50 protein-coding genes, 1 tRNA gene and 4 pseudogenes are annotated in these 56,768 nt (G+C 71.4%); 19 read left to right on the top strand and 36 right to left on the bottom strand.

Going from position 1 to position 56,768, the window contains the following annotated elements; genetic code table 11:
• Positions 1-146: 146 nt before the first annotated feature.
• The 8 genes from ACFC79_RS21070 to ACFC79_RS21035 all read right to left on the bottom strand — a co-directional run bounded on the left by ACFC79_RS21070 (position 147) and on the right by ACFC79_RS21035 (position 6,878).
• Positions 147-344 carry a hypothetical protein gene (locus tag ACFC79_RS21070; protein WP_376242237.1) on the bottom strand — a complete coding sequence of 66 codons (198 nt, stop codon included), beginning with the start codon at positions 342-344 and terminating at the stop codon, positions 147-149.
• 101 nt (positions 345-445) lie between these two features.
• A complete protein-coding gene (locus tag ACFC79_RS21065; protein WP_376242236.1) occupies positions 446-715 on the bottom strand; it encodes a hypothetical protein in 270 nt (89 codons plus the stop codon).
• A 19-nt stretch (positions 716-734) separates the two neighbouring features.
• On the bottom strand, positions 735-1,691 hold the full coding sequence (locus tag ACFC79_RS21060) for a helix-turn-helix transcriptional regulator (protein WP_376242234.1): 957 nt from the start codon (positions 1,689-1,691) through the stop codon (positions 735-737).
• 13 nt (positions 1,692-1,704) lie between these two features.
• A complete protein-coding gene (locus ACFC79_RS21055) occupies positions 1,705-2,658 on the bottom strand; it encodes a helix-turn-helix transcriptional regulator (RefSeq protein WP_376242233.1) in 954 nt (317 codons plus the stop codon).
• A 127-nt stretch (positions 2,659-2,785) separates the two neighbouring features.
• Positions 2,786-3,160: an FKBP-type peptidyl-prolyl cis-trans isomerase gene (locus ACFC79_RS21050; RefSeq protein WP_376242231.1), complete on the bottom strand. Its 375-nt coding sequence runs from the start codon at positions 3,158-3,160 to the stop codon at positions 2,786-2,788.
• Positions 3,161-3,203: 43 nt separating this feature from the next.
• Positions 3,204-4,121: an FKBP-type peptidyl-prolyl cis-trans isomerase gene (locus tag ACFC79_RS21045; RefSeq protein WP_376242229.1), complete on the bottom strand. Its 918-nt coding sequence runs from the start codon at positions 4,119-4,121 to the stop codon at positions 3,204-3,206.
• Positions 4,122-4,247: 126 nt separating this feature from the next.
• Complete coding sequence (gene pafA, locus ACFC79_RS21040; RefSeq protein WP_376242227.1) at positions 4,248-5,609, bottom strand: Pup--protein ligase; 1,362 nt, start codon at positions 5,607-5,609, stop codon at positions 4,248-4,250.
• Positions 5,610-5,618: 9 nt separating this feature from the next.
• Positions 5,619-6,878 carry an MFS transporter gene (locus tag ACFC79_RS21035; RefSeq protein WP_376242225.1) on the bottom strand — a complete coding sequence of 420 codons (1,260 nt, stop codon included), beginning with the start codon at positions 6,876-6,878 and terminating at the stop codon, positions 5,619-5,621.
• 134 nt (positions 6,879-7,012) lie between these two features.
• Here ACFC79_RS21035 and ACFC79_RS21030 point away from each other — a divergent pair, with 134 nt between their 5' ends.
• Entirely contained in the window at positions 7,013-8,053 is a 1,041-nt protein-coding gene (locus ACFC79_RS21030) for a LacI family DNA-binding transcriptional regulator (protein WP_376242223.1), read from the top strand.
• A 46-nt stretch (positions 8,054-8,099) separates the two neighbouring features.
• Here ACFC79_RS21030 and prcA read toward each other — a convergent pair whose 3' ends face one another.
• The 5 genes from prcA to arc all read right to left on the bottom strand — a co-directional run bounded on the left by prcA (position 8,100) and on the right by arc (position 14,070).
• Positions 8,100-8,972, bottom strand: a complete 873-nt coding sequence (gene prcA / locus ACFC79_RS21025) for a proteasome subunit alpha (RefSeq protein ID WP_376242221.1) — start codon at positions 8,970-8,972, stop codon at positions 8,100-8,102.
• A gap of 58 nt (positions 8,973-9,030) precedes the next feature.
• The gene (gene prcB, locus ACFC79_RS21020; protein WP_376242220.1) at positions 9,031-9,876 is read right to left on the bottom strand and encodes a proteasome subunit beta; all 846 of its coding nucleotides are present in this window, start codon (positions 9,874-9,876) and stop codon (positions 9,031-9,033) included.
• 274 nt (positions 9,877-10,150) lie between these two features.
• Positions 10,151-10,369: a ubiquitin-like protein Pup gene (locus tag ACFC79_RS21015; protein WP_073787958.1), complete on the bottom strand. Its 219-nt coding sequence runs from the start codon at positions 10,367-10,369 to the stop codon at positions 10,151-10,153.
• Positions 10,370-10,488: 119 nt separating this feature from the next.
• Complete coding sequence (dop, locus tag ACFC79_RS21010) at positions 10,489-12,000, bottom strand: depupylase/deamidase Dop (protein ID WP_376242217.1); 1,512 nt, start codon at positions 11,998-12,000, stop codon at positions 10,489-10,491.
• 303 nt (positions 12,001-12,303) lie between these two features.
• On the bottom strand, positions 12,304-14,070 hold the full coding sequence (arc, locus tag ACFC79_RS21005; protein ID WP_376242215.1) for a proteasome ATPase: 1,767 nt from the start codon (positions 14,068-14,070) through the stop codon (positions 12,304-12,306).
• A 241-nt stretch (positions 14,071-14,311) separates the two neighbouring features.
• On the opposite strand from arc, the gene ACFC79_RS21000 reads away from it, so the two are divergent.
• On the top strand, positions 14,312-14,623 hold the full coding sequence (locus ACFC79_RS21000) for a ferredoxin (protein ID WP_376242213.1): 312 nt from the start codon (positions 14,312-14,314) through the stop codon (positions 14,621-14,623).
• A 127-nt stretch (positions 14,624-14,750) separates the two neighbouring features.
• Here ACFC79_RS21000 and ACFC79_RS20995 read toward each other — a convergent pair whose 3' ends face one another.
• From ACFC79_RS20995 to ACFC79_RS20985, 3 genes are all read right to left on the bottom strand, one after another.
• Entirely contained in the window at positions 14,751-15,332 is a 582-nt protein-coding gene (locus ACFC79_RS20995) for a hypothetical protein (RefSeq protein ID WP_376242211.1), read from the bottom strand.
• Positions 15,333-15,574: 242 nt separating this feature from the next.
• Positions 15,575-16,483, bottom strand: coding sequence for a tRNA (adenine-N1)-methyltransferase (locus tag ACFC79_RS20990; RefSeq protein ID WP_335938559.1), 909 nt, complete (start codon positions 16,481-16,483; stop codon positions 15,575-15,577).
• A 79-nt stretch (positions 16,484-16,562) separates the two neighbouring features.
• Positions 16,563-17,813 carry a site-2 protease family protein gene (locus ACFC79_RS20985; protein WP_376242266.1) on the bottom strand — a complete coding sequence of 417 codons (1,251 nt, stop codon included), beginning with the start codon at positions 17,811-17,813 and terminating at the stop codon, positions 16,563-16,565.
• A 171-nt stretch (positions 17,814-17,984) separates the two neighbouring features.
• Between ACFC79_RS20985 and ACFC79_RS20980 the strand changes: the two genes are divergently transcribed.
• Both ACFC79_RS20980 and ACFC79_RS20975 read left to right on the top strand, forming a co-directional pair.
• Positions 17,985-18,830 (top strand): RecB family exonuclease, encoded by an 846-nt coding sequence (locus ACFC79_RS20980; protein ID WP_376242264.1) that lies wholly within the window; start codon positions 17,985-17,987, stop codon positions 18,828-18,830.
• Positions 18,831-18,840: 10 nt separating this feature from the next.
• Positions 18,841-19,512 (top strand): response regulator, encoded by a 672-nt coding sequence (locus tag ACFC79_RS20975; protein ID WP_376242209.1) that lies wholly within the window; start codon positions 18,841-18,843, stop codon positions 19,510-19,512.
• Between the two features lie 113 nt (positions 19,513-19,625).
• Here the strand turns inward: ACFC79_RS20975 and ACFC79_RS20970 are convergent, their stop codons facing one another.
• From ACFC79_RS20970 to metH, 3 genes are all read right to left on the bottom strand, one after another.
• Entirely contained in the window at positions 19,626-21,224 is a 1,599-nt protein-coding gene (locus tag ACFC79_RS20970; RefSeq protein ID WP_376242207.1) for an ABC transporter substrate-binding protein, read from the bottom strand.
• 284 nt (positions 21,225-21,508) lie between these two features.
• Positions 21,509-22,210 carry an HAD family hydrolase gene (locus ACFC79_RS20965; RefSeq protein WP_376242205.1) on the bottom strand — a complete coding sequence of 234 codons (702 nt, stop codon included), beginning with the start codon at positions 22,208-22,210 and terminating at the stop codon, positions 21,509-21,511.
• 164 nt (positions 22,211-22,374) lie between these two features.
• Entirely contained in the window at positions 22,375-25,887 is a 3,513-nt protein-coding gene (gene metH / locus ACFC79_RS20960) for a methionine synthase (RefSeq protein ID WP_376242203.1), read from the bottom strand.
• Positions 25,888-26,126: 239 nt separating this feature from the next.
• Between metH and ACFC79_RS20955 the strand changes: the two genes are divergently transcribed.
• From ACFC79_RS20955 to ACFC79_RS20935, 5 genes are all read left to right on the top strand, one after another.
• A complete protein-coding gene (locus ACFC79_RS20955; RefSeq protein ID WP_376242201.1) occupies positions 26,127-26,891 on the top strand; it encodes an IclR family transcriptional regulator in 765 nt (254 codons plus the stop codon).
• A 432-nt stretch (positions 26,892-27,323) separates the two neighbouring features.
• Positions 27,324-28,115, top strand: a complete 792-nt coding sequence (locus ACFC79_RS20950) for an MIP/aquaporin family protein (RefSeq protein WP_376242199.1) — start codon at positions 27,324-27,326, stop codon at positions 28,113-28,115.
• Between the two features lie 71 nt (positions 28,116-28,186).
• A complete protein-coding gene (gene glpK / locus ACFC79_RS20945) occupies positions 28,187-29,722 on the top strand; it encodes a glycerol kinase GlpK (RefSeq protein WP_376242197.1) in 1,536 nt (511 codons plus the stop codon).
• 6 nt (positions 29,723-29,728) lie between these two features.
• A complete protein-coding gene (locus ACFC79_RS20940; protein WP_376242196.1) occupies positions 29,729-31,339 on the top strand; it encodes an FAD-dependent oxidoreductase in 1,611 nt (536 codons plus the stop codon).
• Between the two features lie 270 nt (positions 31,340-31,609).
• On the top strand, positions 31,610-32,281 hold the full coding sequence (locus ACFC79_RS20935) for a FadR/GntR family transcriptional regulator (protein WP_376242194.1): 672 nt from the start codon (positions 31,610-31,612) through the stop codon (positions 32,279-32,281).
• Between the two features lie 31 nt (positions 32,282-32,312).
• Here the strand turns inward: ACFC79_RS20935 and ACFC79_RS20930 are convergent.
• A pseudogene (locus tag ACFC79_RS20930) lies at positions 32,313-32,589 on the bottom strand (hypothetical protein); the annotation flags it as partial.
• 271 nt (positions 32,590-32,860) lie between these two features.
• Between ACFC79_RS20930 and ACFC79_RS20925 the strand changes: the two are divergent.
• Complete coding sequence (locus ACFC79_RS20925) at positions 32,861-33,973, top strand: PAC2 family protein (protein WP_376242192.1); 1,113 nt, start codon at positions 32,861-32,863, stop codon at positions 33,971-33,973.
• Positions 33,974-34,069: 96 nt separating this feature from the next.
• Here the strand turns inward: ACFC79_RS20925 and ACFC79_RS20920 are convergent.
• From ACFC79_RS20920 to ACFC79_RS20900, 5 genes and pseudogenes are all read right to left on the bottom strand, one after another.
• A pseudogene (locus ACFC79_RS20920) lies at positions 34,070-34,441 on the bottom strand (DUF4968 domain-containing protein); the annotation flags it as partial.
• A 203-nt stretch (positions 34,442-34,644) separates the two neighbouring features.
• Positions 34,645-35,874 carry a cysteine--1-D-myo-inosityl 2-amino-2-deoxy-alpha-D-glucopyranoside ligase gene (gene mshC / locus ACFC79_RS20915; RefSeq protein ID WP_376242190.1) on the bottom strand — a complete coding sequence of 410 codons (1,230 nt, stop codon included), beginning with the start codon at positions 35,872-35,874 and terminating at the stop codon, positions 34,645-34,647.
• Positions 35,875-36,205: 331 nt separating this feature from the next.
• Positions 36,206-37,060: an SCO1664 family protein gene (locus ACFC79_RS20910; RefSeq protein ID WP_376242188.1), complete on the bottom strand. Its 855-nt coding sequence runs from the start codon at positions 37,058-37,060 to the stop codon at positions 36,206-36,208.
• A complete protein-coding gene (locus ACFC79_RS20905) occupies positions 37,024-37,614 on the bottom strand; it encodes a DUF3090 domain-containing protein (RefSeq protein WP_376242186.1) in 591 nt (196 codons plus the stop codon). The genes ACFC79_RS20910 and ACFC79_RS20905 overlap by 37 nt, the downstream gene beginning before the upstream one ends.
• A gap of 118 nt (positions 37,615-37,732) precedes the next feature.
• A complete protein-coding gene (locus tag ACFC79_RS20900; protein ID WP_376242184.1) occupies positions 37,733-38,455 on the bottom strand; it encodes a histidine phosphatase family protein in 723 nt (240 codons plus the stop codon).
• A gap of 123 nt (positions 38,456-38,578) precedes the next feature.
• Here ACFC79_RS20900 and corA point away from each other — a divergent pair, with 123 nt between their 5' ends.
• Positions 38,579-39,574 (top strand): magnesium/cobalt transporter CorA, encoded by a 996-nt coding sequence (corA, locus tag ACFC79_RS20895; protein ID WP_376242183.1) that lies wholly within the window; start codon positions 38,579-38,581, stop codon positions 39,572-39,574.
• Between the two features lie 37 nt (positions 39,575-39,611).
• Here corA and ACFC79_RS20890 read toward each other — a convergent pair whose 3' ends face one another.
• Positions 39,612-40,400, bottom strand: a complete 789-nt coding sequence (locus ACFC79_RS20890; RefSeq protein ID WP_376242181.1) for a ferritin-like domain-containing protein — start codon at positions 40,398-40,400, stop codon at positions 39,612-39,614.
• A gap of 287 nt (positions 40,401-40,687) precedes the next feature.
• Positions 40,688-41,737, bottom strand: coding sequence for an LLM class F420-dependent oxidoreductase (locus tag ACFC79_RS20885; protein WP_376242179.1), 1,050 nt, complete (start codon positions 41,735-41,737; stop codon positions 40,688-40,690).
• A gap of 140 nt (positions 41,738-41,877) precedes the next feature.
• On the opposite strand from ACFC79_RS20885, the gene ACFC79_RS20880 reads away from it, so the two are divergent.
• Positions 41,878-42,861, top strand: a complete 984-nt coding sequence (locus tag ACFC79_RS20880; protein WP_376242177.1) for an aldo/keto reductase — start codon at positions 41,878-41,880, stop codon at positions 42,859-42,861.
• Entirely contained in the window at positions 42,858-45,113 is a 2,256-nt protein-coding gene (locus ACFC79_RS20875) for a helix-hairpin-helix domain-containing protein (RefSeq protein WP_376242175.1), read from the top strand. Before ACFC79_RS20880 ends, ACFC79_RS20875 begins: the two co-directional genes overlap by 4 nt.
• 105 nt (positions 45,114-45,218) lie before the next feature.
• On the opposite strand, the gene ACFC79_RS20870 is transcribed toward ACFC79_RS20875, so the two are convergent.
• Entirely contained in the window at positions 45,219-45,878 is a 660-nt protein-coding gene (locus tag ACFC79_RS20870; RefSeq protein WP_376242173.1) for a hypothetical protein, read from the bottom strand.
• Positions 45,879-45,925: 47 nt separating this feature from the next.
• On the opposite strand from ACFC79_RS20870, the gene ACFC79_RS20865 reads away from it, so the two are divergent.
• Positions 45,926-46,114 carry a DUF5703 family protein gene (locus ACFC79_RS20865; RefSeq protein ID WP_358863119.1) on the top strand — a complete coding sequence of 63 codons (189 nt, stop codon included), beginning with the start codon at positions 45,926-45,928 and terminating at the stop codon, positions 46,112-46,114.
• Positions 46,115-46,181: 67 nt separating this feature from the next.
• On the opposite strand, the gene ACFC79_RS20860 is transcribed toward ACFC79_RS20865, so the two are convergent.
• From ACFC79_RS20860 to ACFC79_RS20850, 3 genes are all read right to left on the bottom strand, one after another.
• Complete coding sequence (locus tag ACFC79_RS20860; RefSeq protein WP_376242171.1) at positions 46,182-46,925, bottom strand: chaplin; 744 nt, start codon at positions 46,923-46,925, stop codon at positions 46,182-46,184.
• A 137-nt stretch (positions 46,926-47,062) separates the two neighbouring features.
• Positions 47,063-47,296 carry a chaplin gene (locus tag ACFC79_RS20855; protein ID WP_376242169.1) on the bottom strand — a complete coding sequence of 78 codons (234 nt, stop codon included), beginning with the start codon at positions 47,294-47,296 and terminating at the stop codon, positions 47,063-47,065.
• 186 nt (positions 47,297-47,482) lie between these two features.
• A complete protein-coding gene (locus ACFC79_RS20850) occupies positions 47,483-48,808 on the bottom strand; it encodes a M20/M25/M40 family metallo-hydrolase (RefSeq protein WP_376242167.1) in 1,326 nt (441 codons plus the stop codon).
• A 181-nt stretch (positions 48,809-48,989) separates the two neighbouring features.
• Here ACFC79_RS20850 and ACFC79_RS20845 point away from each other — a divergent pair.
• From ACFC79_RS20845 to ACFC79_RS20835, 3 genes are all read left to right on the top strand, one after another.
• Positions 48,990-49,077 (top strand) — tRNA-Leu (locus ACFC79_RS20845).
• 357 nt (positions 49,078-49,434) lie between these two features.
• Positions 49,435-50,283: a putative RNA methyltransferase gene (locus tag ACFC79_RS20840; RefSeq protein WP_376242165.1), complete on the top strand. Its 849-nt coding sequence runs from the start codon at positions 49,435-49,437 to the stop codon at positions 50,281-50,283.
• A gap of 144 nt (positions 50,284-50,427) precedes the next feature.
• Positions 50,428-51,363, top strand: coding sequence for a pseudouridine synthase (locus ACFC79_RS20835; RefSeq protein WP_376242163.1), 936 nt, complete (start codon positions 50,428-50,430; stop codon positions 51,361-51,363).
• Between the two features lie 54 nt (positions 51,364-51,417).
• Here the strand turns inward: ACFC79_RS20835 and ACFC79_RS20830 are convergent, their stop codons facing one another.
• Positions 51,418-52,047 (bottom strand): MBL fold metallo-hydrolase, encoded by a 630-nt coding sequence (locus ACFC79_RS20830; RefSeq protein ID WP_376242161.1) that lies wholly within the window; start codon positions 52,045-52,047, stop codon positions 51,418-51,420.
• On the bottom strand, positions 52,047-53,132 hold the full coding sequence (locus ACFC79_RS20825) for an S-(hydroxymethyl)mycothiol dehydrogenase (RefSeq protein WP_376242159.1): 1,086 nt from the start codon (positions 53,130-53,132) through the stop codon (positions 52,047-52,049). The genes ACFC79_RS20830 and ACFC79_RS20825 overlap by 1 nt, the downstream gene beginning before the upstream one ends.
• A gap of 270 nt (positions 53,133-53,402) precedes the next feature.
• Here ACFC79_RS20825 and ACFC79_RS20820 point away from each other — a divergent pair.
• Positions 53,403-54,072: pseudogene (locus ACFC79_RS20820) on the top strand (multicopper oxidase domain-containing protein); the annotation flags it as partial.
• Between the two features lie 128 nt (positions 54,073-54,200).
• Here ACFC79_RS20820 and ACFC79_RS20815 read toward each other — a convergent pair.
• From ACFC79_RS20815 to ACFC79_RS20805, 3 genes are all read right to left on the bottom strand, one after another.
• Complete coding sequence (locus ACFC79_RS20815) at positions 54,201-54,740, bottom strand: putative immunity protein (protein ID WP_376242157.1); 540 nt, start codon at positions 54,738-54,740, stop codon at positions 54,201-54,203.
• A gap of 85 nt (positions 54,741-54,825) precedes the next feature.
• The gene (locus ACFC79_RS20810) at positions 54,826-55,350 is read right to left on the bottom strand and encodes a hypothetical protein (RefSeq protein WP_376242155.1); all 525 of its coding nucleotides are present in this window, start codon (positions 55,348-55,350) and stop codon (positions 54,826-54,828) included.
• A complete protein-coding gene (locus ACFC79_RS20805) occupies positions 55,347-56,102 on the bottom strand; it encodes a hypothetical protein (RefSeq protein WP_376242153.1) in 756 nt (251 codons plus the stop codon). The genes ACFC79_RS20810 and ACFC79_RS20805 overlap by 4 nt, the downstream gene beginning before the upstream one ends.
• 280 nt (positions 56,103-56,382) lie before the next feature.
• Between ACFC79_RS20805 and ACFC79_RS20800 the strand changes: the two are divergent.
• Positions 56,383-56,663 (top strand): annotated as a pseudogene (locus ACFC79_RS20800) (multicopper oxidase domain-containing protein); the annotation flags it as partial.
• Positions 56,664-56,768 lie beyond the last annotated feature (105 nt).

Here is a 56,768-nt window from a genome sequence, read left to right as displayed (position 1 = left end):
CCTGCCGAACCGGAGAAACTGGAGGCCGCGCTCTCACCGATCGGTCATCCCTGGTCACGCCGCACGTGATCGCGCGGAACGGCACGGACGGGCCCGGCCCGCCGAGCAGTCCGGGAATGCCGCCGCCGACGGGCACGAAACACCTCTCACCGCAGGGTCTCACCCGCGGCGGCGAGATCCGCGGCGGCCCGTTCGAGATCCTCCGCGGCCCGGTTGACGCGCTGAGAGGTCAGCGCCACCTGGCGCCCCAGGCGCCGGACCTCGACGAAGACGTTGACGGCCAGCACGCCGAGGACGGCGATGCCGAGAAATCCCAGGGCGATGGCGAGCATGGGCCAGAACATGCGCAGAGCCTCGATGTGTCTAGGTGTCCGGAAATCTGCCGACGGGTACGCGGGCGGGACGGGGCGGCGCGCCCGGCGGACCGACCGGTCGCGCCCCCGCGTCACACACCGCTGTGGAGCCGCAACGTCCGCACCCCGCCGCCGGTGAGGAGTTCGACTATCCGCTCCCCCGCCGGTTTGCGGACGGCCGCACCGCACTCGGGGCAGGTGAAGGAGTAGAACGTCGTCCGGCGACTGGCGCCCACGGCGAGCCGGATGGCTCCCGCCGCCAGTTCGAAGCGCGCGCGGCAGTCGGGGCAGGCCGCCTTGAAACGCACGGACTCCGGCACCACCACGGTCGACACATCCGACATCGCAGACATATCCCTCATATCTCCTTCGGATATCCGCTCAGGCCGGGTCGTCGTAGGCGGCGAGCGCGGCATGTGCCGCTTGCTGTGCACTCCGTGCCAGCTCCGGCGGGGCCACGATGCGTCCTTCACCGCCGAGCCTCAGCGCGAGTCTGCGCAGCGAGGCGGGATCGGGGGTGCGCAGGGTGATCCGCAGCCCGCCGTCCGGCAGTTCCCGGGCGGTGTCGTGCGGGTAGTACTCGGCGACCCATCGCCCGCCGGGGCCGACCTCGACCACGACCTCCGGGTCCTCGGCGGCCGGTTGGACGAGCCCCTCGGACAGGTCCCTCAGTTCGAGCTCCGGCGGCGCGGCGGGCTCGTCCAGCAGCCGGATCTCGGCGACCCGGTCGAGTCGGAAGGTGCGCCGGTCCTCGGAGGACCGGCACCACGCCTCCATGTACGTGTGCCCCACGGCGAACAGCCGGATCGGGTCCACCTCGCGCTCGGTGAGTTCGTCGCGCGCGGGCGAGTAGTAGCGCAGCCAGAGCCGGCGCCGCTCCGAGATCGCCCGGTCGACCTCCGCGAAGACCCCGCCCTCGGACTCGAAGGTGACCGACAGCCTGGAACTGGCCGCCCCCACCTCACCGGCGGCGGTCTCCAGCTTCGCGGTGGCCCGCAGCAGCGCCTGGCGGTCGCTCTCGCGCAGTCCCGGCAGCGTGGCGACGGCGCGGGCGGCGACCAGGAGCGCCGTCGCCTCGTCGGCCGCGAGCCGCAGCGGCTCGGCGACGTCGTCCGGGTTGTGCCACCAGATCCGGTCGCCGTCGGTGTCGATGTCCAGCAGGTCCCCGCCGCGGAAGCTCGTCCCGCACATGGGCAGCACGTCGAGGTCGGAGATCAGCTCGTCCTCGGTGATCCCGAAGGCGCGGGCGACGTCCTGCACGTGGGCACCGGGACGCTCGCGCAGGTACGTGACCAGGGAGAGCATCCGGCGGGTCTGGTCGATGGCGTTCGTGGCCATGAAACGGGCCCCCTCAGTCCTTGGCCACGGCACGCAGCCGGTCCACCACATCGGCCCGCAGATCGGCGGGCTCCTGCACGACGACGTCCGGCCCGAACTCGACGAGCCAGGCGTCCAGTCCGTGTCCGTACGGGATTTCCAACTCGTCCCACCCGTCCCCGAGTTCCCGGACCGAGACGGCCCGCGAGCGCAGCGGGTAACCGGCGCCGGTGCGCAACCGGATCCGCGCGGTGCGGGTCGCCGTCTCCCCCGCCCAGCTCTCCACGGTCTCGCGGACGGTGACGACGTCGGGCACCTCCGCGGTGAACGTGCCGGTGCGGGAGCGCACCCTTCCGGTGATCCGGGAGAGGCGGAAGACCCGCTCGGCGCCGCGCTCCCGGTCCCACCCGGCCAGGTACCAGTGACCGCGCCAGCACTCCAGGGTCCAGGGCTCGACGTGGCGCGTCTCGGGCCGGGCGGAATTGGCCTTGCGGTAGTCGAAGGTCACCGGACGGCGGTCGCGGCAGGCCAGCATCAGCGGCTCGAACGCGGCCTCGTGGACGGGGATCCGCGGTTCGAGTGCGCTGTGCACCTCGTACGCGTCCTCGGCCTCCGGCATGCCGGCGGCCCGCAGCTTCTGGAGCGCGCCGCTGGCGGCACCGGCCAGCCGCGCCTGCTGCCAGACCTTGGCGGCGAGACCGAGCGCGGCGGCCTCCTCGGCGTCGAGCGTGATCGGGGGCAGCCGGTTGCTGTCGCGGCGGGCGAGATAGCCGATGTCGCCGTCCAGGTTCTCCACCGTCTCGATGATCAGACCGAGTTCGCGCAGATCGTCCTTGTCGCGCTCGAACATCCGGTTGAAGGCGTCGTCCGAACCGGCTTCCAGATACGCCTCGATGGAGCCCCGCAACTCACGCTTGCTCAGCGGGCGCCGGGTTCCCAGCAGGCACAGGGCCAGGTTCATCAGCCGCTCGGCCTTGGCGATCGCCATCGGCGCCCTTTCTGTTGTGCTCCACGACGGTCGACGGTACCGCTCCGCGCTGCCGGGACAAAAGCGAGGGCCCACGCCTTGCGGCGCGGGCCCTCGGTGCTGTGCCCCGGCGGCACGGGAACGCGGATCAGACGGCGACGAGGTCGCAGACGAAGATCAGCGTCTCGCCCGGGGCGATGCGGCCGCCACCGGCGCCGCGGTCACCGTAGGCGAGGTGCGCGGGGATGGTCAGCTGGCGACGGCCGCCGACCTTCATGCCCTGCACGCCCTTGTCCCAGCCGGCGATGACCTGGCCGGCGCCGAGCTGGAACTGCAGCGGGGTGCCGCGGTTCCAGGAGGCGTCGAACTCCTCGCCGGTCGAGAAGGCCACACCCACGTAGTGGACGGAGACCTGGTCGCCCGCCTTGGCCACGGCGCCGTCGCCCTCCCAGAGGTCCTTGATCTCCAGATCGGCCGGCGGCTCGCCACCCGGGAAGTCGATCTCGGGCTTTTCGATGTTCACGGACTTGCTCCTCGTGATGGTGAACTGGGCAACCGGGACAGTCTTACATCTTCGCCAGCAGGTCCACCGCGAAGACCAGCGTGGACTTCGCGGGGATCGTCTGCTGGGCCTGGTCGCCGAATCCCTGGTCCGGCGGGATGACCAGGAGCACCCGGCTGCCGACCTTCTTCCCGACGAGACCGTTCTTCAGGCCCTTCAGGGTCACCTGGCCGAGCGGGAAGGTCTGGGTCTTGCCCGCGGTGTAGGTGCTGTCGAACGTCTTGCCGTCCTTCCACAGCAGGGCCACGTAGTTCACGATGACGCTGTCGGTGTCCTTGACGACCTCGCCCTTGGATTCCAGGACGTAGTTGGACACCAGCTTCGCCGGCGGGGTGCTCTTGGACGGGATGGTGACGCTCGGGGCCTTGCCGTCGGTGTTGGTGCCGACCTTCGGCAGATCGATGTTGTCCTGGGCGACCGGCGTCCCCTGGGCGGACTTCGGAATCTGCGCCGTCTTCAGCACGTCGACGACGAAGACCAGCGTGGCGTTGGGTTTGATGTCGCCCTGCCCCCGGTCCCCGTAACCGAGGTCCGGCGGAATGACCAGCTGGACCCGGCTGCCGACCTTCTTGCCGACGAGTCCCTTGTCCCAGCCCTGGATGACCATGCCGGCGCCGAGGGTGATATTGAAGGGCTCGCGGTCGAAGCTGTTGTCGAAGGGCTTGTCCGAGTCCCAGGACTGCCCGAGGTAGTTGACCTGGACTGCGTCGCCGTTCTTGAGCGCGGCGCCGTCGCCCTGGCTGAGGACCTTGGTCTTGAGCTCCTTGGGCGGGTTCCCGGAGCCCTTGGACAGGGTGGGCTTCTCTCCGAACTTGGATCCCGCGGTGACGGCGGGGAACTCCGATCCGGAGGCTTTGTCGTTGCCACAGGCCCCGGTCAGCAGCAACAGGGGGACGACGAGAAGGCCGGCAAGTCGGCGCACTGGTTCCTCAGATCTCAGACGGCACAGTTGGTTGGGTCCCCGACACTCTAGGACGTGCGCGGGGCCCCGTACGAGGAACGTACGGGGCCCGCGTCGCGTCACTCCCCAGGAGTGGACGGTGTGGCCTCACATGCCCGCGATCAGCTTCTCGACCCGGTCGTCCACCGATCGGAACGGGTCCTTGCACAGCACCGTGCGCTGCGCCTGGTCGTTGAGCTTCAGGTGGACCCAGTCGACGGTGAAGTCCCGGCGCTGCTCCTGGGCCCGGCGGATGAAGTCGCCGCGCAGCCGCGCCCGGGTGGTCTGCGGGGGCACCGACTTGCCCTCGAAGATCTTCAGGTCGTTGCAGACCCGGGCGGCCTGCCCCTTGCGCTCCAGCAGGTAGTAGAGACCGCGACGACGGTGGATGTCGTGGTAGGCGAGGTCTATCTGGGCGACCCGCGGATGCGACATGCTCATGTTGTGCTTGGCCCGGTACCGGTCGATGAGCTTGTACTTCATCACCCAGTCGATCTCGGTCTCGATCCGGTCGAGGTCCTCGTTCTCGATCGCGTCGAGCGTGCGGCCCCACAGCTCCAGGACCCGCGCGACCGTTCCGGTGCGGATGCCGCGGCGGTCGACGAAGTCGGCGGCCTTCTCGTAGTACTCGCGCTGCACCTCGAGGGCCGATGCCTCGCGGCCACTGGCCAGCCGCACCTTGCGCTGCCCGGTGGTGTCGTGGCTGACCTCACGGATCGCCCGGATCGGGTTCTCCAGCGTCAGGTCCCGCATGACGGTGCCCGCCTCGATCATGCGGAGCACCAGGTCGGTCGCGCCGACCTTGAGCAGCATCGTCGTCTCGGACATGTTGGAGTCGCCGACGATGACGTGGAGTCGGCGGTACCGCTCCGCGTCGGCGTGCGGTTCGTCACGCGTGTTGATGATCGGACGGGACCGGGTGGTGGCGGAACTGACGCCCTCCCAGATGTGCTCGGCGCGCTGGCTGACGCAGTAGACGGCTCCGCGCGGGGTCTGCAGCACCTTGCCCGCGCCGCAGATCAGCTGCCTCGTGACGAGGAACGGAATGAGGATGTCCGCGAGCCGGGAGAATTCTCCGTGCCGGGCCACGAGATAGTTCTCGTGGCATCCGTAGGAGTTTCCCGCCGAATCGGTGTTGTTCTTGAAGAGGTAGACGTCGCCCGCGATTCCCTCCTCGTGCAGGCGGCGTTCGGCATCGACGAGCAGACCTTCGAGAATGCGCTCGCCGGCCTTGTCGTGGGTGACCAGTTCGGTCAGGTTGTCGCATTCGGGGGTTGCATATTCCGGATGCGATCCCACGTCGAGGTAGAGGCGGGCGCCGTTCCGCAGGAAGACATTGCTGCTGCGGCCCCATGACACGACACGGCGGAAGAGGTAGCGCGCCACTTCGTCAGGTGACAGTCGGCGCTGTCCCCTGAACGTGCACGTGACGCCGTACTCGTTCTCCAGCCCGAAAATGCGGCGGTCCATGACTGAACATTACGCCTGATGGCCCGAGCTGAAACCGGGTTCGACAGTACCGTTTCGATCATTTTCCGAACCCCGTGCGGCAACGGCCGTACGTCCGGGAACTGCCAGGACCTTTTTCGTGGCCAGCAGAACGACCAGTGCCGCCACCCCACTGGCCCCCGTCACGGCGAAACTCCACCTCGTACCGCCCAGTTCGACGGCGGGGCCGGCCGCGGCCGTGCCCACCGCCGCGCCAACCCCGAACGTCGTCACCAGCCAGGAGAACGCCTCGGTCACCGTGCCCGCGGGCGCGTGCCGGTCGACCACGATGAAAGAGCACGCGATCGCGGGCGCGAGGAACACCCCGGCCAAGGCGGCCAGGGCGGTCATGGGGACGAGGCCCGGCGTCAGCATCAGCGGCAGGTAGCCCAGGGCCAGGAACGCCACGATGAACCGCAGGCGGCGCTCCGGCGCCCCGGCCCACTGCCGGGCCCCGTACACCGCGCCGCCGATCAGCGCGCCCAGGCCGAGGGCCGCCATCAGCCAGCCGTACACCGATTCCCGGCCGTGGTCGTCGGCGTACGCCACCCCGGCGACCGTGATCGACCCCAGGGCGAGGCCGACGAAGAAGAACGAGCCGAGCAGCGCCAGCAGCCCCGGCGAGCGCAGCGCACCCAGCCAGTGCGCCTCACGGGGCTCGGAGCGCCAGGCCCGGGAGGGTTCGGACAGGACGACGGAGAGCGCCCCCAGCACCCCCACCGCGTTGATGACCAGCAGGGCCGCGGCGGGCGACCAGACGGAGACGAGCAGCGTCACCAGCAGCGGCCCCACGGTGAACATGACCTCCTGGGCGACGGCATCCATCGCGTAGGCCCGGTGCACCCGCTCCTGGCCGTCCAGCACGGACGGCCACAGGGCGCGCAGGCCGCCCTCCAGGGGAGGCGTGAACAGACCCGCCACGATCACCGCCGCGCAGGCCACCGGCAGCGACCCGGGGCCCGCCAGCGCCAGCAGGGCCATGCCGAGCGCCGACACCACGGCGGCCGGCAGCTGGACGCGCGGCTGGCCGTACAGGTCCACCGCCCGGCCCAGCAGCGGCTGCCCGACCGCGGTGGCCAGCCCGTACACGGCCGCGAGCGCGCCGGCCAGCGTGTAGCTGCCGCCCTCGGCGCGGATGAACAGCACGATCGCGATGTGCGCGGTGCCGCTCGGCAGGCGGCCCACCAGGGTTCCCGTCAGCAGCCTGGCGGCGTGCCGCGCCCGGAGGATGTCCAGATATCCGGCGGCCATGTACCCGTCCCCTCGCCCTGCGGCGCCTTCCGGCGCACGAAGGTTTTACGTATAACGTCGAGCGTCATACGTACCATGTGCGCAGTCCGCAGGTCCACCGCACGGCACCTGCCCCGACCGGCCCGGAGGCCCGAGTGACCAGCGCAGCGCAGCCCGACCCGTCGCGGCCCACCAGCCGGGACGTCGGGCGGGCCGCGGGCGTCTCGCAGGCCACCGTCTCGCTGGTGCTCGGGGACAAGTGGCGCGGCAGGGTCTCCGAGGCGACCGCCGACCGCGTGCGGCACGCCGCCGACGCTCTCGGCTACCGCCCCAATCTCGCCGCCCGCCATCTCCGCCTCGGCCGCACCAGGACGGCGCTGCTGGTCGTACCGGCGCTCACCAGCGAGTACTTCGCGCGGGTCTACACCGGCGCCGCCGCCGTCGCCGCCGAGCACGGCTTCGGGGTGGTTCTCTACCCGTCCCCCGAGGGCACCGGTCCGGCCAGGGACCCCTTCGCCTCGGCGCGCGCCTCCCTCGACGGGGTGATCGCCTCCTCCATGGCCGCGGGCGCGCTCGACGCCCTGCGCGGGGCGGGGCTGCCGCTGGTCATGCTCGACAGCGACCCGGCGGACACCGGGGTCGCGGCCCGGGTCAACCTGGACATCGCCGACGGCATGCGGCAGGTCGCGGAGCATCTGCTCGGGCTCGGCCACCGCCGATTCCTCCACCTGGCGTCGGCGGTCGACTCCTGGACGTTCGACGTCCGCGCCCGGGCGCTGCACGACGCCCTGGGGGCCGTGCCGGGTGCCTCGGTGCGGACCGTCCGGGCCGCGCTGGACGTGCAGGCCGGGCGGGAAGCGGCGCACCGGGCGCTCACCGGCCCCGGCCCCCGGGCCTCGGCGGTCGTGTGCGACGACGACATCCTCGCCGCGGGTGTCTGCAAGGCAGCTCGCAGGCTCGGCCTCCGGGTCCCGGACGACCTGTCCGTGACCGGCTTCGACGACCTGGCCCTGGCCACGGCCGTCGAACCGGAGCTCACCACCGTACGGCTGCCGGCGGAACAGGTCGGGGAACGCGGCATGGCCGCCCTGCTGGCCGTGCTGGACGGCCGCCCGGCCGAGCCCGGCAGCCTCCCCGTACGCCTGGTGCCACGTGGGTCCTCGGCACCGCCGCCCGCCGACGGCACGCGGACATGACGGTGCCCCGGCCCGCCGGGAACGGCGGACCGGGGCACCTGCCGGACTACTCCACGTCCCCGCCGGAATCGGCGGAATCCCCGGAATCCCCCGGACCCGCAGCACCTGCGGAATCTGACGGCTTGTCGGCGGACTTGGTGACGTCCGTCGGGCCCGTGGCGGCCCCGGTCCCCTCGTCCGACTCCGTGTCGGAGGGGGCGTCGGTCGGCGCGGAGCCGCCGTCCGCCTCCAGCAGGCGCGCCAACTGCCGGCCCACGATCCGCTTGAACTTCCGCTGCTGCGGCCGCGTGCGGTCCAGGACCGCCACCTCCAGCCGCTCGGCGGGAATCTCCCGCTCGCTGCCGTTGGGGTCGCGGGACAGCGCCTGCACGGCCAGCTTCAGCGCCTCGGCGAGCGTCATCCCGTCGCGGTGCCGCTGGTCGAGGAAGGTGCTGATCTGCTCGGCGTTCCCGCCGACCGCGACCGAGCCGTGCTCGTCGACGATCGAGCCGTCGTGCGGCAGCCGGTAGATCTGGTCGCCCTCGGGCTCGGTGCCGACCTCGGCCACCACCAGCTCCACCTCGTACGGCTTCTCGGCCGCGCTGGAGAAGATGGTGCCCAGCGTCTGCGCGTAGACGTTGGCGAGCCCACGGGCCGTCACGTCGTCGCGATCGTAGGTGTATCCGCGCAGATCGGCGTAACGCACCCCGCCGATACGGAGGTTCTCGTACTCGTTGTACTTGCCGGCGGCGGCGAAACCGATCCGGTCGTAGATCTCGCTGAACTTGTGCAGCGCGCGGGACGGGTTCTCGCCGACGAACACAATGCCGTCGGCGTACTGCAGCACTACCAGGCTGCGTCCACGGGCGATGCCCTTGCGGGCGTACTCCGCCCGGTCGGCCATGGCCTGCTGGGGTGAGACATAGAACGGCGTCGACACCGGTTATCCGTCCCTTTCTGTCAGTGACGAGAGCATGGGGGAAGCATCGGAACGACGGTCAGAGCAGCGCGGCGCGCGGGCCGTCGGGCTGCTCCAACCGGTGTTCGAGGACCGAGCGGGCAATCTCGGAGGATTCCGCGTCGGACAGCTTCCGGAAGCCCTCGTCGGTGATGACGGTGACGATCGGGTAGATGCGCCGGGCCACGTCGGGACCGCCGGTCGCCGAATCGTCGTCCGCGGCGTCGTACAGCGCCTGGACGACCAGGGTCAGTGCCTGCGACTCCGTCAGGTCGTCGCGGTACAGCTTCTTCATCGATCCACGGGCGAAGATCGAGCCGGAGCCGGTGGCCGCGTACCCGACGTCCTCGGAGCGGCCGCCCGTGACGTCGTACGAGAAGATCCGGCCCTTCCCGCGATCGATGTCGTAGCCCGCGAAGAGCGGCACGACGGCCAGGCCCTGCATGGCCATCGCAAGATTGCTGCGGATCATCGTGGAGAGCCGGTTGGCCTTGCCCTCCAGGGAGAGCTGGGTGCCCTCGACCTTCTCGAAGTGCTCCAGCTCCAGCTGGAAGAGCTTGACCATCTCCACCGCCAGACCGGCCGTCCCGGCGATGCCCACCGCCGAGTACTCGTCGGCCGGGAAGACCTTCTCGATGTCGCGCTGGGCGATCATGTTGCCCATCGTCGCCCGCCGGTCGCCGGCCAGGACCACACCGCCGGGGAACGTCGCCGCGACGATGGTCGTGCCGTGCGGCGCCTCGATGGCCCCCTGCACGGGCGGCAGGCTCCGGTTGCCCGGGAGCATGCCGGGCGCGTGGTCGGACAGGAACTCCATGAACGAAGAGGATCCCGGCGTCAGGAAGGCAGCTGGTAGACGCCCGGTGCTGCGAGTGTTGGCTTCCACGCGTTTCCCTCCAGGTATGCGACGGCCTGCGGAAGGCGTCAGGACCTCTCCCGACGTGCCGGTGGCCGAATTGCAGTCGATGCGTTGTGCCACGGACCCTACCCGTCCCGCAGCGGCGATCCACATGAACCGTGAGGGGCGGCCGCACGGCCTGCGATGCCGCTCGCGGCCGCGCGGTACGGGCCGGCCGGCCCGTACCGCGCGCATCCTGATCCACTCCCCCGAGTCCACGTCCGTGAACTGCCGTCCGGATCCTTCCGGACGTCCTTCCGGACTACTGTCCGCCCTTTTGCACGAAGGAGCGCACGAAGTCCTCCGCGTTCTCCTCCAGGACGTCGTCGATCTCGTCCAGAACCGAGTCGACGTCGTCGCTCAGCTTCTCCTGGCGCTCCTTGAGGTCGTCGGACGCCTGTGCGTCCTGCGCCTGCTCCTCGACCTCCTCGGTGGAGCGCGTCGCCCTCTGCTGTCCGCCGCCGGTGTCCTTGGTCGCCATCTAGCTCACCCCGCTCGGTTCGAAGCACTTGATCAGACCCTACCCACGGGGTCCGACATCGGCCCGGTACTTGTCCAGACGCCCGGGGTCATCCCGATGATTCCCCGATCGTCGTTCTTTCAGCCGCCCGACAGCGCCTGGACCAGTTCCTCGGCGGTGCGGCAGCGGTCCAGGAGCTCCTTGACGTGCTCACGAGTGCCGCGGAGCGGTTCCAGGGTGGGCACCCGCTGCAACGAGTCGTGACCCGGCAGATCGAAGATGACCGAGTCCCAGGAGGCCGCGGCCACGTCGTCGGCGAACTGTTCCAGGCAGCGCCCACGGAAATACGCCCTGGTGTCCCCCGGAGGCCCCGTGCGGGCCCTGTCGACCGCGCCCTCGTCCAGCAGCCGCTTCATCTTCCCGCGGGCCGCCAGACGGTTGTACAGCCCCTTGTCGGACCGCACGTCGGCGTACTGCAGATCCACCAGGTGCAGCCGGGCGGCGTCCCAGTCCAGGCCGTCGCGGCGGCGGTACCCCTCCATGAGCTCCCGCTTGGCCACCCAGTCGAGCTCCCCGGACAGGCTCATCGGATCGTTCTCCAGCCGGTTGAGCGTGTCCTCCCAGCGGCTCAGCACGTCCTTGGTCTGCTCGTCGGCGTCCGCGCCGTACCGCTCCTCGACGTACTTGCGCCCCAGCTCGAAATACTCCATCTGCAGCTGCACGGCGGTGAGGGTGCGGCCGCTGCGCAGCGTGACCAGCTGCTTCAGCGTCGGGTCGTGGGAGACGTGGTGCAGGGTGCGCACCGGCTGGTCGACCGCGAGATCGACGTTGATGAAGCCGTCCTCGATCATGGACAGGACCAGGGCGGTGGTGCCGAGCTTCAGGTAGGTCGAGATCTCCGACAGGTTGGCGTCGCCGATGATCACATGGAGCCGGCGGTACTTCTCCGCGTCGGAGTGCGGTTCGTCGCGGGTGTTGATGATGGGGCGCTTGAGGGTGGTCTCCAGGCCGACCTCGACCTCGAAGTAGTCCGCGCGCTGGCTGATCTGGAAGCCGTGCTCGTGTCCGTCCTGGCCGATTCCCACACGTCCCGCTCCGGTGACCACCTGGCGGGAGACGAAGAACGGGGTCAGGTGGCGCACGATGTCCGAGAACGGGGTCTCCCGCTTCATCAGGTAGTTCTCGTGCGTGCCGTACGAGGCGCCCTTGTTGTCGGTGTTGTTCTTGTAGAGGTGGATCGGCTGGGCGCCCGGCAGCTGCGCGGCGCGCTCGGCGGCCTCGGCCATGATGCGCTCGCCCGCCTTGTCCCAGAGGACGGCGTCCCTCGGATTGGTGACCTCCGGGGAGCTGTACTCGGGGTGCGCGTGGTCGACGTAGAGGCGGGCCCCGTTGGTGAGGATGACATTGGCGAGACCGATGTCCTCGTCCGTGAGCTGGCTGGAGTCCGCGGTCTCGCGGGCGAGGTCGAAACCTCGCGCGTCCCGCAAGGGGTTCTCCTCCTCGAAGTCCCAGCGGGCGCGGCGCGCCCGGTGCATCGCCGCCGCGTACGCGTTGACGATCTGGGACGAGGTGAGCATGGCATTGGCGTTGGGGTGGCCGGGAACGGAAATCCCGTACTCCGTCTCGATGCCCATTACTCGCCGTACGGTCATGCGGCCCTCCTTGCCCGGCGGCGCTCCCTTGAGGGGCGGCGCTCAAGTACCGCTGCTTGTCCGGTGCCTGTGCGGTGCCCGTTCCCGCACTGCGCGACCGGGCGGTACGCACGAGCCTAGAGCGACTCCGTGCTGGTGGGGAGATCAATTACGTCATTGCTGCGGTGTCGTCGGTGCGGTCCGGAACAGACGCCCCGGCCGCGGGTGCCCGGCGGGGCACCCGCGGCCGGGGCGTTTTTGCGAACGTGTTCCGAAAACGGTGCCGTCCGCCCGGGCGGGCGGGCGACATTCCCGGAAAACGCCCTAGAGGTACTGTCCGGTATTCGCGACCGTGTCGATGGACCGGCCGGTGTCCGCGCCCTGCTTTCCGGTGACGAGAGTGCGGATGAATACGATCCGCTCGCCCTTCTTTCCGGAGATGCGGGCCCAGTCGTCCGGGTTCGTGGTGTTCGGCAGGTCCTCGTTCTCCTTGAACTCGTCCACGCATGCCTGGAGGAGGTGGGAGACGCGCAGGCCCTTCTGACCCTGGTCGAGGAATGCCTTGATGGCCATCTTCTTGGCCCGGTCGACGATGTTCTGGATCATCGCGCCGGAATTGAAGTCCTTGAAGTAGAGGACTTCCTTGTCGCCGTTGGCGTAGGTGACCTCGAGGAAGCGGTTCTCCTCGGACTCCGTGTACATCCGCTCGACGACGGACTGGATCATGGCGTGCGCGGCGGCCTCCCTGGAACCGGAGTGCTCCGCGACGTCGTCCGCGTGCAGCGGCAGCGAAGGAGTGAGGTACTTCGCGAAGATGTCCTTCGCGGCCTCCGCGTCGGGCCGCTCGATCTTGATCTTCACGTCGAGCCGGCCGGGCCGCAGGATCGCGGGGTCGATCATGTCCTCGCGGTTGGAGGCGCCGATGACGATGACGTTCTCCAGGCCCTCGACGCCGTCGATCTCGGCGAGCAACTGGGGGACGATGGTGTTCTCCACGTCCGAGCTGACGCCCGATCCCCGGGTGCGGAAGAGGGACTCCATCTCGTCGAAGAAGACGATGACGGGAGTGCCCTCGCCCGCCTTCTCGCGGGCACGTTGGAAGACCAGACGGATGTGCCGCTCCGTCTCGCCGACGTACTTGTTGAGGAGCTCGGGCCCCTTGATGTTGAGGAAGTAGCTCTTGCCCGCGGGCTGGCCGGTGACCTCGGCGACCTTCTTGGCAAGGGAGTTGGCCACGGCCTTGGCGATGAGCGTCTTGCCGCAACCGGGCGGGCCGTAGAGCAGGATGCCCTTCGGGGGCCGCAGTTCGTGTTCCTTGAAGAGGTCGGGGTGGAGGTAGGGCAGCTCGACCGCGTCCCGGATGAGCTCGATCTGGTCGCCCAGGCCGCCGATCCGGTCGTAGTCGATGTCCGGCACCTCTTCGAGGACCAGCTCCTCGACCTCGCTCTTGGGGACCACTTCGTAGACGTAGCCGGACCTGGGTTCGAGGAGCAGGGCGTCGCCGGGGCGGATGGTGATGTCCAGCAGGGGCTCGGCGAGCCGTACCACCCGTTCCTCGTCGGTGTGCCCGATGACCAGGGCCCGCTCGCCGTCCTCCAGGATTTCCTTGAGGGTGACGATGTCCCCGGCCCGCTCGAATTCCATGGCGTCGACCACGTTGAGCGCTTCGTTGAGCATGACTTCCTGGCCGCGCCGGAGGCCGTCGAGCTCGATGCTGGGGCTGACATTCACCCGGAGCTTTCGGCCTCCGGTGAAAATGTCGCAGGTGCCGTCCTCGTTGCCCTGCAGAAACACACCGAATCCGGCCGGCGGCTGCGCGAGCCGGTCGACTTCTTCCTTGAGGGCCACAATCTGGTCGCGGGCCTCACGGAGCGTGTTGGCGAGCCGCTCGTTCTGCGCGGTCACGCCCGCCAGGTTGGTCTGCAACTCGACGATCCGCTCTTCGAGAATCCTCGTATGACGCGGAGAGTCGGCGAGCTTGCGTCGCAGGACGGCGATTTCCTGCTCAAGATAGGCGACCTGGCCGGCTGGGTCTTCGGACCCCCGCCCGGGCCGGATGCCGCGGTTGATGTCGTCGTCGTGGGCTGCCACGGTCCTCACCTCCTCCAAGGGGAGCTGGACGCTTCCTGACCCTACCTGGGTGGGTGATGATTGAAACCCTTAGATCACAAAGACTGCGAGGCGTGTCCGATCTTCACCCTTGCGTTCCCCCTCGTGTCAGGGGAATACCCACCCTTCAACATCGGAAAGCGGCCGGTTGTATCGTCGAACCGTTCAACACCCGTCGGGGCTGGCCCCTTTTGGTTCGGATACGCAGGAAACGGCAGGAGAAATGACCGTGCAGCAGGACGCGCCCACCGGAGGCGACGCGCAGGACCTGGAGGTCTGGATCGACCAGGACCTCTGCACGGGCGACGGCATCTGCGTGCAGTACGCGCCCGAGGTGTTCGAGCTGGACATCGACGGCCTGGCGTACGTGAAGAGCAGCGAGGACGAACTGCTCCAGGACCGGGGTGCCACGACGCCCGTGCCGCTGCCGCTGCTCCAGGACGTGGTCGACTCGGCCAAGGAGTGCCCCGGCGAGTGCATTCATGTGCGTCGCGTCTCGGACAGCGTCGAGGTGTACGGCCCCGAGGCCGCCTGACCGGTCGGGCCGCCCCGCCCGGTCACGCACGGTGAGCGGGCGGGTTCCGGCGACCATGTTCCGCGCCGGGCGTCCGGTGGCCCCGCAGGCAGTGCGCGGTTCGCCGGGCGCGGACGTCCGTCATCCCTCAGGCGGACTGCGTCGTGGCCTTCCCGGTGGTACGGACGAAGGCACCGCCCCGCCAGCGCCAGGTCACGTCCTCCTGCTGGTCGGGGCAGCAGCGGGGCACGTCGTCGGACGAGTAGCCGAACAGCGTGGCCGAGACCGCTCCGTCACGCACCGTGAAGTCGCCGATGCTCATCTGCTGGGCGGGGTCCACCAGGGTCGCCACGACCCGGGGCGCGGCCCCGCTTCCGCGGGTGAGGACGTAGACCCCGCTGGGCGGGGTGCCGGACCCCGCGGCGCAGCGGACCACGGCGACCGTCTCGGGGCGGCCGTCGCCGTCCAGGTCCCCGGTCGCCCGCTTGACGACGGTGTACTCCTGGCCCCCGCAGTCCAGGGGGAAGGCCGCTCCCTCGGGATCGGGCGCGGGGGCGGGCGCCGTGCCGTGCTGCGCGGCGACTCGGTCATGGGTCTGGGCGGAGGCCGTGGGGTCGGGCTGGAGCAGCCCCGCGGCGGCGACGACGGCCGCCATGGCCGCCGCGGTGGCGAGCCAGTGCAGCGGACTGGTGTCGGTGTGCGCGAGGTCCGGGAGCTCGGAGGGCTGCACGCGGGATGTCTCCTGTGGTTCCTGTGGATCGAGGATGCCTGGGCCGCCGTCGCCGGTGGGGGCGTCGTCGGTGGCGTGGGAGTGGCCAGCATCGTGCCACACCGGACCGGTCGGGGGAACGGCGGGGTCGACACGGATGCCCGTCCGTCCGGGCAACGAAAGGGCGCCGCCGCCGAGTTCCCGGGTCGGTCCGGGAACTCGACGGCGGCGCCGGTTTGTTGTCGCGCGCCTCTCGGCAGTGGTCAGTCGCGCGAGGAGGAGCCGCTCCGGCTGCCGGGACCGTCGTAGTCCTCGCCGTAGGCGCCCTTGGCGGGGCGGCGGCGGCGCAGCGGGGGCTCCACTCCGTCGGCGAGGCGGCGGGCGGTGACGAGGAAGCCGGTGTGCCCGATCATGCGATGGTCCGGGCGGACGGCCAGGCCCTCGACGTGCCAGTTGCGGATCATCGACTCCCAGGGCTGCGGTTCGGCGAAGCAGCCGATCTCGCGGATGGATTCGACGGTCCGGGCGAGCTGGGTGGTGGTCGCGACGTACGCGCAGAGGATTCCGCCGGGCACCAGCGCCTTGGAGACGGCCTCCAGGCACTCCCAGGGGGCGAGCATGTCCAGGACGACCCGGTCGACGTCGGTGTCCGAGAGGTTGTCCTGGAGGTCGCCGACGGTCAGCTGCCAGGCGGGGTGCGGTTCGCCGAAGTAGCGTTCCACGTTCTGCCGGGCGATCTCGGCGAAGTCCTCGCGGCGCTCGTAGGAGTGCAGCATGCCCTGGTCGCCGATGGCGCGGAGCAGGAAGGTGGAGAGCGATCCGGAGCCGACGCCGGCCTCCACGACGCGGGCGCCGGGGAAGATGTCGGCGAAGGCCAGGATCTGCCCCGCGTCCTTGGGGTAGACCACGGCGGCGCCGCGGGGCATGGACAGGACGTAGTCGGGGAGCAGGGGGCGCAGCGCGAGGTAGGCGACGTTTCCCGTGGTTCGGACAACACTGCCCTCGGGGGCACCGATCAGCTCGTCGTGCGGGAAGGAACCCTTGTGGGTGTGGAAGTTCTTTCCGGCTTCGAGCGTGAAGGTGTAGTGGCGTCCCTTGGGATCGGTGAGCTGGACCTGGTCCCCGACCTTGAAGGGCCCGCGTCGGCGGGCGGCACCGGTCGGTTCAGACATGTGACCAGCGTACCGGTGATCCTGGCCGCCCCGGCCCGGCCGCCCGTCCGGGCGGATGCCCGGCGGCCGGTCCGCGCGGTCAGGCGGCCGGCCTGGCCAGGGCGGCGACGAAGGCCCGCTCGACGTCCGCCGTGGACAGCACCCCGTAGATCTCGCCGGTCTCCTCCAGGACGAGGTACTCGGTGGCGGGGCTCTCCCGGAGCCGGTCCAGCAGTGCTTCGCCGGTCAGTTCGGCGGACACCTTCATGCCCTCGGTGAGGTCCTGGGCGAGGCCGCTCACGGCGACCCAGGGGCGGCGGTGCTCGGGGACGGAGACGATGGCCGTCTCGCGGACGACACCCGTCGGCTCGCCGTGGCCGTCGACGACGACGAGGGCCCGGGCGCCCGCCGCGTTGGCCCGGCGCAGGGCCTCGGACAGCGGGGTGTCCGACTCCACCGGGACGGCACGACGGGTGAGGGTGCGGGCGCTGAGTTCGGGGAGGTGTTCGCGCAGCCGCGCCATGCGCAGGCTGTTGCCGGCGCCGGTCCAGATGATGGCGGCGAGGATGGCGGCGAGCAGTGCGTCGGTGACGGTCTCCATGCCGCTGAGGTCGCGCGGGTCGTTCCCGAAGGAGCCGCTGTGGGTGAGCAGCGGGAGGCCGATGAGGGTGACGACGGCGAGGGCCCGGCCGACCCAGGCGGCGGCGACGGTGCCGCTCATCGGCCGGCCGGTGATCTTCCAGACGACGGCGCGGAGCATGCGGCCGCCGTCCAGCGGCAGTCCGGGCAGCAGGTTGAAGGCGGCCACCAGGAGGTTGGAAATCATCAGTCCGGCGAGGAGGACGCCGGGCACGGTACCGGGCTCGACGAACTTCATCCCGGCGTAGAAGACACCGGCGAGCACCAGGGAGAGCAGCGGGCCGACGAAGGCGAGCAGGAATTCGCGGCCGGGCGTCTCGGACTCCTTCTCGATCTCGGAGACGCCGCCGAAGAACTGGAGCTGGATGCGGCGCACCGGGAGCCGGTAGCGCAGCGCCACGATCGTGTGCGCGAGTTCGTGGACGAGCACGGAGGCGTAGAAGGCGATCGCGAAGAAGAGGGAGACCAGGTAGCGGGCCGCGCCGAGTTCGGGCAGCACCCGTTCGAGCTGGCCGCCGAAGACCCAGGTGATGAGGGCGGCGACCACGAACCAACTGGGCGCGACGTACACGGGCACACCGAAGGGACGGCCCATGAGAAGGCCGCCGCCGGGTTCTTCGGGGCGCCGCGGTCCGTCCTTGCCGGGGCCGGTGCCGGGGGGCGGTTCCCCCGCGCCGGGCTGCGGGCGCCCACTGTCGCCGCTGTCGTCCACGAGGTCCCTTCGGTCGGTGCCCTGCCGCACGGTCGTTCCGTGTGCGGGGGTGTGTGGTCGATGGTAAGCCGCCGGATGTCGGTGGCGGGCCGTAGGGTCTTCGGCATGACCTCCCTGCCGCGGCCCGCTCAGCCGCCCTCGTCCCTCTCTCCGTCGCGGGCCGGCGATTTCATGCAGTGTCCTCTGCTGTACCGCTTCCGGGTCATCGACAAACTGCCGGAGAAGCCCAGTGAGGCGGCTACCCGGGGCACGCTGGTGCATGCGGTGCTGGAGCGGCTCTTCGACGCCCCGGCGGCGGATCGCACGGCGGGCCGGGCCACGGCACTGATCCCCGCCCAGTGGGACCGGCTGCTGGAGTCGCGGCCGGAGCTGTCGGAGCTGTTCGCGGAGGATGCCGGGGGCGAGCGGCTGGCGCGCTGGCTCTCGGAGGCGGAGCGGCTGGTGGAGCGGTGGTTCTCGCTGGAGGATCCGACGCGCCTGGAGCCCGCCGAGCGTGAGTTGTTCGTCGAGACGGAGCTGGAGTCGGGGCTGCGGCTGCGCGGGGTGATCGACCGGATCGACGTGGCGCCGACGGGCGAGGTCCGGATCGTCGACTACAAGACGGGGAAGGCCCCGCGCCCGGAGTACGCGGAGGGCGCCCTCTTCCAGATGAAGTTCTACGCGCTGGTGATCCTGCGCCTGAAGGGCGTGGTGCCGCGTCGGCTCCAGCTGGTGTATCTCGGCAGCGGTGACGTCCTCACCTACGACCCGGTGCCGGGGGACCTGGAGCGGGTCGAGCGGAAGCTGCTGGCGTTGTGGGAGGCGATCCGGCTCGCGACGGAGACGGGCGAGTGGCGGCCCCGGCCGACGAAGCTCTGCGGCTGGTGCGATCACCAGTCGTTCTGTCCCGAGTTCGGGGGGACTCCCCCGGTCTATCCGTTGTCGGTACGCCCGGCGGAGTCCGAGCAGGGTGTCCAGGGCAGAATGGATCCGGCCCGCGGCGAGGCCGCCGGGCCCGTGACCGTCGAAGGACCTTAGAGGAGACCTTGTGGCAATCCGCGTCCTGCTGGTCGATGACCAGCCGCTGCTGCGCACCGGCTTCCGGATGATCCTGGAGGCGGAGGGCGATCTCGCGGTGGTGGGCGAGGCCGGTGACGGCCTCCAGGCTCTCGACCAGGTGCGGGCGCTGCAGCCCGATGTGGTGCTGATGGACATCCGCATGCCGCGGATGGACGGCGTGGAGGCGACGCGCCAGATCACCGGTCCGGGCCGGGACGGCCCGGCGAAGGTACTGGTGCTGACCACCTTCGACCTCGACGAGTACGTGGTGGAGGCGCTGCGTGCGGGTGCCAGTGGCTTCCTGCTGAAGGACGCCCCGGCCCATGAGCTGGTGCAGGCGATCCGGGTGGTCGCGGCGGGCGAGGCGATGCTGGCCCCGAGCGTCACCCGCAGGCTGCTCGACAAGTACGCGGACCACCTGCCGTCCGGCGAGGAGCCGGTGCCCGACGCGTTGAACACGCTGACCGACCGCGAGGTCGAGGTGCTGAAGCTGGTGGCGCGCGGCCTGTCGAACGCGGAGATCGCCGCGGACCTGTTCGTCAGCGAGACGACGGTGAAGACGCACGTGGGTCATGTGCTGACCAAGCTCGGTCTGCGCGACCGGGTGCAGGCGGCCGTGTACGCGTACGAGAGCGGGCTGGTGCGTCCCGGCGCCCAGTGAGGCGCGGCCGGGCCGGCCGCGGGGCGGTCCCGGTCGGCTCGCGGGGCGGGCTCGCCCCGGCCCGCCGCCCGCCGGGCGTCCGGCGCCGGGCCGGGGGCCGGACACCGTGCGGCTCAGTCTGCGCCCTTGCCCAGCTCCCACAGTTGGAGGTCGGCGGAGGAGTTGACCGCCCATTCGACGCCGGTGAGGCGCTCGCGGGAGGCGACGTACTGCTTGCCCTGCCAGATGGGCAGGACGGGGACGTCGGCGGCGACGATGTCCTGGAGCCGCTTGAAGGTCGGCGCCGCGGCGCTGCGGTCGGGTTCGCGGCGGGACTGCGGAATCAGCGTCTTCTGCGCCAGGTCCGACGTGTAGGGGGAATTGAGGAAGTTGTTCCGGTCCAGGAACGGGGCGATGAAGTTGTCCGGGTCCGGGAAGTCGGGGAACCAGCCGAATCCGTAGACGGGGTAGTCCCCGCGCACCTGCGCGGGGCGGTACGCCGACCAGGCCGTGCCCTCGGTCTTCACGTCGAACAGTCCGGTGTCGTTGAACTGCTTCGCGAGGACGTCGAACTCGGCTGCGGTGGCGGTGCCGAAGTGGTCGGTCGCGTAGTGCAGGGTCAGCTTCACAGGGGTGTGGACGCCCGCCTCGTGCAGGATCGCGGCGGCCTTGGCGGTGCTGGGTTCGCCGTAGGTGTCGTAGAACGAGCTGGTGTGGGTGGCGACGCCGGACGGTATCAGCGAGTACAGCGGGTCGGTCGTGGTGCCGTACACCTTGCTCGCGATCTCTCCGCGGTCGACGACCTGGGCCATGGCGCGGCGGACCGCCTTGTTCCCCACGACCGGGTCGTCGGTGTCGAAGCCGAGGTAGCGGATGGCGAGACCGGGCAGCTCGGTCAGTCTGATGCCGTTCTTCGGATGTTGGAGCAGGTGTCGTGACTGCTCGGGCGACATGGTGCGGGTCATCATGTCGATCTTCTTGTCGTCGAGGGCCTTCCCCATCGCCTTCGAGTCGGGGAAGAGGTCGAGTTCGACCGTGTCGTTCCGGATGGTCAGGCCCCCCTTGTAGCGGGGGTTCCTGGTGAAGACGACCTTGACGACCTGCTGGTGCTCGACCTCGGCCTTCATGGTGTACGGGCCGGAACCGTCCACCTGGAACCCGGTGCGGGCGGCTGCGGCCGGGTACGCGTCCGACGGCACGATCCCGGCGACCGGGGTGGCGAGTTTGTACGGGAACGTCGCGTCCGGCGTACGGAGGTGGAAGACGATCTCGCGCTCGTCCCGTGTCTCGACCGTGTCGATGTTGGCCAGCAGGGCGACGGGGCCGTTGCGGGCGTCGATGCGGATGACGCGGTCGATGGAGTACTTCACGTCGTCGGCGGTGAGGGGGCGCCCGTCCGCGAAGGTCAGTCCGCTGCGCAGCTTGCAGCGGTAGCTCTCGTTCTGCGTGTCCGAGAAGGCGCAGCTCTCCGCGGCCTCGGGCACCGGCGCGCCGCCTCCGCGCGGCACCCGCGTCAGCGTCTGCAGGGTCTGGCGGAGCACGTTCCACACACCCGCCTCGTAGCCGATCGCCGGGTCGAGCGGCGCGGGGTTGCTCGCGGAGGCGACGAACCGGTCCGTGACGCCGACGACGACGTCGGCCCCGCCGCCCCCGTCGCCCGACGCGCCGCAGCCGGCGAGTACGGGCACGAGCAGCCCCGCGACGGCCGGCAGCACCAGGTTCCTGCGGTTCATCTCGATCGGTCTCCCTCGTCCGGACGTGGGGAGAGCGACACTAGTGGGCGCCGCACACGATGTCGGATCGCGGGCGCCGGTCACGTCGTCGGACCGTTGCGGAACAGGACGGCGTGCCGCCTTCGCCACCTCGGAATCTTTGCCCCGGAAGGGGATTCAATGGGACATTTCCCTGCCCGGTGACGGGTCTCGTGGAGCTGCGTGAAACGCCTCGGGGGCACCGATGTCGTGACAATGCTCATATCCGCGGCCCCTGCCCTCCCGTGGCGCTCCCGGGTCGCGGATCACCGCGTTCCGTCGATCAGTCCCCGGAGGAAGGCGAGATCGACGTCCTCCAGCGAACGCACGACCGCGCGGCCGCTCGCGGGGGCGATCGGCGCGACGGACGGGACGGCGACCACCCGGCAGCCCGCGGCCTCCGCGGCTGCCACGCCTGTCGCGGTGTCCTCGATGACCGCGCAGTACTCGGGCGCCGCCCCGAAGCCGGAGGCCGCGGTCAGGTAGGGCTCCGGATGCGGCTTGGTGCGGGTGACCTCGTCACCGGCGACGGTGAGGGCGAAGTGGTGGTGGCCCACCGAGTCCAGCACCCGGTCGATGATCCGCCGGTGCGAGGCGGATACCAGGGCGGTGGGGATGTCGTGGCGGGCCAGCTCGGTGAGCAGCCGCTCGGCGCCCGGCATCAGCGGCACTCCGCGGTCGATACGCCTCTCGAAGCCGTCGTTGAGCAGCACGGTCAGCTCGGGCAGGGTGATGTCCGCGCCGGTGACGTCCATCAGGTAGCCGGCGCTGCGGGTCATCGGGCCGCCCACGACCACCTCGCGCCACGCCTCGTCGAGCTGGTGCCCGAGTTCCGCGAAGACCTCCACCTCGGCGTCCCACCAGAAGCCCTCGGTGTCGACGAGGGTGCCGTCCATGTCGAGCAGGACGGCCCGCAGCGCGGCACCGTCGGCCGTGCGGGTCATGGACGCGGGGACCGTACTGGTCATCCGGCACACCTTCCGTGAGGGACGAGAAGGCCGGCCGCCACTTCCCGTGGGAAGGGCGACCGGCCTGCACTGGACCGACCAGTGTACGTCGTGGCGCGCCACCGCGCGTCGAACAGCGTGCCACCGCGCGTTGAACGGAGGGCTACCGCGCGTTGAACGGAGGGCTACCGCGCGTTGAAGTACTTCGCCTCGGGGTGATGGATCACGATCGCGTCGGTGGACTGCTCCGGATGCAGCTGGAACTCCTCCGAGAGGTGCACCCCGATCCGCTCGGGCCGCAGCAGATCGGCGATCTTCGCGCGGTCCTCCAGATCGGGGCAGGCCCCGTAGCCCAGCGAGAAGCGCGCGCCGCGGTACTTCAGCGCGAACATGTCCTCGACGTCGGCCGGGTCCTCGCCGCCGAAGCCGAGCTCGGAGCGGACCCGGGCGTGCCAGTACTCGGCGAGCGCCTCGGCGAGCTGCACGGACAGGCCGTGCAGCTCCAGGTAGTCGCGGTAGGAGTTGGCCTCGAAGAGCTTGGCGGTCTCGCCGCCGATCTTCGAGCCGACGGTGACGACCTGGAGGCCGATCACATCCGTCTCACCGGACTCCTCGGGCCGGAAGAAGTCCGCGAGGCAGAGGCGGCGGCCCCGGCGCTGGCGCGGGAAGGTGAAACGAGTGCGCTCGGAGCCGTCCTCGTGGAGCAGGATCAGGTCGTCGCCCTTGGAGACGCACGGGAAGTAGCCGTAGACCACGGCGGCCTCCAGCAGGTTCTCGGTGTGCAGCTTGTCGAGCCAGCCGCGCAGGTGCGGGCGGCCCTCGGTCTCCACCAGCTCCTCGTAGGTGGGACCGTCACCGGCGCGGGTCTGCTTGAGGCCCCACTGGCCCTTGAACAGGGCGCCCTCGTCCAGCCAGGACGCGTACTCCTTGAGCTGGATGCCCTTGACGACCCGGGTGCCCCAGAACGGGGGCTCGGGGACGGGGTTGTCGACGGCGACGTCGGAGCGCACGCCCTCCTCCGGCTCGTCGACCTCCGGCACGGCGGTGTCGCGCCTGGGCACCCGGCGCTGCTTGAGCTCGGGGAGGGCCGCACCGGGAACGCCGCGCTTGACCGCGATCAGCGCGTCCATCAGGCGCAGCCCCTCGAACGCGTCGCGGGCGTAGCGGACCTCGCCCTCGTACAGCTCGTGCAGGTCCTGCTCGACGTAGGCCCGGGTGAGCGCGGCACCGCCGAGGATCACCGGGTAGACCGCGGCCAGCTTGCGCTGGTTCAGCTCCTCCAGGTTCTCCTTCATGATCACGGTGGACTTCACCAGGAGGCCGGACATGCCGATGACGTCGGCCTTGTGCTCCTCGGCCGCCTCCAGGATCGCGGAGACGGGCTGCTTGATGCCGAGGTTGACGACGTTGAAGCCGTTGTTCGACAGGATGATGTCGACGAGGTTCTTGCCGATGTCATGGACGTCGCCGCGCACGGTGGCCAGGACGATGGTGCCCTTGCCCTCGGCGTCGGACTTCTCCATGTGCGGCTCCAGGTGGGCCACCGCGGACTTCATGACCTCGGCGGACTGGAGCACGAACGGCAGCTGCATCTGGCCGGAGCCGAAGAGCTCTCCGACCACCTTCATGCCGTCGAGCAGGGTGTCGTTGACGATGTCGAGCGCGGGACGGGTGAGCAGAGCCTCGTCGAGGTCGGTCTCCAGGCCGTTCTTCTCACCGTCGATGATGCGGCGCTTGAGGCGCTCGTCGAGCGGCAGCGCGGCGAGTTCCTCGGCCTTGCCGGCCTTCATCGACTTGGTGCTGACGCCCTCGAAGAGCTGCATCAGCTTCTGGAGCGGGTCGTAGCCCTCGGCGCGGCGGTCGTGGATCAGGTCGAGGGCGACCTTCACCTGCTCCTCGTCGAGGCGTGCGATCGGGAGAATCTTGGAGGCGTGCACGATCGCGGAGTCGAGACCGGCCTTGACGCACTCGTCGAGGAAGACCGAGTTGAGGACCGTGCGGGCGGCCGGGTTGAGCCCGAAGGAGATGTTGGACAGGCCGAGCGTGGTCTGCACGTCGGGGTGGCGCTTCTTCAGTTCGCGGATGGCGCCGATGGTGGCGATGCCGTCGCCGCGGGACTCCTCCTGGCCGGTGCAGATGGTGAAGGTGAGGCAGTCGATGAGGATGTCCGACTCGCGGATGCCCCAGTTGCCGGTCAGGTCCGCGATCAGCCGCTCGGCGACGGCGACCTTGTGCTCGACGGTGCGGGCCTGGCCCTCCTCGTCGATCGTCAGGGCGATCAGCGCGGCGCCGTGCTCGGCGGCCAGCCCGGCGACCTTGGCGAAGCGCGACTCGGGTCCGTCGCCGTCCTCGTAGTTGACGGAGTTGAGGACGGCCCGGCCCCCGAGCTTCTCCAGGCCGGCGCGGAGGACCGGCACCTCGGTGGAGTCCAGCACGACCGGCAGGGTGGAGGCGGTGGCGAAGCGTCCGGCCAGTTCCTCCATGTCGGCGACGCCGTCGCGGCCGACGTAGTCCACGCACAGGTCGAGCATGTGCGCGCCCTCGCGGATCTGGTCGCGTGCCATCTCCACGCAGTCGTCCCAGCGGGCCTCCAGCATCGCCTCGCGGAACTTCTTGGAGCCGTTGGCGTTGGTGCGCTCGCCGATCGCGAGGTACGAGGTGTCCTGGCGGAACGGGACGGTCTGGTAGAGGGAGGCGGCACCGGGCTCGGGCCGGGGGTCGCGCGGGGCGATGTCCGCGCCGCGGACGCGCTCCACGAGCTCCCGCAGGTGCGCCGGGGTCGTACCGCAGCAGCCGCCCACCAGGGAGAGGCCGTACTCCTGGACGAACGTCTCCTGGGCGTCGGCGAGCCCCTCGGGGCCGAGCGGGAAGTGCGCACCGTCCTTGGTGAGCACCGGCAGACCGGCATTGGGCATGCAGAGCAGCGGGATGCGGGAGTGGCGCGTGAGGTAGCGCAGATGCTCGCTCATCTCGGCGGGGCCGGTCGAGCAGTTGAGGCCGATCATGTCGACGCCGAGCGGCTCCAGCGCGGTGAGCGCGGCCCCGATCTCGGAGCCGAGCAGCATGGTCCCAGTGGTCTCGAACGCCAGCGAGCACAGCACCAGCAGGTCGCTGCCCAGCGCCTCCAGGGCCCGCCGGGCGCCCAGCACGGCGGCCTTGGTCTGGAGGAGGTCCTGCGTCGTCTCGATGATCAGCGCGTCCGCGCCGCCGGCGATCAGACCCTCGGCGTTGCGCTGAAAGCCGTCGCGCAGCACGGTGTACGGGGCGTGGCCCAGGGTCGGCAGCTTGGTGCCGGGGCCCATGGAGCCGAGCACCCAGCGCTGCTGTCCGGTGGACGCGGTGAACTCGTCGGCGACCTCGCGGGCGATGCGGGCGCCGGACTCGGAGAGCTCGTGGATGCGCTCGGGGATGTCGTACTCGCCCAGGGCCGAGGCGTTGGCCCCGAAGGTGTTCGTCTCCACGCAGTCCACGCCGACGGCGAAGTACTCCCGGTGCACGGAGCGCACGATGTCGGGCCGGGTGACGTTGAGGATCTCGTTGCAGCCCTCGAGGTTCTGGAAGTCCTCAAGGGTCGGGTCCTGCGCCTGGAGCATGGTGCCCATGGCACCGTCGGCCACCACCACCCGGGTGGCGAGTGCTCGACGCAGGGCTTCTGCGCGGTTCCGGCTGTCGGCGGAAGGGGTCGGCAACGAGGCCATGGATGTGCTCCCTGGAATGCGACGGCTGTCGGCTTTGCGCCCTCGGTGGAGGCCGCACCACGCCAGCGTAGCCGGGCGGCGGCCGGGTCCGTCACTCCGTCCCACGAACCGGACGGCATGCTGTGCGGGGCGATGTCCGGATCTCAGCGGTGCCGCGGTTTTCCTCCGTGATCGAGCGAGGGTCGACATCGGCCGATAGTGTTCAGCATTGTCGAACCGAGGTGGAGGAGTACGGCGCGATGGCCAAGAACATCCAGTCGCTGGAGCGGGCGGCGGCGATGCTGCGCCTGCTGGCAGGTGGTGAGCGTCGGCTGGGCCTGTCCGACATCGCCTCTTCGCTGGGCCTGGCCAAGGGGACCGCGCACGGCATCCTGCGCACGCTCCAGCACGAGGGCTTCGTCGAGCAGGACACCGCGTCCGGCCGCTACCAGCTGGGCGCCGAGCTGCTGCGGCTGGGCAACAGCTACCTGGACGTCCACGAACTGCGGGCCCGCGCCCTCGTCTGGACCGACGACCTCGCCCGTTCCAGCGGCGAGAGCGCCCACCTCGGCGTGCTCCACCAGCAGGGCGTGCTGATCGTCCACCACGTCTTCCGGCCCGACGACAGCCGCCAGGTCCTGGAGGTCGGGGCCATGCAGCCGCTGCACTCCACGGCGCTGGGCAAGGTGCTGGCCGCGTACGACCCGGTGGCGCACACCGAGGCCCTGGAGGCCGAGCGGCAGTCCTTCACCCCGCACACGGTGACCGGCGCGGAGGAGTTCGAGTCGCTGCTGGACCTGGTCCGGGCCCGCGGCTGGGCGGCGGACGTGGAGGAGACCTGGGAGGGCGTGGCCGCGGTGGCGGCCCCGGTCCACGACCGGCGCCGGATGCCGGTGGGCGCGGTGGCCGTGACCGGGGCGGTGGAGCGGGTCTGCGCGAACGGGGAACTGCGGCCCGAGCTGATCGCGGCGGTGCGGGACTGCGCGCGGGCGGTCTCCCGCGATCTGGGCGCCCGGCGCTTCTGACCCGGCGGCGACCGCCGCCGCACCCCGCCGCACGCCTTGCCGCGCCCGCACAACCCTCTCGCGCCCGCAGACCCCGCCGCGCCCGCACGACTCTCGTGCCCGCATGTCTCGCCCCACGCCCGCACACCCTGTCGCGCCCGCACAACCCCTTGACGCCCGCGCCCCGCCCCCCGTCCCGCCGCGCGCACACCTCGCCGCCGTTCGGCCCCCGGGCGACGGTAACGATCGAGTTTTGCGCCACACAACTCTTGACGCCTGAACGACCCTGAGGGAAGCATTGCCGTTCATCGGTCGGCATTGTCGAACAACTAACGAAAACAGGCGTTAGGGTGTGACAGCGCCACGGGCCGGACAACGCCCTCATGTGAGGGCGCGGACCACCGGAGGGACCCGGGGTTCGGCTTCCCTGGACCAAGGACAAAGGAGTCGCGGGTGTCCAGCTCCGACATCTTCATCGGCGAGACCATCGGTACCGCCGTGCTCATCCTGCTCGGCGGTGGTGTCTGTGCCGCCGTCACGCTCAAGCGCTCCAAGGCGCAGAACGCCGGCTGGCTCGCCGTCACCTTCGGGTGGGGTTTCGCGGTGCTGACCGGCGCGTACCTGGCCGGCGGCGTGTCCGGCGCACATCTCAACCCGGCGGTCACGATCGGTCTCGCGATCGAGGGCGGCACCGCGTGGGGCGACGTACCGCTGTATCTCGGCGCCCAGCTGCTCGGCGCGATGATCGGCGCCGTGCTGGTCTGGCTGACGTACTACGGCCAGTTCCGGGCGCACCTCACGGATCCGGAGATCACGGGCACCCAGTCGGGTGAGGAGGCCATGGCCGACCGGGCCTCGGCCCCGGAGGCGGGCCCGGTGCTGGGCATCTTCTCGACCGGTCCCGAGATCCGGAACGCGGTGCAGAACCTCGTCACCGAGGTCATCGCCACCGTGGTACTGGTGCTGGCGATCCTCACCCAGGGCCTCAACAACGACGGAAACGGCCTCGGTACTCTCGGCGCCCTGATCACCGCGCTGGTCGTCGTCGGCATCGGTCTCTCGCTCGGCGGCCCGACGGGTTACGCGATCAATCCGGTTCGCGACCTCGGCCCGCGTATCGTGCACGCGCTGCTGCCGCTGCCGAACAAGGGCGGTTCCGACTGGGGCTACGCATGGATCCCGGTCGTCGGACCGCTCATCGGCGGCGCGATCGCGGGCGGGCTCTACAACGTCGCCTTCGCGTGACCGTGACGGACGAGCACCGCGACACACCGAGCCGCACATCTCAGGACCACACAGACCTCCGGGAGCACACCGTGACCGACGCACACACCACCGGCCCGTTCATCGCGGCCATCGACCAGGGCACCACCTCCAGCCGCTGCATCGTCTTCGACAAGGACGGCCGGATCGTCTCCGTCGACCAGAAGGAGCACGAACAGATCTTCCCGAAGCCCGGCTGGGTCGAGCACGACGCGACCGAGATCTGGGAGAACGTCCAGGAGGTCGTGGCGGGCGCCGTCGTCAAGGCGGGCATCACCGCCGCCGACGTGAAGGCGATCGGCATCACCAACCAGCGCGAGACGACGCTGCTCTGGGACCGGCACACCGGTGAGCCCGTCCACAACGCGCTGGTCTGGCAGGACACCCGCACCGACGCGCTGTGCAAGGAACTCGGCCGCAACGTGGGCCAGGACCGCTTCCGCCGCGAGACCGGTCTGCCGCTCGCCTCCTACTTCGCCGGCCCCAAGGTCCGCTGGCTGCTGGACAACGTCGAGGGGCTGCGCGAGCGCGCCGAGCGGGGCGACCTGCTGTTCGGCACGATGGACTCCTGGATCATCTGGAACCTGACCGGCGGCACGGACGGCGGCGTCCACGTCACCGACGTCACCAACGCCTCGCGCACCCTCCTGATGAACCTGCACACCCTGGCGTGGGACGAGAAGATCCTCGCCTCCATGGAGATCCCGGCGGGCGTACTGCCCGAGATCCGCTCCTCCGCCGAGGTGTACGGCACCGCGAAGGGCGGTGTCCTGGACGGCGTCCCGGTCGCCTCCGCGCTCGGCGACCAGCAGGCCGCCCTGTTCGGCCAGACCTGCTTCTCCGAGGGGGAGGCCAAGTCCACGTACGGCACCGGCACCTTCATGCTGATGAACACCGGTGAACGCCCCGTCAACTCGTACAACGGGCTGCTGACGACCGTGGGATACCGGATCGGCGACCAGAAGCCGGTCTACGCCCTGGAGGGCTCCATCGCCGTCACCGGCTCGCTGGTGCAGTGGATGCGCGACCAGATGGGGCTGATCAAGTCCGCGGCCGAGATCGAGACCCTGGCGTCCTCGGTGGAGGACAACGGCGGCACCTACTTCGTGCCCGCGTTCTCGGGCCTGTTCGCCCCGTACTGGCGCTCCGACGCCCGCGGCGTCATCGCCGGTCTGACCAGGTACGTCACCAAGGCGCACATCGCCCGTGCGGTCCTGGAGGCGACCGCCTGGCAGACCCGTGAGATCACCGACGCCATGACCAAGGACTCCGGCGTCGAGCTGGCCGCCCTGAAGGTCGACGGCGGCATGACGTCCAACAACCTGCTGATGCAGACGCTCGCCGACTTCCTGGACGCGCCCGTGGTGCGGCCCATGGTCGCCGAGACCACCTGCCTCGGCGCCGCCTACGCCGCCGGCCTCGCCGTCGGCTTCTGGCCGGACACCGACGCGCTGCGCGCCAACTGGCGCCGGGCCGCCGAGTGGACACCCCGCATGGCCGCGGACACCCGCGACCGGGAGTACAAGAACTGGCTCAAGGCCGTGGAACGGACCATGGGCTGGATCGACGACAGCACAGTCGAGGAGTAAGAAGCGATGACCACCCCGCAGACCGTCCCGGCACTCGGGACACACCCGGCCTCCGGATCCCTTCCGAGCCGCGCCGAGACCCGGGAGCAGCTGGCCGGGGCGGCGTACGACCTCCTGGTGATCGGTGGCGGCATCCTGGGCATCTCCACGGCCTGGCACGCCGCGCAGTCCGGGCTGCGGGTGGCCCTGGTGGACGCCGGCGACTTCGCCGGCGCCACTTCCTCCGCCTCCTCCAAGCTGCTCCACGGCGGTCTGCGCTACCTGCAGACCGGCGCGGTGAAGCTGGTCGCGGAGAACCACTTCGAGCGCCGTGCAGTGTCCCGTCAGGTGGCCCCGCACCTGGCCAATCCACTCACGTTCTACCTGCCGGTGTACAAGGGCGGCCCGCACGGCGCGGCCAAGCTCGGTGCGGGCGTGTTCGCGTACTCGGCGCTCTCCGCGTTCGGCGACGGGGTCGGGCACGTGATCAGCCCGGCCAGGGCGCGGCGCGACGTGCCGGAGCTGCGCACGGACAACCTGCGGGCCGTCGCGGTCTACGGCGACGACCAGATGAACGACGCCCGGATGGCGCTGATGACGGTCCGCGCGGCCGTCGAGGCGGGTGCGGTGGTACTGAACCACGCCGAGGTCACCGGACTCCGGTTCACCCGGGGCCGGGTGACGGGCGCCGAGCTCCGGGACCGCGTGGACGGTGCGGAGTTCGGCGTGAACGCCCGCCTGGTGCTGAACGCCACCGGCCCGTGGGTCGACCACCTGCGGAAGATGGAGGACCCGGCCGCGGCCCCCTCCATACGCCTGTCCAAGGGCGCCCACCTGGTACTGAAGCGCACCCGCCCGTGGAAGGCGGCGCTCGCCACGCCCATCGACAAGTACCGCATCACCTTCGCCCTGCCGTGGGAGGACATGCTGCTGCTCGGCACGACGGACGAGGAGTACGAGGGCGATCCGGCGGACGTCGCGGTGAACGAGAAGGACACCGCGCAGATCCTTGACGAGGCGGCGTTCTCGATCAGGGACCAGCAGCTGTCGCGCGACCTGATCACGTACTCCTTCGCGGGTCTGCGGGTGCTGCCCGGCGGACCCGGCGACACGTCCAAGGCCAAGCGCGAGACGGTCGTGACGGAGGGCCGCGGCGGCATGCTGTCGGTCGCGGGCGGCAAGTGGACGACCTTCCGCCACATCGGCCGCACGGTGATGAACAAGCTGGCCGCGCTCCCCGGACACCCCCTGGCGGACGACATGGAGCCGATCGCGCGCCTGCCCAGGAAGCTTCCGCTGCCGGGCATCGCCAACCCGAACGCGGTGGCGCACCGGCTGCTCGTCGACGGCACCGCGCCCGGCCCGCGAATGGCGGCCGACACGGCGCGACACCTCGCCACGCACTACGGCTCGCTCTCCTTCGACATCGCCCGGCTGGCGAACGAGAACCCGGCGCTGGCCGAACGCGTCCATCCCGACGCGCCGGAGATCTGGGCCCAGGTCGTCTACGCCCGCGACCACGAGTGGGCCGAGACCGCGGACGACGTGCTGCGCCGCCGCACCACGCTGACGATCCGGGGCCTGGCCACGGACGAGGTCCGGGCCGGCGTCGAGGCCGTGCTCCGCGACCGGGGCTGACGCTGCGCGGGGGCACGAGCGGCGGTCGGGGCGGTCCGGGGAATCGGGCCGCCCCGACCGCCGCTCGGCACGCGCCCGGTCCTGCCGGCCCCGCCCGGAGGGCCGGGCCGGGTACGACGCCGCGTTCACGACGCCGCGTTCCGGATCGCCGCGGAGGCACCGAGTCCGCCCCGTCACCATGCGTGATGCGTTGCCCCTGAACCCCTCCCGATCCGCGTAATGTGGGGATACATCGGATGTCTGATCCCGTTCGTATCCAGGAGGACCGTCATGGCTGTCACCGACGAGGCGATCGAGAAGATCAAGGGAATGATCGTCTCGGGTGCGCTGCGCCCCGGCGACCGACTCCCCAAGGAGAGCGAACTCGCGGCGGAGCTGGGACTCTCCCGCAATTCCCTGCGCGAGGCGGTGCGCGCCCTGTCCCTGATCCGGATCCTCGACGTGCGGCAGGGCGACGGCACATACGTGACCAGCCTCGATCCGCAGTTGTTGCTGGAGGCGCTGAGCTTCGTGGTGGACTTCCACCGCGACGACACGGTGCTGGAGTTCCTCGCGGTGCGCCGGATCCTGGAGCCGGCGGCGACGGCGATGGCGGCCGCCCACATCAGCGAGGAACAACTGGACGTGCTGAGCTCCCAGTTGGACGCCCTGGGAACGCAGCCCTCGGTGGAGGAACTGGTCGCCTGCGACCTGGAGTTCCACCGCGGCATCGTGCGGTCGTCCGGGAACTCGGTGCTCTGCTCGCTGCTCGACGGGCTGTCGGGGCCGACGACCCGGGCCCGGGTCTGGCGCGGCCTGACGCAGGAGGACGCGGTCGGCCGGACACTCCGGGAGCACCGGGCGATCGTGTCGGCGCTGCGCGACCGGGACGCGGAGGCCGCACGGGCCTGGGCGACGGTGCACGTGGCGAGCGTGGAGCAGTGGCTGCGGTCGACGCTCTGACACGCGCCCCGGGCCGACCGGGCGGCCCCCGTCGGCCCGCCCGGCCCGGGTCGGCGGCTCGCTGCACGGCCGGTGCCTCGCCGGGGGTGAGGTCGTCGCCGAGGTGGCGGAAGTCCACCGGGGAGACCGGCTCCTGAGGGCTCGTCGCGGCGAGGAACCCCCACACCGGCTTGCCCGCCGGCTTCGCGGCGAGGTCCGGTGCGCAGCACGACGCAGGCGGCCGAGTGGTCGGGGTCGGGGTTCATGGCATCCGAGCCGTCTCCGAGTTCCGAGGTCGGAAAACGGATGTCGTGGACGTCGAAATCCATGACGGTCCGACTTATGTGCGCTCCCAGCGACATAACATCGGACCTCTGTTCTGGCCATCCGATGTATAGCGCCCACCGCATCCCCCATTCCAGGGTCGGGGCGGAATTTTCGCGACACAGCTCGGATGTATCCGGAGGTCTGTGTCCCGATTCGACCGGTGATGCACCGTCGCGGGGCGGGTTCGGCCGGCTGTGTGCGAGGGCTGCGTCGGAAGTGACCGGAAGCCGTAAGGTTGTTGCGTACGCAAGGGAACTTCGGAAGGAGGCCTGGGTGATCGAGCTCGAGGGGGTTCCCGAGCTGATCGACCCGGTCATGGTGGCCGCGTTCGAGGGGTGGAACGACGCAGGTGACGCCGCTTCCACGGCGGTCGCGCACCTGGACCGGGAATGGAAGGGCGAGGTCTTCGCGGCGCTGGACGCCGAGGACTACTACGACTTCCAGGTCAACCGGCCGACGATCTGGCTGGACGGCGGGGTACGCAAGATCACCTGGCCGACCACCCGGCTCTCCGTGGTCCGCGTCGGCGGCGAGAAGCCCCGCGATCTCGTCCTGGTCCGCGGTATCGAGCCGTCGATGCGCTGGCGCTCGTTCTGCAACGAGCTCCTGGGCTTCGCGCACGAGCTGGGTGTGGAGATGGTGGTGATCCTGGGTGCGCTGCTCGGCGACACGCCGCACACCCGCCCGGTGCCGGTCAGCGGTGTCACCTCCGACCCGGACCTGGCCAGGACCATGGACCTGGAGGAGACCCGGTACGAGGGTCCGACGGGCATCGTCGGCATCCTCCAGGAGGCATGCACCCACGCGGGCGTGCCCGCGGTCAGCCTGTGGGCGGCGGTGCCGCACTACGTGTCGCAGCCGCCCAACCCCAAGGCGACGCTCGCGCTGCTCAACCGCCTGGAGGACCTCATCGGTCTGCGCATCCCCCTCGGCGAACTGCCCGAGGACGCCCGCGCCTGGCAGCTCGGCGTCGATCAGCTGGCCGCCGAGGACAGCGAAGTGGCGGAGTACGTGCAGACGCTGGAGGAGGCCCGGGACACCGCGGAGCTCCCCGAGGCCAGCGGCGAGGCCATCGCCCGGGAGTTCGAGCGCTACCTGCGCCGCCGGGACGTCGGTCCCGGCCAGGGCCCCGGCGGCCACGCGACGGAGAGCGGCGACATCTCGTACCTGCGCGAGACCCCCGGCGGCCGGACCCGCCCGCCGAGGCCACCGCGGCCGGAGACGGAGGGCGAGCCGGGGCCCGGCACACCGTCCGCGAACGGTCCCGGCGGTCGGGGCGACGACGCGGACGGCTCCGGCACGTCCCGCGACGGCTCCGGCGACTCCCCGGGCGGATCCGGCGGCAGCGCCGCGCAGGACCCGCCGGGAGACTCCCCGGAGGACTGACACGGCCGGCGGGCAGCCGGGCGGGGTGGAACGTGCCCCGCCCGGCGCCCCGGTGCCGTCCGCTCAGGTCAGGAGCACGTGAACCGCGCCGCGCTCCAGCCGGGTTCCGTCCGCCCGGTACAGCGCGAAGCGCAGCGGCGCCTTGTAGGCGCGCAGGGTGAGGCTGTCGGTGGACAGTTCGTAACGGTCGCCCCGATCCTTCCACCGGGTGCGGGGCGCGGCGCCCTGCGGCAGGACGATGTCGTCGCCGGTCGGGTCCGTGAACGTGCCGTCCGGGGCGAGCTCGACGCGGAAGGTCTCGGCGGAGACGAAGCCGACGCGGACCTCGGCAGTGCCGGCCCGCAGGTGGTGGACGGGTCCGTCGGCGGAGAACCCGGTGACGTCGCCGACCGTGGCGGTGTCGGATCCGGCGGTGTCGGATCCGGCGGCGTCGGCCCGGTCGGCGCCGGGCCCCGTGAAGACGGCCATCAACCCCAGCAGGGCTGCAACTGCCCCCGTTCTGATGCGCGTTGATGATTGCGTAGAGCACTTTTGGCGCAGGATCGAGCACTTGACCACGGACAAAACGGAACCGGCCCCGAACTTCGTGGAGAAGTCCGGGGCCGGTTCGGCGGATGCGGCGGGTGGATCGTCCGTTCCCGCGTACACGGCGGAGCGCGCAGGTGACGGTCCTACAGGGCGACGCCCAGCAGGGCGTCGACGGTGCGCGAGACGAGTCCGGGCGCGCCCTCGTCCGTACCGCCCTCGGCGTGCTGCCGCTCGGCCCAGCGGTCCACGGCGACCAGCGCCGCCGGTGCGTCCAGGTCGTCGGCGAGGGCCTCGCGGACCTCCTCGACAAGGGCCTCGGCGGACGGTCCGTCGGGCCGGGAGACGGCGGAACGCCAGCGCCCGAGCCGGTCGACCGCGTCGGCGAGCACCTGGTCGGTCCACTCCCAGTCGGACCGGTAGTGGTGCGCCAGCAGGGCCAGGCGGATCGCCGCCGGGTCCACGCCATCGCGGCGCAGCCGCGAGACGAAGACCAGATTGCCCCGGGACTTGGACATCTTCTCGCCGTCCAGACCGACCATGCCGGCGTGCACGTATGCCTGGGCGAAGGGGTACTCGCCGGTCAGCACCTGGGCGTGCGAGGCACCCATCTCGTGGTGCGGGAAGGCCAGGTCGGACCCGCCGCCCTGAACGTCGAAGCCCATGCCCAGGTGGTCCAGGGCGATGGCGACGCACTCGATGTGCCAGCCGGGCCGGCCGGGGCCGAGCGAGGCGCCGTCCCAGCTCGGCTCGCCCTCGCGGGCGGCCATCCAGAGCATCGGGTCGAGCGGGTTCTTCTTGCCGGGGCGCTCCGGGTCGCCGCCGCGCTCGGCGGACAGCAGCCGCATCGCCTCGGCGTCGAGGTTCGAGACCCCGCCGAAGTGCGGATCGGTCTCGACGGAGAAGTACACGTCGCCGTCGAGTTCGTAGGCGGCGCCCGCGTCCCGGAGCCGTTCGACGAGCGGGACGATGCCCGGTATCGCCTCCACGGCGCCGATGTAGTGCTTCGGCGGGAGCATGCGCAGGGCTGTCATGTCCTCCCGGAACAGGGCCGTCTCGCGCTCGGCGAGTTCGGTCCAGTCCTGGCCGTCGCGCACGGCCCGCTCCAGCAGCGGGTCGTCCACGTCCGTCACGTTCTGGACGTAGTGAACCTGCCGCTTGGTGTCGAGCCACACGCGCTGAACGAGGTCGAACGCGTTGTAGGTCGCCGCATGACCCATGTGGGTCGCGTCGTACGGCGTGATGCCGCAGACGTAGATGCGGGCGACGGGACCGGGGTCGAGAGTGATCCGTCCGCCGGTCGCGGTGTCGTGGATCCGAAGGTCGCGGCCCTTGCCGGGAAGGGCGGGGACCTCAGAAGCGGGCCAGGCATGCATGCCACGAGCGTAACCGGATGCACGTTCCGGATACGAACCGGATACCGCATCGTGGCCGAGGAGGCGGTCTTGCGCACCGGGGGTCCGTGTGCCGGGGGTTCGGCCGCCGAGCGGCCGGAGGCGTCCGCACCGCCGCCGCCTCAGAGGTCCGGCCCGTCACTCCGGCCCGTGCACCGGAATGGCCGATTCTCCCCGGACGACGGAACGTTCGGACGGGTACGCCGCCGCCGCGCGGCGGCGGCCCGTGCCGACGGGCCGCGTCCCCGGACGGGACGGGTGCGCCGACGGCCCGCCCGTGCCACCGGGCCCGATCGCGGCCGGGCCACGGACGTCACACCGGCGGCCAGGGGATGGCCGGCCACCGGCCACTCGGCTCGGGATACCGTCCGGTGGTCCGCAGCTCCGTCACGCGCCCCCGCAGCGCCTCGATCTCCGCCGCGGTGATCAGTTCGCCCAGCCGGGTGACGAGCGGGGTGCCGGGCGCCAGTTCCGTGGCCAGCCGGTCCACGACGCCGACGGCCTCGGCCGTCAACGGCTCCCCCGCCCATCCCCACAGCAGCGTGCGCAGTTTGTCGTCGGTGTTGAAGGTCACACCGTGGTCGATGCCGTAGATCCGGCCGCCGGCCACGGGCAGCAGATGACCGCCCTTGCGGTCCCCGTTGTTGATCAGCGCGTCGAGGACCGCCATCCTGCGCAGGACGGGATCGTCCGCGTGCACCAGCAGGGCCGTCCTGCCCTCCCCCACCTCGGCGAGGGCGACGGCCTTCCAGCCCTCGGCGGGCTCCTCGTCGTCCACGAGCGCGAACAGCGGGGCCCTGCCGTCCCCGTCGGGGCCGTCGTCCTCGGGCCCGGCGTCGATCCACAGCTGGCACATGCCCTCGCCGTACGGGCCGTCCCGCAGCACGGTGGCCGGTATGAGCCCCCAGCCGGTCGCCTCGGAGAGCTCGTAGGCGGCGACCTCGCGCCGGGCGAGGTTCCCGTCGGGGAAGTCCCACAGCGGCTGTTCCCCGGCCACGGGCTTGTAGACGCAGGTCACCTGCTCACCCCGGTGGGAGGCCGTGCAGTGGAGCACCGCGTTGGACGCCCCGCGGACCTGCCCGAGGACGGTGAGCCGGCCCTCGGTGAGCACCGTGAGCAGCTCGGCGTCGGTCAGGCTCCGCGACGGTATCCGTTCTGGCGCGGACATACGTGTCCCTCCGGGTCGAGCGGCAGACTGCACAACGGGCACGGCGGGCGGCCGGCGTTCACGACGTCGAGCGCGCGCTTGGCGAAGGCACGCGCCTGCGCGCCGCTGAGGCGGACCCGGAGCATCGGCGGGCCGTTCTCCTCGTCCTGGAGCAGCCGCTCCTCGGCCTCCGCGAGGTCCTCGTCGGAGTCCACGTCCAGCTCGACCAGTGCCTGCGCCTCGACGATCATGCGCTGTTCCTCGCCGTCCCAGGCGAGCGCCATCGTGCCGACCCGGAACTCCTCCTCGACGGGGACGTCGAGGGGTGCGGTGTCGGTGACGTCCATCGGCGCGACGGCGGGCACCGGTGAGTCCCCGCCGGTCCGCCGCACCACTTCGTCGAGCAGTTCGTCGATGCGCTCGGCGAGCGCGGCGACCTGAGTCTTCTCCAGGGCCACACTGGTGACGCGGGTGCCGGAGGAAGCCTGCAGGAAGAACGTACGACGTCCAGGCAACCCGACCGTACCGGCCACGAAGCGGTCCGGGGGGTCGTAGAGGAACACCTGACGGGACACGTCCTGTCTCCCTTGAAGATCGACTGCGGATGGGGAAGCGGCGGTGGAACGGCCGGGGTTCGGGCGGTACTCCCCGGAACGGGCGCCCGCGGAGCGTCCACCCTACTGCCCGGAGCGATCACGGTGCCCCAGCGCCGCCCCCGACCGCCGCGTCCGCGTCGGCGTCCGCCGCCGGGCGCGTGCCCGGGTCCGTCCCGTCGGCGGGCTCGCGCGGCGCCAGCGAGGCGAGGTCCCCGGTGTCGCCGAGCCGCAGCAGGAAGGGCCGCAGCCGGGTGTAGCGAATCACGGTGACCGAACAGGGGTCGACGTGGATCCGCTGGAAGAGGTCGAGGTGCATGCCGAGCGCGTCGGCGACGAGCGACTTGATGACGTCGCCGTGCGAGCACATCACGTAGGCGGTGTCGTCGCCGTGCTCGGCCTCGATCCGCGCGTTCCAGTCCCGTACGGCGTCCACGGCACGTGCCTGCATGGCCCGCATGGACTCGCCGCCGGGGAACGCCGCGGCCGACGGATGCCGCTGCACGACGTCCATCAGCGGCTCGTCGGTGAGTTCGGCGAGCTTGCGCCCCGACCAGTCGCCGTAGTCGCACTCGTTGATCCGCTCCTCGGTGTGCGGCACCAGGCCGGGCCGGGCGTCGAGCAGCGGTCGCAGGGTCTCCCGGCAGCGTTGCAGGGGGCTGGTGACGGCGGCCGCGAGGGGCAGCGCGGCCAGCCGTCCGGGCAGGGCCGCGGCCTGTGCGGTCCCGCGCTCGTCGAGCGCGACGCCGGGGGTGCGGCCCGCGAGCACCCCGGTCGTGTTGGCGGTGGAACGTCCATGGCGTACGAGGATCAGGGTGGGCATACGGCCCAGCGTACGGGCCGCCCCGCGGACCGCTTGCGACTCGGGGAGCAGGAGGGGCCCGCCCCCGCCGCGCTTCCCGGCCGTTGCGGGACCGGGATGCGCGGCGGGGTCCGGCAGGGAAGAATGCGCGCCGTGATAGTGGACTGTGCCATCTACCGGGACGGGCGGCGGACCGAGGTCCCCTCCGACCTCGCCGCGGCCCTGGCCGAGGCGAGGTCCTCCGGGGACGCGTTCCTGTGGATCGGGCTGTACGAGCCGACGGTGCGGGAGATCGAACGCGTCAGCAGCCAGTTCGCGCTGCACCCGCTGGCCGTGGAGGACGCCCTGAGCGCGCACCAGCGGCCCAAGCTGGAGGTGTACGACGACTCGTTGTTCGCGGTCATCAAGCCGGTGGTGTACGAGCACCTGAGCGACACGGTCTCCACCGACGAGCTGATGGCGTTCATCGGCGACTCCTTCGTCGTGACGGTCCGGCACGGGGAGGGCGCGCCGCTGGCCGCCGTGCGTCGCAGGCTGGAGGCCGAGCCGGAGGTGCTGCGGCACGGGCCGACCGCAGTGCTGTACGCGATCAGCGACGCCGTCGTCGACCACTACATGGAGGTGGCGGGCGAGCTCCAGACCGACCTGGAGGAGCTGGAGACCGAGGTGTTCGCGCCGACCGGCGGCCAGGACACCAAGAACACCGCGTCGCGCATCTACACGTTCAAGCGGCAGATCATGGAGTTCCGCCGGGCGGCCGGGCCGCTCGTCGCCCCCATGGCCCGGCTGGCGGGCGCGGACGTCCCGTTCGTGCACGAGCACTCGCAGCCGTTCTTCCGCGACGTGGGCGACCATCTGACACGGGCCAACGAGCACGTGGAGGGTCTGGACCGGCTGCTCTCCGACATCCTGTCCGCCCATCTGGCCCAGGTGGGCGTGCGGCAGAACGACGACATGCGCAAGATCTCGGCCTGGGCCGCCATGGCCGCCGTCCCGACGATGGTGGCCGGGATCTACGGCATGAACTTCGAGCACATGCCGGAACTCGGCTGGGTATGGGCCTATCCGGCGGTGATCGCGTCGATGGGCGCGGTGGTCCTCGCCCTGTACCGGCAGTTCAAGCGGCGCGGCTGGCTCTGACGCAGGGCCGTCGGGCACGGTTCCGGGCGCCCCCGGGTCAGGCGAACTCGGGCTCCCGGTCCGCGGGCCCGCCCAGCGCGTCGCACCGCGCGGGCGGCTCCAGGCTCACCATGCGCCGCCACCCCCCGAGCCGTTCGTACGCGTGGACCGCGTGGATGCCGGCGGCCAGCGCGGCGGACTTGGCGCGGGGCCAGCGCAGGATGCGGCCCATGTGGTCCATCACGGCGAGGCTGACGTCGCGGTACACCCGGATCTCCGCGAGCGCGCTCCGCCGCAGGACGCGCTGGATCGTGCGGCCGTGCCCGGCGCGGGCGAGGCGCAGCAGTTCCTCGTGGCAGTAGGCCAGGTGGTTGTCCTCGTCGTTCGAGATCATCCGCACCGCGCGGCCGAGGTCGGGGTGGTCGGCGAAGTGCCTGCGCAGCAGCCTCATCTGTTCGGAGGCGCGCTGCTCGGTGACCCGGCTGTGGGCGAGGTAGGTGATGATGTCGTGCTCGGAGAGGGGGTCCTGCCGCACCAGCCGTTCGTGGGCGAGGCCGATGCCGCGCCGTTCCAGCAGCATCGTGTAGTCGGTCTCGTGCGGAACCTCGACCGGGCTCAGTCCCCGCTTCCTCAGCAGCGCGCCGAAGATCCGGCCGTGCTTGTCCTCGTCCGCACCGTGCCGGGCGATCTTGGGTGCCAGGGCCCGCTGGCTCTCCGGGACGAGGGCCGCGATCCGGCCGTTCTCCCAGCCGCCCTGGGACTCCCCGCCTGCCGCGATGGAGCAGAACAGCCGGAACGACTCGTCCCCGTCGAGGATCTCCTGGAACAGCTTCCGCGCCGAGAGCACCACTGCCACCTCCGTACCGGCGTCCGACCCCCGCCAGTCAACTGCGGCGCATCCTCGCGGGCAACACGAACGGCCCCCGGCTACGCCGGACGGGCCGCCCGGCTCGTCCGGAGCCCGTGGCCGAAACCTTTCACCGCTTGGTGTGCCCGAGGACTCGCGGCGTAACCGCGGGCTGCCGGGTGCGTTGTCCCGCATGACGGCCGTGGCGGGGAGACACCCCGAGCCCCCACCACGGCCGCGAACCCCGCCCGCCCGGGTCCGCGGCCCGGTCCCCGTTCCCGCAGCCGCTACGCGAGCCCGGAGCGCTCCAGCGCCTCCGTGCCCGCGCGCAGGGCCGCGATCCGCTCGTCGAGCGTGAATCCGGCCGGGGCCAGGGTCAGCGTCGTGACGCCGGCCTCGGCGTACTCCCGCATCCGGTCGGCGATCCGGTCCACGGTGCCGAGCAGGGTGGTCCGGTCGATCAGGTCGTGCGGGACGGCGGCGGCGGCGCCGTTCTTGTCGCCGGACAGGTACGCGTCCTGGATCTCGGCGGCCTCCTTCTCGTATCCCATGCGCCGCGCGAGCCGGTTGTAGAAGTTCTGGTCGCGGCTGCCCATGCCTCCCACGTAGAGCGCGGTGTAGGGACGGAACGTGTCCGCGAGGGCGTTGATGTCCTCGCCGACGGCGAGCGGCAGCGTCGGGCACACGTCGAAGCCCTCCATGGTCAGGCCGGCCTTCTCCCGCCCGGCCCGCAGGTGCTTCAGGGCCGTGTCCTCCAGGTGTTCCGCCGAGGGGAAGATCAGCAGGGCGCCGTCGGCGATCTCGCCCGTCTGCTCCAGGTTCTTCGGGCCGATCGCCGCGATGTACAGCGGGATGTGCTCGCGCTGCGGGTGGACCGTGAGCCTGAGGGGCTTGCCCGGACCGTCCGGCAGCGGCAGGGTCCAGTGCCGCCCCTCGTACTGGAGCCGCTCGCGGGACATCGCCTTGCGGACGATCTCGACGTACTCCCGGGTGCGGGCCAGCGGCTTGTCGAACGTGACGCCGTACCAGCCCTCCGAGACCTGCGGGCCCGACACGCCGAGACCGAGCCGGAACCGGCCGCCGGAGAGCGAGTCGAGGGTGGCCGCGGTCATCGCCGTCATCGCGGGCTGACGGGCCGGGATCTGCATGATGGCCGAACCGACGTCGATGGACTCCGTCCGGGCGGCGACCCAGGCGAGCACAGTCGGCGCGTCGGAACCGTACGCCTCGGCCGCCCAGCAGACGTCGTAGCCGAGCCGGTCGGCCTCCTGGGCGACGGCGAGGTTGTCGCCGTCCATTCCCGCACCCCAATATCCGAGATTGATGCCGAGCCGCATGGCGCGCACCCCTTACTGATCAGTAACGTCTCCGAGACTCGGACTCTAGCGCCCGTCGGGGAGTTCCGGCAGGGGCGACGGGGTCCGGCTTGTCCACAGCCCTCCGCCGAGCATGGTTCCGGCCAGTAATCTCAGCGCCCATGGAGCAGAGGCATCTCGGCCGCACCGGCCTTCGCGTGTCCCGGATCGGTCTCGGCACCCTCACCTGGGGCCGGGACACCGGCGAGCACGACGCCGCCGAACAGCTGAAGGCGTTCTGGGAGGCGGGCGGCACCCTTGTCGACACCGCCGACGTGTACGGGGGCGGGGAGGCCGAGTACCTGCTCGGGCGCCTCACCGACGGCCTGGTGCCGCGGCACGACCTGGTCATCGCCACGAAGGCGGGCAGCGTCGCCGACCCGTACCGCAGGTTCGACGGCTCGCGCGGACACCTGCTGGCCGCCCTGGACGCCTCCCTGGAGAGACTCGGCACGGATCACGTCGACCTGTGGCAGCTCCACGCCTTCGATCCGGTGACACCGCTGGAGGAGACCCTCCAGGCGGTGGACCTCGCGGTGTCCAGCGGCCGCGCCCGGTACGCGGGGGTGTCGAACTTCTGCGGCTGGCAGCTGGCGAAGGCGGCGACCTGGCAGCTCGCCTCGCCCGGGATGCGCACCCGGCTGGCGAGCACCCAGATGGAGTACTCCCTCCTGCAACGAGGCGTGGAGCGCGAGGTGCTGCCCGCCGCCCTGGACCTGGGCATGGGGCTGCTGCCGTCCTCCCCGTTGGGCAGGGGCGTGCTCACCGGCAAGTACCGCACGGGCACGCCCGCGAACTCGCGCGGCGCCTCGGAGCTGCTTGCCCCGTTCGTCGAGCCGTATCTGGACGACGCGGCGGGGCGCATCGTGGACGCGGTGACGACGGCGGCCGACGGACTGGCCACGACACCGCTCCAGGTCGCACTCGCCTGGGTGCGGGACCGGCCCGGGGTGGTGGCCCCGATCGTCGGGGCGCGCAACGCGCAGCAGCTCACGGAGGCGCTGTCGGTGGAGGCGCTTAGTCTTCCTGACGAGATCTGCCGGGCGCTCGACGACGTGTCCGCGCCCATACACCGCTATCCCGACCAGGACTGGAGCACGCTGTGACCGCGCTTCCCGGAGGAGAGGCCCCCGGCTCCCCGGCCGCCGACGACGACGGCACCGTCGCGGACCCCGCCGCCGTGCCCGCCCCGTCCGCGCAGGACGGGGAGCACGCCCCCGATGCGGCGGGGAACGACGACGCACCCGCACCCCCCGGGGCCGCCGACGAGGCCACCGCCGACGACGAGGAGGCCACCGCCGACGCCGGGGAGGCGGACGCCGACGCCGGGGAGGACGGTGCCGCCCCGCTCTCCGAGGCCGAGGCCGAACTCGCCGCCCAGCGCGAGCTGAGGGAGCGGATCGAGAAACGCAAGGCCGAGAAGGAGGGCCCCATTCCGGCCGGGGGGAAGCTGAGCGGCCGGGCGGCCGACCTGCTGGCCGCCGTGCGTGCCGTGGAGAGCGGCGAGAAGTCCGCCGACGCGTTCTTCGACGCCCCCGCGCCTCCCGCCCCCCGCCGGGCCGCCCCCGCCCCGGCCCCCGCGCGACCACGCCCGCCCGAGCCGGCCCCGACGCCCCGGGGTCCCTCACCCGAGGCGGTGGCCGCGGTGGCCGCCGTGCTGACCGGGGGCGGCGCGCCCGAGCGGCTCGCCGGCCCGGTGGCCGAGGCCCTCGGCCCGCAGGCGGCGGACATCCTGCGCGAGGACCCGTGGCGGATGCTGACCGTGCCGGGGGTGGGGCCCGAGCAGGCGGACGGATTCGCGCGGGCCCTGCTGGGTGCCGGGACCGGCCCGGATGACGAACGCCGCACCGCGGCCCTGGTCGGATGGCTGCTGGAACGGGCCGCGCTCCGGGGACACACGGCGCTGGACGCGGCGGCGGTACGGGCCTCGCTCGCCGAGCACGCCGTCGCCGACCCCGACGCGGCCGTGCAGCACGCGGTCGCCGAAGGCGTCGTCCTCGTGTTCCAGGAGGACGAGGACGCCCCGCCCCCCGCGGCGACTGACGAGGATGCGGACGCGGAGCCGACGGCGCCCGGGACCGGACAGGAGCCGGTACGGGTGCTTCTGGGCCTCGACCGGTACGCGCTCGCCGAGGAGAGCCTCGCCGACGGTCTCGCCCGCCTGGTCAACGCCTGCGAGACGGACACCGACTGGGCGCAGGAGGCGGCCCCGGGCGCGGGCTCCCCGTCGGCCGCCGAGCTGATCCGCGCGGTCGCGGTCCACGGCCTGGTGGCGCACACCGGCGGCGAGGCGGCCAGGGCGGAACCCGCCGAGCTCATCGCCGCCGCCCGCGCCCGGGGCCTGCGCGCCCTGGGCACCGCGCACAGCCCCGACGGCAGGCGGCGGCTGGCCGGGGCGACCGGTGATCCCTCGACGGCCGTCACCCTGACCGGGCTGCTCTCCGGCGCGGAGGGCCCGGGGCGGGACGAGGAGGGGGCGCTCGCCGTCGACCTGCTCGTCGTGCTGGACGCCCCGCAGCTGGACGTCGAAACCGCCGCGATGCTCGTGGAGTCCCTTGCCGACGGCACCCGGCTGGTGCTCAGCGGCGACCCGGGCGTGCTGGGTTCGGCCGGCGCGGGCCGGGTGTTCGCGGACGTGCTGGCGGCCCGCGCCTGCCCGCAGATCGTGTCCCGTACGCCCGATCCGGGGCCGATCGGCGAACTGGTCTCCGGGATCGGCATCGGCGAGCTGAACGCCGTCGCCGCGCCCGGCAAGGAGGTGGTGATCGTCCCCGTGCGCGACGCGGGCGAGGCGGTGCACCGGACCGTGCAGTTGGTCGCGGACTCGGTGCCGCGCGCCATCGGCGTCGCGTCGGCCGACACCCAGGTGATCACCGTCGGCCACGGCGGCTCGGCCGGCACCCGTGCGTTGAACGCCGCCCTCAAGCAGCGGCTCAATCCCGGACCGGGGCGGTTCGGCGGATTCGACCCCGGTGACCGCGTCGTCCATGTACCGGCGCCCGGGAGGACCGTGCCCGCGGTGGTCGTCTCGGCCGACGCCGAGGGCCTGCACCTGGACTGCGCGGGCACCCGGCTCGTCGTGCCCCAGGAGCGGGTGGCGGCGTCCGTGCGTCATGGCTGGGCCCTCAGCGCCCACCAGGCCGCCGGGATGCGGTGGCCCGCGGTGGTCGTCGTGCTGCCGGGCGACGCGGTGCAGGGGCTGAGCCGCCCGTGGGTGTACACCGCCTTCGGCCGGGGGGAGCGGCATCTGTCGGTGGTGCACGGGGTGGATCAGGCACTCCAGCACGCGGTCGCGCACTCCCCGGCCCCGGACCGTACGACGCGTCTGCGCGGCCTGCTGGAGGCCGCGCAGCGATGAGCCCCGCCCCGGCCGGTCGGTTGCGACCGACCGGCCGGGGCGCGGGTCGGGTCGGGTCGGGTCGGGTCGGGTCGGGTCGTCGATCGTTTCGCCCCGTCCGGTGGCTCAGGAACCGTCCGGCACCAGACCGGCCGGTTCCTCCTCGGTGTCGTCCTCGTCGAAGACGGCGCTGACGTCGAAGCGGCACACCACCAGTTGCGGGTCCGCGTCGTCGAACGGCGCCCCGAGCCACTCCCCCGCCTCGGGCAGCTCCTCCGAGGCCGTGACCCAGAGCGTGGAGTCGCCCTCCTCCAGGCCGAACTCGGTGTGCCGGGAGGCGATCTCGTCCGGTTCGTACTCCCCGAAGAGCACCCCGAGCGCGGCGTGGACGCTGTTGCCGACGACCGCGGCGTTCCCACCGCCCCGGTCGTCCGGATCGAGGTCGGCGATCCGTTGTGCCTGTGCGAACAACCGCGGCGGCTCCACCACCGCGTAGTCCCGCCGAATCAGAACGCTCAGCGCGTTCGGCTCCTCGGGGCCGGTGTACGGGGGCAGCGAATCGTCCGCCCCCGGGATCTCGAAGGGAGTGACCTCGTCGTAGCGGTCGTAGAGCAGTTCGTCGTAGAACTCGGCGGCGGCGGCCAGTGCGTTGAACGCTTCGTAGACGGCGGGATCGTCGTTCCCCGTCCGGCGCTCGACCGCATCGAGGTGACGGTCGAGCGCGGCTTTGATCGCTTCGGCGGCGGCACGTACCTCGGCAGCGGCGGGCTGCGCAGCATCAGACATAGTGCAGACGCTATCCGTACCGGGGCTGCGCCCGCACAATAGATGCGATGCCGGAATACGAATTTGTCGATGTGTACGTGCCACGCGGGGTGTCCCGGAAGGAGACCGCTCGCCTGCTGACCGACCATGCCGAGTACGGACACTGGGAGTTGGACCGACTGACACTGCGCCGTGACGGCAGCCGCAGGGTGCGTCTGCGGCGGCGGATCATCCGCCAGATCCGCGCCACTTGGTAGGACGCAGCGGGCCCCGCCGTGGCGGAGCCCGCTGTTGTCGTCCCGGCCGGGTGGCCGTGTGGGTCCGCTACGCGGACATCCGCGCGCGGCGGTAGAGCAGTGTGCCCGCGCCTGCCAGCAACAGGCCCGCGCTCGCCGGGGCCAGCAGGCCGAGGCCGCCCGCCCCGGTCTGGGCGAGCTGCGGAACGTTCTGCTCCTCGGGCACGTTGGGCACGGCCGGCTTCTCCGGCGTCGGCGGCTTGTGCTCGGTGACCGGGGTGACCGGGGTGACCGGCGGCGTGACCGGCGGCGTGACGACGTCGTCCGTGTCGTTTCCGCAGTCGTTGCCGAAGGTGGGGTTGAGCAGACCACCGACGGTGATGCTGTTCCCGCAGGCGTTCACGGGAATGTCGATGGGCACCGCGATGTTGTTGCCGGACAGCACGCCCGGCGAGCCCTTCGCGACGCCCTGGGCCGAAGCCCCGCCGCCGAGCGGGGCCCGGTGCTTGCCCTTGCCCGGTCGGCTCGCGTGGGTCAGGTCGCCGGAGACATGACTGCCGGAGGCGTGCTTGCCCGGGGAGGCGTCCTGCGAGCCGTTTCCGCAGGTGTTTCCGAACGCCGGGTTGAGCAGCGCCACGACGTCCACCGAGTTGCCGCAGACGTTGACCGGTACGTGGACCGGAATCTGCACCGAATTCCCCGAAAGCACCCCCGGGGAATCCGCCGCGCCGCCGGACGCTCCCGCGTCGGCATGCGCGTATCCGCCGCCCATCGCGAGCACGCCGCCCGCGGCCGCAACGGAGATCAGGCCTTTGCGCGTGACCTGTCGCATAGCTTGTTTCCTGCCTTCTACCTCACGGAAAACCCCCGGACCCGATCGTGCGGGGGCGGAGTGCCCAGCAGCCCCGAAGCGCATGGTGTGCGCTTCGGGGCCGACCGGATTCAAACCCTTACGGGTTGACCCACACGTCAGGCGTTGACGCAGGTGTTACCGAAAGTCGGGTTCAGCACCCCGATCACGTCGACCGTGTTGCCGCACACGTTCACCGGCAGGTGGATGGGCGCATGGATGACGTTGCCCGAGATCACGCCGGGGCTGCCGATGGCAGCACCTTCGGCGCCCGAGTCCGCGACGGCCATGCCCGCACCCGCGAGCACCAGACCACCGGTCACAGCCGCAGCAGCGACGACCTTCTTGATCATTGTTTTCCTCCTTGTTGGCAATGCGGTCCCAGCCGCGGACCGCATCACCTGTAACGAGGAAGAGCTAATCGGGCTACGAGCGTATGGTTCCTTTCACTCGTTCCGGTCAAATGCGCACACGTTGGCGATTCCCGAAGCCGAAAAGGCGCGGAGGGCCGCCGGACCTGCGCCGGGACCGGCAGCGGCTCAGCAGTTGTCGATGAACCGGTCGAGCACCCGCACGCCGAACTTCAGACCGTCCACCGGCACCCGCTCGTCCACGCCGTGGAACATGCCCGCGAAGTCGAGCTCCGGCGGCAGCTGCAGCGGGGCGAACCCGAAGCACCGGATGCCGAGATCGTCGAAGGACTTGGCGTCGGTACCGCCCGAGAGCATGTAGGGGACCGCCCGCGCGATCGGGTCCTCGGCCGTGAGGGCGACCTGCATCGCGTCGACGAGCGCGCCGTCGAAGCCGGTCTCCAGCGCCTTGTCCGCGTGCACGTCCTCCCGCTTCACCCGCGGCCCGAGGATCCGGTCCAGGTCGGCCAGGAACTCCTCCTCGAAGCCCGGCAGGAAGCGCCCGTCGACGTGCGCGACCGCCTGGCCGGGGATGACGTTCACCTTGTAGCCGGCACCGAGCATGGTGGGGGCCGCGGAGTTGCGGAGCGTGGCACCGACCATCTTGGCGATGCCGTTGAGCTTGGGGAGCGTCTCCTCCATGTTGTCGGGGTCGAGCGGGACACCGAGCGCGTCGGAGAGCTCGTCGAGGAAGGACCGCACGGTCCTGGTCACCCGGACCGGCCAGTTGTGCCGTCCGAGCCGTCCGACCGCCTCGCAGAGTTCGGTGATCGCGTTGTCGTCGTTGGTCATCGAGCCGTGGCCGGCCGTGCCGTCCACGGTGAGCCGCATCCAGTGCATGCCCTTCTGGGCCGTCTCGACGAGGTAGAGCCGCAGCTTCTCGTTCACCGTGAAGGAGAAGCCGCCGACCTCGCCGATGGCCTCGGTGACGCCCTCGAACAGGCCGGGGTGCTTGTCCACCAGGTACCGCGCACCGTACGTCCCGCCCGCCTCCTCGTCGGCGACGAAGGCCAGCACGATGTCGCGCGGGGGCTTGCGTCCGCTGCGCAGCCGGTCACGGACGACCGCGAGCGTCATCGCGTCCATGTCCTTCATGTCGACGGCTCCGCGGCCCCACACGCAGCCGTCCGCCACCTCGCCGGAGAACGGGTGGTGCGTCCAGTCGTGCGCGTTGGCCGGAACCACGTCGGTGTGGCCGTGGATCAGCAGTGCGGGCCTCGACGGGTCCTCGCCCTCGATCCTGGCCACGGTCGAGGCCCTGCCCTTGTGGGACTCCAGGATCTGCGGCTCCAGCCCGACCTCGGCGAGCTTCTCCGCCACGTACTCGGCGGCGACCCGCTCCCCCGGCCCCGAGTGGTCGCCGTAGTTGCTGGTGTCGATCCGGATCAGCTCACGACAGAGGTCCACGACCTCGTCCTCGCCCGAGACGGTCCGGGCCGTGTTGGTCTCGCTCACACTGGTTCCTTCCACTGTCGCCGAGATGCTCCCTCCCATCCTCCCGCGCCTCGTACGCCCGCCCAAGGCCCCCACCTCTCGTCATGCGCCCTTCGCACTCCCCCGGTGTGATCGAGCACCCCCGGATGTTTGCTATTGTTTTCCACGTCGGAACGGGCAGGGCCCGCACGACAGACACCTTGTCCGGGTGGCGGAATGGCAGACGCGCTAGCTTGAGGTGCTAGTGCCCTTTATCGGGCGTGGGGGTTCAAGTCCCCCCTCGGACACCAGCAGAAACCCCAGTTGATCTGGGGTTTTTCTGTTTTTCGGGCTGTGGCCCGACTTCTCCGGCGGATACGGGGCTTCCGCGTCGTGCGCCGATGTGCCGACCTCCTCCCCGCGTGAGCGGCTTCCGTCGCGACTCGTAGAATCCCGGCATGGCATGCACGAGCGTCCTGTACTACTGCTTCCTGTGATCGGAAGGCACTGAGGGCGATGCCGGACGGCACCGCCCTCCTCGGCGTGCCCGCTGCGTGAAGCACGTTCCCCGAACCGGGTGGCCGGACGTCCGGCCCCGTTCCGTTGCGGGGCGGCCCCCGAGCGCGCAGGCACGGTTCCTTCCCTTCCCCCATTGCCAGGAGTGCCCTGTGCCCGTGCCGCTTCCGCCCGCCCTCGAACCGCTTCTCGACCTCTTGCGCTGCCCGACGTGCCGCGCCCGGCTCCACCCCGCCGACGGCGCGCTGCGCTGCCCGGCGGGCCACACCTTCGACATCGCGCGTCGCGGCTACGTCGGCCTGCTGACGGGCAACCGCGCCACCAGCGGCGACGACGCGGCCATGGTCCGGGCCCGGGACAGGTTCCTGTCCGCCGGCGGCTACGGACCCCTGCTCGGGGCAGTGGCCCGCCTTGCCGCCCGTACCGCGCCGGAACGGGCCGTGGTCGTCGACGTCGGGTGCGGTACGGGCTATTACCTGGCCGGGGTGCTCGACCGGTTGCCGGACGCCCGCGGCCTGGGGTTGGACACCTCGGTGCGGGCGCTGCGCGCGGCGGCCGGGGCGCATGACCGGGCCGCCGCGGCGGCCTGGGACGTCTTCCGCCCCTTTCCGCTGGCCGACGGGGTGGCCGACCTCGTGCTGGACGTGTTCGCCCCGCGCAATCCGGCCGAGTTCCACCGCGTGCTGCGTCCGTCCGGTCGCCTGGTCGTGGTGCGTCCCACCGGGCGGCACCTGCACGAGCTGCACGGCAGGGTGCCCTCGATGGTCACGGTCGACCCGGCCAAGGAACAGCGGCTGCGCCGGACGCTCGGCCCCCGCTTCCGGGCCGTCGCCACCGAGCGGATCGAGTACCCGATGCCCCTGGCCGGGACGGAGGCCCTCGACCTGATGGGGATGTCGCCGAGCGCCCGCCATGTGAGCCGTGCGGACCTGGCGGAGTCCGGGCCCCTGGCCGATCGGGTCACCGTCTCCGTGCTGGCCACCTCCTACCGGCCCCGGTGATCGTGTGCGGGGCGGGGCGGGCGCCCGGCGGGCGGGGCGGGCGCCCGGCGGGCGGGGCGGGGCGGGGATACTGGGCGGGCAGCCCAGGAGCAGAACACGAGGAGCCCGCACCATGCGCACCACCGTTCCGGCCGGTGTCTCCCGGTGAGGGGGCGCGCGAAGCCCCCTGCGGCGCCGCTGCCGCAGCGGGAGGGCATCGATCCGGTGCGGTTGCGGCTTCCCGAGGATCCGGACGGGCGGTGGGCGACGGTCCGCGACCATCTGCGGGCTCGGTTCGGGGGCGCGATCGGGGCGGCACGCGTCGATGCCATGGTCGACGGGGGCCGGTTCGTCTCCGTGCGGGGTCCGGTGTCGGCGGACGAGCCGTACGAGGCCGGCCGGTACGTCTGGTTCCACCGGGACTTCGCGCCGGAGGAACCGGTGCCGTTCCCGGTGGGCGTCGTGCACCGCGACGCCCATCTGGTCGTCGCGGACAAACCGCACTTCCTGGCGACGACGCCGCGCGGGCGGCATGTCACGGAGACGGCCGTGGCCCGGTTGCGCCGCGAGCTGGACCTGCCCGCCCTGCAGCCCGCACACCGGCTGGACCGGCTGACGGCCGGTCTGGTCCTCTTCGTCGTACGGCCCGAGGAGCGCGGCGCGTACCAGACGCTGTTCCGGGACCGCCGGGTGCGCAAGGAGTACGAGGCGGTGGCGCCGTACGATCCCGGTCTGGACCTGCCGCGGACCGTGCGCAGCCGGATCGTGAAGGAGCGCGGGGTCGTCGCCGCCCGCGAGGAGCCGGGCGAGCCGAACAGCGAGAGCCGGATCGAGTTGCGGGAGCACCGGTCGGGGCTCGGCCGCTACCGGCTGCTGCCCGCCACCGGGCGCACCCATCAGCTGCGGGTCCACATGAGCGCCCTGGGGCTGCCGATCGTCCATGACCCCGTCTATCCGGTGGTCCGGGCGGAGGGGGCTCCCGACGACTTCTCGCGTCCGCTCCAACTGCTGGCTCGTGTGCTGGAGTTCACCGATCCGGTGACCGGTGGGGTGCGCCGCTTCGAGAGCGGGCTGCGGCTCTCGGCGTGGCCGGACGAATGAGCGGCGGCCCCGGCGTGCCGGGGCACGGAGGCCGCCGCTCGGTGCTGCCCCCGGTCAGTGACCGCGGGCGATCCACTCGTCGAGGTGCGGGGCCTCCGCTCCGACGGTCGTGGAGTCGCCGTGTCCGGTGCGGACGGTGGTCTCCGGGTCCAGGGTGAGCAGCCGGTCCCTGATCGAGTCGACGATCGTCGGGAAGTGGGAGAAGGACCGGCCGGTGGCGCCGGGGCCGCCCCGGAAGAGGGTGTCCCCGGTGAAGACGGTGGACAGCCCGGGGGCGTGAAGGCAGACGGCGCCCGGGGCGTGGCCCGGGGTATGCAGGACCCGGAGGGTCGTTCCGGCGACCTCCAGCTCCTGGCCGTCGGCGAGTTCGCCGTCCGGGGTCCGGTCGGGATGGGTCTGCCGCCACAGGGGCAGGTCGTCGGGGTGCAGCAGGATCGGTGCTCCGGTGGCGTCGGCCAGGGCCGGGGCCGCGTCGATGTGGTCGTTGTGCGCGTGGGTGCAGACGATGGCGCGCAGGGTGCGGCCGTTCAGTGCGGCCTCGATGGCCGCGGCGTCGTGCGCGGCGTCGATGACGATCGCCTCGGTGTCGTCGCCGACGATCCAGACGTTGTTGTCGACGTCCCACTCCCCGCCGTCGAGGGCGAAGGTGCCGGAGGTGACGAGGTGGTCGATGCGGGCGGCCATCAGAGGACCACCACCGAGCGCAGCACGTCACCCTCGTGCATCCGGGCGAAGGCCTGCTCGACGTCGCCGAGTCCGATGGTCTCGGTGACGAACGCCGCGAGGTCGATGCGGCCCTGCTGGTGCAGGTCGATGAGCATCGGGAAGTCGCGCGAGGGCAGGCAGTCCCCGTACCAGGAGGACTTGAGCGAGCCGCCGCGGCCGAAGACGTCGAGCAGCGGCAGCTCCAGCCGCATCTCGGGGGTGGGGACGCCGACGAGGACGACGGTGCCCGCGAGGTCGCGGGCGTAGAACGCCTGCTGGTACGTCTCCGGGCGGCCGACCGCCTCGATGACCACGTCGGCGCCGTTGCCGCCGGTCAGGGAGCGGATCGCCTCGACCGGGTCGGTGCCGCGGGAGTTGACGGTGTGGGTGGCGCCCATCGTCTTCGCCGTCTCCAGCTTGCGGTCGTCGACGTCCACCGCGATGATCCTCGCCGCCCCGGCCAGCCGGGCGCCGACGATCGCGGCGTCCCCGACGCCGCCGCAGCCGATCACCGCGACCGAGTCGCCGCGGCCGACCTGTCCGGTGTTGATCGCGGCGCCGATGCCCGCCATGACGCCGCAGCCGAGCAGTCCGGCGACGGCCGGGGAGACCTCGGGGTCGACCTTGGTGCACTGCCCGGCGGCGACCAGGGTCTTCTCGGCGAACGCGCCGATGCCGAGCGCCGGGGACAACTCCGTGCCGTCGAGCAGGGTCATCTTCTGCTTCGCGTTGTGGGTGTCGAAGCAGTACCAGGGGCGGCCGCGCAGACAGGCCCGGCACTGGCCGCACACCGCACGCCAGTTGAGGACGACGAAGTCGCCGGGGGCGACGTCCGTGACGCCCTCGCCGACGGACTCCACCACGCCCGCCGCCTCGTGGCCGAGCAGGAAGGGGAAGTCGTCGTTGATGCCGCCCTGCTTGTAGTGCAGATCGGTGTGGCAGACGCCGCACGCCTGGATCTTCACCACGGCCTCGCCGGGGCCGGGGTCGGGGACGACGATCGTCTCGACCCGTACCGGCTCGTTCTTCCCCGGCGCGATGACCCCTTGCACCTGCTGCGACATACCGCGGTCTCCCTGTTTCCGTCATTTCGTGAAGATCGAACGCGAACAACCGTACGCCCCGAAAGGGTGTCACGACGGCGCGCCGCGTTGGCGCGAAACCACTGCCGTACACCCGGCGAGATGCACCGGTTTCGGTCAGATGGTGCGTCATGGTGAACTACGCCGGTCTTCGTACGGTCCTTCGATGTGGAGGGCTCGGAGCCGATACCTGCGGGGGCAGGGGTTCCGGGGCCCGCGAACGGAGGAATCACGGATCGCGGGGGAAGTACCTTGACCGAGATCATCGAGTTCGCGGAGAGGACCGGCCGGTCGGCGGACCGGGTGGGGCCCGACGTGCCGCAGGCCGAGGCCGCGGCATGGGCGCAGGTCGGCGGCCTCGTGCCCTGCACCGACGCGCTGTCCGTTCCGCCGGTGCTGCGTCCGGCGGGCGGGGCGTGCTGAACGAGACCGAGATCGCCGCGTCGCCCACCTGGGTACGGCTGCACTCGCAGCTGCCGCCGACGCTGATGCGGGGATACGACGGCATGGTGCCGGGGCCGACCATCGAGGTGCGGCGCGGGGAGCGGATCGGGATCGCCTGGACCAACCGCGTCCCGAAGGGGAGCGAGTACCCGGTCGCGGCCGTGGAGGTCGGTCCGGTGAAGGAGGGCGGGCTCGCCCCGTACAACCGGCCGGGACGCGACGGCGTCGAGCCGAACGCGGACGTGGCCGCGCTGCCCGCCTGGACGGTGGCCCTTCCCCGAGCTCTCGACTTCGTTCGAGCAGGGGAGACCCCATCCACGGGGCGCGGACCGGCGGCGGGAACGACGGCTGGGCGGACAACGCCGTCGGCTTCGGCGACGCGCAGTTGTCGGAGTACCCGAACGACCACCACGCCGCCCACTGGTGGTACCACGACCATGCCATGAACATCACCCGCTGGAACGTGTACGCGGGGCTCGTTGCTTGTCTCGGGGTGGCTCAGTTTGAGCAGCCGGGAAGTGTGATGGTTGCCCAGCTCGGCCGCAGGCGCCGGTGGGTGGTAGGTGCGCGACAGGTGCCGCGGGCGGCGGTGGCGGATGGTCTCCCTCAGCGGGATGTGCGCAAGGACGTGTCCAGGACGGTCATGAGTTGTGCAGCACGGCTCTTGCCGGTTGGTGCGAGGGGGTACCGGTTGAGGACATCGATCAGGACCGGTGTGGCGCGTTGACGAGCCTGCTCGATCAGCTTGAGCCCGACGGCGGAATCACCGCCTGCGTTCAGTTCCCCCACGAGCGCCGCACTTGCAGCGGCTCGCAGGATGTGACCTACCTGGGTGGCTTTCGCAATCGGATGAAGGTAGGCCGCAGAGGCAGCATCACCGGCGGCGCGCGCGGCGAGCCGTTCGGCTTCGGTGGCTGCTTCCTTCGCCGCGCGGTGAGCCTCCAAGGAGGTGATGCGCTGGAGCTTGGTCCTTCTCGCGCCATTCACGAACTCCCGTGCGGCGTCGATGGCTGCACGAGGTCGGAGATCGCTGGGGTTGGCGGCCTGGAACACGGGGAGAACTTCCTCGGCGCTCTCCACAACGTAGCGTGCGACAACGCGCAGCTCATCCATGGTCAGCTCAAAGTCACCAAATACGGTCGTCACGGATCCGATTCTTCCACCGGTCAACCGCCTGAAGCCTCAGTATCCGGACGATCGGACCGTTCGACGAGGGACGTCGCACAGGTAGTCAGCGGTTCAGCTGCGCCATCGGCTCCCGGGTCGCCGCGCGTGCGGCGGCGAGGTCCTCGTCCCGTTCTGCGAGTTCGGCGCGGAGATCGAGGATCTGCTGTTCCAACTCGGTGGCCCGGCGGGTGAGCGTTTCGACGTCGGCGGGGGCGCCGAGGCCGGACGCCTCCCAGGCAGTCTGCCCGAGGGCCTCGGAGAGACGTCGTTCCAGCCGGGTGGTATGCGCTGACAGGCGGCCGTTGCGGGCCGTGAGGTTCGCGACGTCGGCCAGCAGCGACTGGCGGCTGACCTGCGTTCCGGCCGTCGCGCCGGGAGGCGGCTCGACCGCTCGGGCGAGAACGGCCGCGTGCAGGTCATCGTGCCGGTGGATCAGGCTGCGGTGGACGCCGGCGGCGCGGGCAACGGAGGAGACGGTGATCTCCTCGCCGTCCGCGGCCAGCTTGTCGAGGGCCTTGAGGACACGGGTCCGCCGCCGGTCGGAGTCCGCTGCCCGTGCTCGGGCCAGGTGGTCCGGTGATGAGCTCACACGTCACGCTCCAGCCGCAGGTCCGGCTCCGGCGGGCGGATGCCGGGCATGCCCAGGGAGACGGCGCGGGTCTTGCGCAGGGTCCGCGTGGCCTCCGTGATCTGTCCGCGTTCGTCGTCCGTGAGCCCGTCCAGGTCGGTCTCGACGCGGCGGATCAGTGTGCGGATGCGCTTGATTTCCTCCTCCGAGGGAGTCGCCTCGGTGCGGGCCCAAGCGTCCGAGTCGGTTGCTGCGGCCAGGTGTTCGCGATCCCGGAGCAGAGCGGCGAGGTAGGTCCGCAGCTCCGGCAAGTACGACGGGTCGGTGCGGAAGTGGTCGCAGCCGACGCAGCGGAACCGGAACGGGCAACCGTGGCCGCCGGTCTTGACGGTGCTCGGCTCGACGCAGATTCCGTAGGGGACGGACACCTGGCCGATCCGCAGGCGGGCGTGCTCGTGCTCCAGCAGTTGGCGGGCCTGGGTCCAGATCCGGTTGCCGTGCCGGTCGAACTGGTGCGAGACGAGTTTGTCGACCGCGGACCGGGTCCGCTTCTCGGTCACCCGATAGTAGGCTTGTGCAGTTTGCAACGATCTGTGACCCATGAGCTCACGGAGCACATCGGGCAGGGTTCCGGCGTCGGCGTGCCGTTGGGCGCAGGAGTGCCGGTAGGAGGAGGGCACGACTTCCAGCTCGGGGAACTCGGTGCCGTCAGCCAGCAGCAATGGGGGCATGGCGTTGACCCAGCGGCGGTGGACGTTGCCGATGTGCTGCATCCCAGGGCAGGCACCCGATCTCGTCGGGGCGCCGACCAGTGTCGACGAGGACTTCGATGGCGGCGCGAGCGTCGTCGCTGCCGTCGCGGATCCGGTCGAGGGTGGACAGTCGCCCGCAGAGCCGGCTGAGGATCTCCTTCGGCCGGGCCCTGCCCGGTCCTTCCTCGGTGATGACCGGGGGCATGTCATACCTTCGCAGCGCGAAGTCGTCGGGCAGCTCAGCGAGGATCTCGCCGAGCCGGGTCGGGTCGGGTCGGGTCGGGTCGGACCCAGGTCGCGGGCGCTCGGCGGCACCCGCGCGCCGGTGGAGTTCGACGACGGCACGAAGATCCCGACGGCGCCGAACGAGCAGGGCTGAAAGGACGTCTTCCGAGTGCCGCGGGGGCAGATGGTGAAGGTGCTCGGCATGTTCGACGGCGGGTACGGCGGTTCATGTACCACTGCCATCTGCTGGAGCACGAGGACATGGGCATGATGCGGCCGTTCGTGGTGATGCCGTCCGAGGCGATGAAGTTCGACCACGGCGCCGGGCACGGGGGCCATCCCGGGCACGGCGGCTGATCGGGGGCCGGTGCGCCGGCGCACGGGCCGGACGGCGGCCGCCCCCGGGGGGGGCCCCGGGGGGCCCCCGGGGGGGGCACCCCGCACAACCCCGCACAGCTGCAT

The sequence above is a fragment of the Streptomyces sp. NPDC056061 genome (genome assembly GCF_042266885.1).
GTDB lineage: Bacteria > Actinomycetota > Actinomycetes > Streptomycetales > Streptomycetaceae > Streptomyces.
Note: the sequence above shows the minus strand (reverse complement) of the source record. Positions and strands in the feature narration are given on the sequence as shown.

Coding starts and splice junctions, on each gene's coding strand:
- ACFC79_RS21070 (WP_376242237.1), bottom strand. CDS start 344: ATGTTCTGGCCCATGCTCGCCATCGCCCTGGGATTTCTCGGCATCGCC.
- ACFC79_RS20865 (WP_358863119.1), top strand. CDS start 45,926: ATGCCGGAATACGAATTTGTCGATGTGTACGTGCCACGCGGGGTGTCC.
- ACFC79_RS20965 (WP_376242205.1), bottom strand. CDS start 22,210: ATGACCAGTACGGTCCCCGCGTCCATGACCCGCACGGCCGACGGTGCC.
- ACFC79_RS20855 (WP_376242169.1), bottom strand. CDS start 47,296: ATGATCAAGAAGGTCGTCGCTGCTGCGGCTGTGACCGGTGGTCTGGTG.
- ACFC79_RS20830 (WP_376242161.1), bottom strand. CDS start 52,047: ATGGCCGCCCGCATCGACCACCTCGTCACCTCCGGCACCTTCGCCCTC.
- ACFC79_RS20825 (WP_376242159.1), bottom strand. CDS start 53,132: ATGTCGCAGCAGGTGCAAGGGGTCATCGCGCCGGGGAAGAACGAGCCG.
- ACFC79_RS20805 (WP_376242153.1), bottom strand. CDS start 56,102: ATGCAGCACATCGGCAACGTCCACCGCCGCTGGGTCAACGCCATGCCC.
- ACFC79_RS21055 (WP_376242233.1), bottom strand. CDS start 2,658: ATGGCGATCGCCAAGGCCGAGCGGCTGATGAACCTGGCCCTGTGCCTG.
- ACFC79_RS20860 (WP_376242171.1), bottom strand. CDS start 46,925: ATGCGACAGGTCACGCGCAAAGGCCTGATCTCCGTTGCGGCCGCGGGC.
- ACFC79_RS21065 (WP_376242236.1), bottom strand. CDS start 715: ATGAGGGATATGTCTGCGATGTCGGATGTGTCGACCGTGGTGGTGCCG.
- ACFC79_RS20940 (WP_376242196.1), top strand. CDS start 29,729: ATGACCACCCCGCAGACCGTCCCGGCACTCGGGACACACCCGGCCTCC.
- corA (WP_376242183.1), top strand. CDS start 38,579: ATGCGCGCCGTGATAGTGGACTGTGCCATCTACCGGGACGGGCGGCGG.
- ACFC79_RS20955 (WP_376242201.1), top strand. CDS start 26,127: ATGGCCAAGAACATCCAGTCGCTGGAGCGGGCGGCGGCGATGCTGCGC.
- pafA (WP_376242227.1), bottom strand. CDS start 5,609: ATGGACCGCCGCATTTTCGGGCTGGAGAACGAGTACGGCGTCACGTGC.
- ACFC79_RS20935 (WP_376242194.1), top strand. CDS start 31,610: ATGGCTGTCACCGACGAGGCGATCGAGAAGATCAAGGGAATGATCGTC.
- ACFC79_RS21060 (WP_376242234.1), bottom strand. CDS start 1,691: ATGGCCACGAACGCCATCGACCAGACCCGCCGGATGCTCTCCCTGGTC.
- ACFC79_RS21035 (WP_376242225.1), bottom strand. CDS start 6,878: ATGGCCGCCGGATATCTGGACATCCTCCGGGCGCGGCACGCCGCCAGG.
- ACFC79_RS20880 (WP_376242177.1), top strand. CDS start 41,878: ATGGAGCAGAGGCATCTCGGCCGCACCGGCCTTCGCGTGTCCCGGATC.
- ACFC79_RS20910 (WP_376242188.1), bottom strand. CDS start 37,060: ATGTCCGCGCCAGAACGGATACCGTCGCGGAGCCTGACCGACGCCGAG.
- ACFC79_RS20970 (WP_376242207.1), bottom strand. CDS start 21,224: ATGAACCGCAGGAACCTGGTGCTGCCGGCCGTCGCGGGGCTGCTCGTG.
- dop (WP_376242217.1), bottom strand. CDS start 12,000: ATGACCGTACGGCGAGTAATGGGCATCGAGACGGAGTACGGGATTTCC.
- ACFC79_RS20885 (WP_376242179.1), bottom strand. CDS start 41,737: ATGCGGCTCGGCATCAATCTCGGATATTGGGGTGCGGGAATGGACGGC.
- metH (WP_376242203.1), bottom strand. CDS start 25,887: ATGGCCTCGTTGCCGACCCCTTCCGCCGACAGCCGGAACCGCGCAGAA.
- ACFC79_RS21015 (WP_073787958.1), bottom strand. CDS start 10,369: ATGGCGACCAAGGACACCGGCGGCGGACAGCAGAGGGCGACGCGCTCC.
- ACFC79_RS21000 (WP_376242213.1), top strand. CDS start 14,312: ATGACCGTGCAGCAGGACGCGCCCACCGGAGGCGACGCGCAGGACCTG.
- mshC (WP_376242190.1), bottom strand. CDS start 35,874: ATGCATGCCTGGCCCGCTTCTGAGGTCCCCGCCCTTCCCGGCAAGGGC.
- ACFC79_RS20900 (WP_376242184.1), bottom strand. CDS start 38,455: ATGCCCACCCTGATCCTCGTACGCCATGGACGTTCCACCGCCAACACG.
- ACFC79_RS20990 (WP_335938559.1), bottom strand. CDS start 16,483: ATGTCTGAACCGACCGGTGCCGCCCGCCGACGCGGGCCCTTCAAGGTC.
- ACFC79_RS20870 (WP_376242173.1), bottom strand. CDS start 45,878: ATGTCTGATGCTGCGCAGCCCGCCGCTGCCGAGGTACGTGCCGCCGCC.
- ACFC79_RS20980 (WP_376242264.1), top strand. CDS start 17,985: ATGCAGTGTCCTCTGCTGTACCGCTTCCGGGTCATCGACAAACTGCCG.